Source organism: Candidatus Neomarinimicrobiota bacterium, from assembly GCA_022567655.1.
Taxonomy (GTDB): Bacteria; Fidelibacterota; SORT01; order SORT01; family SORT01; genus JADFGO01.
On record JADFGO010000006.1, the window covers coordinates 1 to 45,331 of the forward strand.

At 44.6% G+C, this 45,331-nt stretch carries 34 protein-coding genes, 1 tRNA gene and 1 pseudogene; 28 read left to right on the plus strand and 8 right to left on the minus strand.

All coding sequences use genetic code 11. The features are described from left to right. The 3 genes and pseudogenes from IID12_01170 to IID12_01180 all read right to left on the minus strand — a co-directional run. Positions 1-258 (minus strand): N-acetyltransferase (locus IID12_01170; GenBank protein ID MCH8287704.1); only part of this gene is annotated, 258 nt, incomplete at its 3' end. Positions 259-318: 60 nt separating this feature from the next. Next, a pseudogene (locus IID12_01175) lies at positions 319-1,269 on the minus strand (Gfo/Idh/MocA family oxidoreductase). Positions 1,270-1,429: 160 nt separating this feature from the next. Beyond that, the gene (locus tag IID12_01180; GenBank protein ID MCH8287705.1) at positions 1,430-1,816 is read right to left on the minus strand and encodes a response regulator; all 387 of its coding nucleotides are present in this window, start codon (positions 1,814-1,816) and stop codon (positions 1,430-1,432) included. Positions 1,817-2,084: 268 nt separating this feature from the next. Between IID12_01180 and IID12_01185 the strand changes: the two genes are divergently transcribed. From IID12_01185 to IID12_01235, 11 genes are all read left to right on the plus strand, one after another. Further along, a tRNA-Thr gene (locus IID12_01185) sits at positions 2,085-2,157 on the plus strand. 106 nt (positions 2,158-2,263) lie between these two features. Beyond that, entirely contained in the window at positions 2,264-3,574 is a 1,311-nt protein-coding gene (locus IID12_01190; GenBank protein ID MCH8287706.1) for a replication-associated recombination protein A, read from the plus strand. A gap of 29 nt (positions 3,575-3,603) precedes the next feature. Next, positions 3,604-7,284 (plus strand): hypothetical protein, encoded by a 3,681-nt coding sequence (locus IID12_01195; GenBank protein MCH8287707.1) that lies wholly within the window; start codon positions 3,604-3,606, stop codon positions 7,282-7,284. An 18-nt stretch (positions 7,285-7,302) separates the two neighbouring features. Continuing rightward, on the plus strand, positions 7,303-8,076 hold the full coding sequence (locus tag IID12_01200) for an RNA methyltransferase (GenBank protein MCH8287708.1): 774 nt from the start codon (positions 7,303-7,305) through the stop codon (positions 8,074-8,076). A 103-nt stretch (positions 8,077-8,179) separates the two neighbouring features. Then, positions 8,180-9,019, plus strand: coding sequence for a CPBP family intramembrane metalloprotease (locus IID12_01205; GenBank protein ID MCH8287709.1), 840 nt, complete (start codon positions 8,180-8,182; stop codon positions 9,017-9,019). A gap of 11 nt (positions 9,020-9,030) precedes the next feature. Next, positions 9,031-10,404: a cystathionine beta-synthase gene (locus IID12_01210; GenBank protein ID MCH8287710.1), complete on the plus strand. Its 1,374-nt coding sequence runs from the start codon at positions 9,031-9,033 to the stop codon at positions 10,402-10,404. A 3-nt stretch (positions 10,405-10,407) separates the two neighbouring features. Beyond that, a complete protein-coding gene (gene mgtE, locus IID12_01215; GenBank protein MCH8287711.1) occupies positions 10,408-11,757 on the plus strand; it encodes a magnesium transporter in 1,350 nt (449 codons plus the stop codon). Then, complete coding sequence (locus IID12_01220) at positions 11,750-12,925, plus strand: glycosyltransferase (protein ID MCH8287712.1); 1,176 nt, start codon at positions 11,750-11,752, stop codon at positions 12,923-12,925. Before mgtE ends, IID12_01220 begins: the two co-directional genes overlap by 8 nt. Continuing rightward, entirely contained in the window at positions 12,922-14,055 is a 1,134-nt protein-coding gene (locus IID12_01225; GenBank protein ID MCH8287713.1) for a glycosyltransferase, read from the plus strand. Before IID12_01220 ends, IID12_01225 begins: the two co-directional genes overlap by 4 nt. Positions 14,056-14,086: 31 nt before the next feature. Next, a complete protein-coding gene (locus IID12_01230) occupies positions 14,087-15,127 on the plus strand; it encodes an SPASM domain-containing protein (GenBank protein ID MCH8287714.1) in 1,041 nt (346 codons plus the stop codon). A 122-nt stretch (positions 15,128-15,249) separates the two neighbouring features. Beyond that, entirely contained in the window at positions 15,250-15,663 is a 414-nt protein-coding gene (locus tag IID12_01235; GenBank protein MCH8287715.1) for a hypothetical protein, read from the plus strand. A 17-nt stretch (positions 15,664-15,680) separates the two neighbouring features. On the opposite strand, the gene dinB is transcribed toward IID12_01235, so the two are convergent. From dinB to dnaA, 3 genes are all read right to left on the minus strand, one after another. Then, positions 15,681-16,745, minus strand: coding sequence for a DNA polymerase IV (gene dinB / locus IID12_01240; GenBank protein ID MCH8287716.1), 1,065 nt, complete (start codon positions 16,743-16,745; stop codon positions 15,681-15,683). A gap of 19 nt (positions 16,746-16,764) precedes the next feature. Beyond that, positions 16,765-17,373 carry a transcriptional repressor LexA gene (gene lexA / locus IID12_01245; protein MCH8287717.1) on the minus strand — a complete coding sequence of 203 codons (609 nt, stop codon included), beginning with the start codon at positions 17,371-17,373 and terminating at the stop codon, positions 16,765-16,767. A 131-nt stretch (positions 17,374-17,504) separates the two neighbouring features. Then, positions 17,505-18,866 carry a chromosomal replication initiator protein DnaA gene (gene dnaA / locus IID12_01250; GenBank protein MCH8287718.1) on the minus strand — a complete coding sequence of 454 codons (1,362 nt, stop codon included), beginning with the start codon at positions 18,864-18,866 and terminating at the stop codon, positions 17,505-17,507. A 454-nt stretch (positions 18,867-19,320) separates the two neighbouring features. Between dnaA and rpmH the strand changes: the two genes are divergently transcribed. The 16 genes from rpmH (at position 19,321) to IID12_01330 (ending at position 40,382) form a co-directional block, all read left to right on the plus strand. Continuing rightward, the gene (rpmH, locus tag IID12_01255) at positions 19,321-19,476 is read left to right on the plus strand and encodes a 50S ribosomal protein L34 (protein MCH8287719.1); all 156 of its coding nucleotides are present in this window, start codon (positions 19,321-19,323) and stop codon (positions 19,474-19,476) included. A 4-nt stretch (positions 19,477-19,480) separates the two neighbouring features. Then, positions 19,481-19,831, plus strand: a complete 351-nt coding sequence (gene rnpA / locus IID12_01260) for a ribonuclease P protein component (protein ID MCH8287720.1) — start codon at positions 19,481-19,483, stop codon at positions 19,829-19,831. Further along, positions 19,818-20,048, plus strand: coding sequence for a membrane protein insertion efficiency factor YidD (yidD, locus tag IID12_01265; protein MCH8287721.1), 231 nt, complete (start codon positions 19,818-19,820; stop codon positions 20,046-20,048). The genes rnpA and yidD overlap by 14 nt, the downstream gene beginning before the upstream one ends. Continuing rightward, complete coding sequence (gene yidC, locus IID12_01270) at positions 20,045-21,802, plus strand: membrane protein insertase YidC (protein MCH8287722.1); 1,758 nt, start codon at positions 20,045-20,047, stop codon at positions 21,800-21,802. The genes yidD and yidC overlap by 4 nt, the downstream gene beginning before the upstream one ends. Before the next feature lie 19 nt (positions 21,803-21,821). Then, a complete protein-coding gene (mnmE, locus tag IID12_01275) occupies positions 21,822-23,201 on the plus strand; it encodes a tRNA uridine-5-carboxymethylaminomethyl(34) synthesis GTPase MnmE (GenBank protein ID MCH8287723.1) in 1,380 nt (459 codons plus the stop codon). A 114-nt stretch (positions 23,202-23,315) separates the two neighbouring features. Next, positions 23,316-25,205: a tRNA uridine-5-carboxymethylaminomethyl(34) synthesis enzyme MnmG gene (gene mnmG, locus IID12_01280; protein ID MCH8287724.1), complete on the plus strand. Its 1,890-nt coding sequence runs from the start codon at positions 23,316-23,318 to the stop codon at positions 25,203-25,205. A 7-nt stretch (positions 25,206-25,212) separates the two neighbouring features. Then, positions 25,213-28,434, plus strand: coding sequence for a transcription-repair coupling factor (mfd, locus tag IID12_01285; protein ID MCH8287725.1), 3,222 nt, complete (start codon positions 25,213-25,215; stop codon positions 28,432-28,434). 58 nt (positions 28,435-28,492) lie between these two features. Next, positions 28,493-30,235, plus strand: coding sequence for a peptidylprolyl isomerase (locus tag IID12_01290; GenBank protein ID MCH8287726.1), 1,743 nt, complete (start codon positions 28,493-28,495; stop codon positions 30,233-30,235). A gap of 16 nt (positions 30,236-30,251) precedes the next feature. Next, positions 30,252-31,055 (plus strand): hypothetical protein, encoded by an 804-nt coding sequence (locus IID12_01295; protein ID MCH8287727.1) that lies wholly within the window; start codon positions 30,252-30,254, stop codon positions 31,053-31,055. Continuing rightward, entirely contained in the window at positions 31,042-32,325 is a 1,284-nt protein-coding gene (locus tag IID12_01300) for a peptidylprolyl isomerase (protein ID MCH8287728.1), read from the plus strand. Before IID12_01295 ends, IID12_01300 begins: the two co-directional genes overlap by 14 nt. Positions 32,326-32,674: 349 nt before the next feature. Further along, positions 32,675-33,796 (plus strand): DNA polymerase III subunit beta, encoded by a 1,122-nt coding sequence (gene dnaN, locus IID12_01305; GenBank protein ID MCH8287729.1) that lies wholly within the window; start codon positions 32,675-32,677, stop codon positions 33,794-33,796. Between the two features lie 13 nt (positions 33,797-33,809). Then, entirely contained in the window at positions 33,810-34,886 is a 1,077-nt protein-coding gene (gene recF / locus IID12_01310; GenBank protein MCH8287730.1) for a DNA replication and repair protein RecF, read from the plus strand. Further along, complete coding sequence (locus IID12_01315; GenBank protein MCH8287731.1) at positions 34,886-35,161, plus strand: DUF721 domain-containing protein; 276 nt, start codon at positions 34,886-34,888, stop codon at positions 35,159-35,161. The genes recF and IID12_01315 overlap by 1 nt, the downstream gene beginning before the upstream one ends. Before the next feature lie 2 nt (positions 35,162-35,163). Further along, positions 35,164-37,089 (plus strand): DNA topoisomerase (ATP-hydrolyzing) subunit B, encoded by a 1,926-nt coding sequence (gene gyrB / locus IID12_01320; GenBank protein ID MCH8287732.1) that lies wholly within the window; start codon positions 35,164-35,166, stop codon positions 37,087-37,089. A 23-nt stretch (positions 37,090-37,112) separates the two neighbouring features. Then, positions 37,113-39,614: a DNA gyrase subunit A gene (gene gyrA / locus IID12_01325; GenBank protein MCH8287733.1), complete on the plus strand. Its 2,502-nt coding sequence runs from the start codon at positions 37,113-37,115 to the stop codon at positions 39,612-39,614. Positions 39,615-39,644: 30 nt separating this feature from the next. Further along, positions 39,645-40,382: a class I SAM-dependent methyltransferase gene (locus IID12_01330; protein ID MCH8287734.1), complete on the plus strand. Its 738-nt coding sequence runs from the start codon at positions 39,645-39,647 to the stop codon at positions 40,380-40,382. Positions 40,383-40,400: 18 nt separating this feature from the next. On the opposite strand, the gene metF is transcribed toward IID12_01330, so the two are convergent. Together metF and IID12_01340 are read right to left on the minus strand one after the other, a co-directional pair. Continuing rightward, the gene (gene metF, locus IID12_01335) at positions 40,401-41,264 is read right to left on the minus strand and encodes a methylenetetrahydrofolate reductase [NAD(P)H] (protein ID MCH8287735.1); all 864 of its coding nucleotides are present in this window, start codon (positions 41,262-41,264) and stop codon (positions 40,401-40,403) included. A gap of 22 nt (positions 41,265-41,286) precedes the next feature. After that, the gene (locus IID12_01340; GenBank protein ID MCH8287736.1) at positions 41,287-43,113 is read right to left on the minus strand and encodes a M2 family metallopeptidase; all 1,827 of its coding nucleotides are present in this window, start codon (positions 43,111-43,113) and stop codon (positions 41,287-41,289) included. A gap of 595 nt (positions 43,114-43,708) precedes the next feature. Between IID12_01340 and IID12_01345 the strand changes: the two genes are divergently transcribed. Next, positions 43,709-45,331, plus strand: a 1,623-nt coding sequence (locus tag IID12_01345; protein MCH8287737.1) for a hypothetical protein, incomplete at its 3' end; no start/stop codon positions are given.

A 45,331-nucleotide genomic window follows, 5' to 3' on the forward strand; every position in this document is an offset into this window, starting at 1 on the left:
ACGCGGATCCGAAATATTCGTGAATACCATCGAGGGACCGCAAAAGACATAGTCCTCAAGCTCTACGCCCTCATATACAGATACATTGTTCTGAATTTTAACATTATTTCCTATCCTGACGTTACTCCCGATGTTCACGTTTTGCCCTATTGAGCAATTTTCCCCTACAACTGAATCGGACTGAATATGAGAAAAGTGCCAGACCTTTGTGCCTTTTCCGATTTTCACTCCCTCATCGACAAAACTTGACGGGTGAATAAATGCATCCTCTTCGCTTTTATCCTTTGATTGTATTTCGGGGTTAACACTTTCGCCCGACAAGCTCCGGGTAGCCAGTTCCAATACTTTAAGTACATCTAAGGCGCTTTTACCGTCAGCTATCTCGACCGGAGTTCCGTCCAGGTGATCGATAAAGTAACTCAACTCGTTTGAGAGTGGCATCCCCTCTTCGTATTTGATAAGAGTAGTAGGTCCTTCCCTCTTGACCGGTTCTCCCCTTATAAAATCAATTCCCTTTTCATAAAATTTTATTTCTTTGGAGCCGTCCGAATCATTGAAAGAGAGCATTCCTTTCGATCCTATCAGTACCAGGCGGTGTTCCTTGAAAGGATGAAGCCAGCTTACAAATATATGCCCGACAACATTATCAGGATATTTTAAGATAGTCATAGTCGTATCATGCAAATGCGGCTGTGTGTATGCCCCGCCGCGCGATACCACCTCAACCGGTAGATTACCGGTTAAATAACCGAAGATAGAAATATCGTGCGGGGCAAAACTCCATAGTATGTTTTCCTCGGTTCTGACCGTCCCGAGATTCAACCTGTTGCTATAAATATATTGTAGTTTGCCGATCTGTCCTGAGTCTATTATTTCTTTTATCTTCCAAATCGCCGGATGAAATAAAAGGAGATGTCCGACCATTAGATTGACGTTCATTTTAATCGAGAGTTCCACCAGCTCCTCAGCCTCAGACAAATTCAATGCAAGCGGTTTCTCTACAAGCGTATGCTTCCCCTTGCCGATAAGTTGTTTTGCAATCTTAAAGTGGGTATCGGCTGGCGTTGCCACCGTATATCCATCATAGTCATGTTCTAATGCATCGTCTATCGATTCGTGTATATGCACCCCCTTATAATGAGCTAAAATCTCCCCCAACTCATCATTATTCAAATCCACAACCCCGCCGAGCGATCCCAGTTCCCTCAAGGTTTTAATATGGTTTTTACCCCAGCGCCCTGCGCCGATTACACAAATCTTCTTTCCCATTTATCCTATCACCACGCGTTGTCCTCCCGGTAAATTGTCATTAAGTTTTCGACCTTGAAGATTCAAGATCCAAAACTATTAAATGAAAATCCTGTTAATCGGCACAATATAAGGATATTAGCCGGTGGTTGAAATAACTTTTACAGAGAAGGAAGAATCTTTACTGAAGCTCTTCTATCAGTTCGCGAATCTCATTAATCCGGACCGGCTTCCTCAGTATTCTCTCAGCCGGGGGAGGTGCGTTCGCAGGAAGAGTTTCATGGCTCGGCAGTCCTGTAATTACCGCCGCAGGAAGCTTGGGATACAATGCGTGCACCTGCTGTAAGAACTCCCATCCTCCCATTTCCGGCATGTTGATGTCGGTGAATACGATGTCGATCTCCTCGCTTGCGAGAATCTTTAAGCCCTCTTTCCCGTCTCCTGCAAGATATACACTGTGGCCATCTCTGATCAAAACCCTTTTCATAATTTTACGAAATGCAGGCTCATCATCAACGACAAGTATTCGGACACTGACACCTTTTTCTCTTCTTATAGTTACAATCATTCTATGTCAATTTTTTACGACTTATATTGCCCGGAGGTTCCCATAAAGGACATTAAATCTATAAATATTATGCTGATTTGCAAGAAAAAAGTGGCTTTCAACAATAAATTTTCGATTTTATTTAAAAGTCAGTATTTTAATAGTTTGCTTCAGTAGATGTATATCGGATTCACTAATATCATCTTATTATGCGCCGTACTTCTGCTTTCCCCTTCTATCTTGACTCTCACGCACAATCAGAGTAATTTCTATCAAGCTCATAAGCAATGCCACCCTAGCTCAGTTGGTAGAGCAGCCGCCTCGTAAGCGGCAGGTCGTCGGTTCGACTCCGATGGGTGGCTCAATCCATCGCTTCTATTTAAATTATCCTCAATTACTTGCTTTACGCAGTTGTAAATTGCCAACAAATCAAGTACTTTATCGTAGTATTAACAGGCTTTTATGATTATGGATCTCTTTACCAAAAAGAACTCGGCTGATAGTGATGCAGCGGCCCCGCTCGCCGATCGGGTGCGACCGAGTACGATTGACACGTTCTTCGGGCATTCAGAATATCTCGATAAGGGCAAATTACTTCACAATCTGCTGAAAAACCGTGGGATTATCAGCGTTCTGCTTTGGGGGCCTCCGGGCACGGGAAAAACAACTCTCGCAAGGATATTAGCAAAAAACGCCGGGGCAGACTTCCGGCAGATATCAGCGGTCGATTCAGGCGTAAAAGAGCTGCGAGAGATAATAAAACTCGGCGAAGCAAATAAATTAAACGGAATAACTACTGTACTTTTCATAGACGAAATTCACCGATTCAATAAGGCTCAACAGGATGGGTTGTTATCAGCGGTAGAAAGCGGAACCTTGATCCTGATAGGCGCAACCACAGAAAACCCATCGTTCGAAGTAATTTCGCCGTTATTATCAAGAACACGTGTTATCAGACTTAACTCACTTTCAGACAAAGACATGAAATCCATATTAGACAATGCCTTAACTAATGATTCTCTGCTGGCTGAACTTGAACCGGTGATTGAGCAAAAAGCTGTCAAGCTCCTGATTGAATCAAGCAACGGCGATGCAAGACGAATGCTTAATACATTGGAATTATCAATTCGACTCGCGGGTCGGAATTCCCGCATTACTACTAAAACAGTGTCCGAAGCGCTTTTGACTCGTACACCCGGATATGATAAAAAGGGTGAGAACCATTACGACTTGATATCAGCATTTATTAAAAGCGTTCGCGGTTCAGACCCGGACGCAGCGGTATATTGGTTGGCACGGATGCTTGACGGCGGTGAAGATCCCAAGTTTATAGCGCGAAGAATGATTATTCTTGCCTCGGAAGACATCGGAAATGCTGATCCGTTAGGCATTGTATTAGCAAATAGCGCTTTCTCGGCAGTCGAAAAGATCGGGATGCCCGAAGCGCGCATAGTCTTATCCCAGGCGGCTACTTACCTTTCGGGCTCTCCCAAAAGCAATGCGGCGTATGTGGCTATAGATAAAGCATTTGATGAAATAAAAACCGGTAAAGAATATCCCGTTCCCCTTCATCTACGGAATGCACCCACAAAATTGATGAAAGAAGAAGGTTATTCCGAAGGATATATCTATCCACACGATTCACCGGATCATTTTGCCGAGCAAGAATATCTTCCGCCGGAACTTTCGAACAAAATATTCTATGAACCCTCCGAAGAGGGGCACGAACGAAAAATCGGTGAACGTCTTGCTCTTCTGTGGAATAAGCGCAAGAGATAGCAATCACGTTAACGAGTAAACGGCGCTGTTTGATTGTTCTTGTTCTGATTCATGCAAGTTTCGATTTGGGCTTTTCTCAAAAATCCGGCACGGGTGTTTTAAACCTCATTCACGCGGATGAGTTGATCACTTTCCGGGTTCAGGGGAAACAGTTCAGAAAGGCTGTCGGCAACGTGATATTTCGACAGGGAAGCACCGAAATGAAAAGCGATCAGGCCGAGTTCTTACCTAACCTGAATTGGGCTAAATTCAGCGGCAACGTAAAAATTACTGATCCCGGGAGAACATTAACCGCATTGCAGGTGATCTACCGTACGAATGAAGACCTGATGATAGCGACCGGTAACGTTTTAATAATTAGGGAGGAAAGCAGGCTTTCCGCTGACAGCATTTACTATTATCGAAGGGACAAGATTTCTATAGGCATGGGAAATGCTAAGCTGATCAGGGATGGAACTGAAATATATTCCGATAAAATCAGATATGACGAAATCCGAAAATCTGCCCGTGCCGAAGGAAACGCCCTGTTGAAAAACATTGAAGATAAAACCGAGCTTCGCGCCGGTATCATCGATTATGATCTGAACCTTGATTCTCTCACGGCAACCGTCGATCCTTTTTTGATCAAAGTTGACAGTACAGACGGTGATACTCTCTTCATTCGGAGCATCAGTATAACCGGAAACAATGCAATTTCAACTTATTATGCGCACGACTCGGTTAGGATAGACAGGCTTCAACTCCACGCCGAATCGCAATCCGCAGAATACAACGCAACGGCGGATATTATTACTCTATCAGAGGATCCGTTTGCTGTTCAGGGCGGAGAGAAACTTATGGGAGATCAAATTTTAATGCTGCTCGAGGAACAGAAAGTTACTCAAATATACGTTCCTCAGAACGCTCGAACCGAATCAAAGCGTGAATTGCTTGTCCGCCGACCTGCCGAAAAATCGCTGTCATCCGATACAACAGACAGTTTAGAACTTAAACTCACGCGTCAACTCGTCGTTGACCGGTTGAACGCAAAAACGCTTCGAATGTATATCAAAGATAACAATGTAAACAGGATAGTGGCGGCTGGAATGGCTTCGAGCGAATATCATATGGATGAAGACGGTGTGCTGCAGGGGATAAATAAGGTTTCCGGCGATACGATAGTCATCGGGTTTATTGATAACGATATCCGATCAATTCTCGTTCTGGGCGGAGCCAGAGGCACATTCTTTCCCGATAAATATGCTCAGGGAGCCGATACAACGATAAAATATAGCGCCGAAACTATCTTGTATAACATTCCGAGAGAGATAACTCGCCTGAAAACAAAATCCACAGTTCAATATCAAGATCTCACTCTCAATGCCGATGAAGTTCTGGTTGATTGGTCCAGCTCTATTCTTACAGCAACCGGCGATGAGATTACCGCGCCGGATTCTGTTATTGAAATCAGCGGTGACTCCACAATGACCATAGGCATTCCCGAGCTAATCCAAAAGGGGAATAAACCTGTTTATGGGAAGGAGATGGAATATAACCTCCTGACCCGGCGCGGCAAAATCCGTTCAGGAGAAACACGATTTCAGGACGGTTATTACACGGGAGAGACGATACTTAGGCTGGGCCCGGATATTATGACTATCAATCATGGTTATTACACCACCTGTGACCTGGATGAACCGCATTTCTACTTCAAAAGCAGGCAGATGAAACTGATAGTCAAAGATAAGGTAATAGCCCGCCCTGTGGTATTATATATAAGTGACGTTCCGGTTTTTGCCCTGCCGTTCGGGGTGTTCCCGAATAGAGGCGGGCGACACACCGGGATACTGATTCCTTCATACGGCGAAACGGGCTCTGACGGGAGGTTCCTCAGGGGCGGCGGTCTATACTGGGCTGGGAGCCAATATCACGATGCGACATTCATCGTAGATTTTTTTGATAAAAAGGGAACTCTATTTCGCGGAAGCTCAAATTACAAAAAAAGGTACACCCTTAACGGCGGAATTTCCGCGTCGTTGACTCCGAAATCGTTCAGTGACCAGAACAGAAGAAGGTGGGACCTGACGTGGAATCACACTCAAAAAATCGATCCGACTACAAACCTGAGGGGAAACGCAAGGTTTGTCTCCGACGAACGGTTTTATGACGACCTGTCGTCGAACAGAAACAGCCGGCTGAATCAACAGCTGCGATCCAATCTTACGCTAAACAAACGATGGGAGGGCAGCGGAAACGCTCTGTCCATGAATCTATCCCGAACTGAAAACTTGCAATCAAAGATTATAACCGGAAACCTTCCGGACTCTAATTTGCGCCTGTCCGAGGTGCTTCCGAGCTTTAATTTTCGTGTGGGAAGGAAACAGCTTTTCAAACCGAGCAGAGGCGATGACCAACGTTGGTTCAATTCGATTTACTATTCCTACTCAAACAACGGTGAGAGAAAACGCTCTGTAACTACTATCATTGACACGATTCACACTAACACTACTGTCATTGACACCATATTCACGGAGAAAGAAGACGTAAAGCAAAAAATCACGCACTCGATCTCAATAAACAGCCCGCAGAAAGTATTCAAATACTTCACTTTTGACCCGAACTTCAACTACAGCGAGGGCTGGATAAACGAATGGTTTGAGCCGGAAAAAGATGATGCGGGAGTTTTCTTATACGATAAAAACGGAAAAATCGAGACGACCAAAAAGGGTACGTTTAAGGCGAGGCGCACTTTTTCCACCGGGTTTCGTATGGCTACTAAAATTTACGGAAACTTTGCTCCTCGAATCGGCGCGCTTTCCTCGATAAGACACGTGATCACTCCTTCAATCGGATTCCGGTATACGCCTGATTTCAGCACCGATTTATACGGTTATTTTACAACAGGCGTTGATTCTCTCGGTAATGAGGTTCGATATGATCTGTTCCAGGGTTCTGCCATCGGATCGACCCCATCTAAAGAAACCAGAGTATTGAATTATAGCATCAGCAACACTTTTCAGGCAAAACTGCATGAAGCCGAGGAGAACGAAAGAAAAATTGAGCTGTTCAGTTTGAATCTAAACGGAGGCTATAATTATACGGCCGAGTTCAGGAAAATGAGCCCGCTTTCAGCTTCCTTCCGCACAAAATTTATCCCCGGAGCAAGCCTTGATATCTCTTCAAGATATAATTTCTATCGATGGATCGACGGAAGCATATCAAACGAATTCAGAGTCATTCCACGCCTGACGAATCTGACGTTCTCCACCAGTTTTTCTCTATCCGGAGACAGGAGAACCAGGACGGACGTGCTCCGGTCGGATGCCGTTGAACAATATGCTTCGGACAATATGGACGACAGGTTTGAACAATTGAAATTTAACGACCTTGCCGGAGAAACATGGAATTCAAGAATATCCTTGAGCTACGCGTTGAATAAATCCAATCCTGACCTGACCTCAAAAACCTTCTGGCTGAGAGGAGACCTGAATTTTAGTCCTACAAGGGGATGGTCTGTAGGTTATAATTACAACCTGGATCTTATCAGAAAAATAATCACAAACCACAGCGTAAACGTGCAACGCGATTTACATTGCTGGCGATTCTCCCTTAACTGGACTCCATCAGGTCCGGGGGCCGGCTATTACTTTATAGTTAATGTGAAATCCTCCCATCTAAGCGATCTCAAGATTGAGGAACGCGGCGGCAGGAGCAGCCTGTTCGGCAGGTAAGGATCCCGTTTAAAATAAATGCCCTCAAAATCATACCTGAAGCTTGTTAGATCGCTGCAAAAGAAAAAACATAGAAACGAACTTTCTCTGTTTCTGGTAGAGGGAGTCCGGAATTGTGAAGAACTAAAACGTTCTAAATTCATTGCCGACAGAATATTGTACACATCTCGGGTTCTATCCAATAAACGAGCTCAAACCCTGATAGACGGCTATAGCTCGGCGGGAGTGGAGTGTGAAGAAATATCACCCGAAGAGATGAATTCAATTTCAGACGCGGTTTCTGCTCAGGGGATGGTTGCCGTTGTCCGGATACCGCAAGAAATCGGTGAATTTGATGAAAACATGAATTCAGCTGTCTGTCTTGTAACAATATCTGATCCGGGTAATCTCGGTACTATCATCCGGACGGCCTCATGGTTTGGAATCGATGCAATTTTTATTTCGGACGATTCGGTAGATTTATATAATCCGAAAGTCGTACGCTCCTCCGCCGGAGCCATATTCCAAATTCCGATTTTTACCGGCGTGGATCCTTACGGTTTGATGGTTGATTCTAAAAGTAAAGGGTTTTCAACTATCGCAGCGGTTCCACATGGCGGCGAGAATATATACCATTTCACTTTTCCCGGTAAATCCGTTTTGTTTTTCGGCTCGGAAGCAGCCGGATTATCTGAAGAGATCACTTCTTCATCTGACAATCAAATTTCCATTCCGTTGCTCGGTAAGGGTGAATCTCTGAACATCGCTGTTGCTTTTGGTATAGTAATCGGAGTTATGAGTAAAACTTCATAGACCTTTTACTACTCGCAGCGCTTTTCAAGGTTTTCATTCATTAACTCGTTATCTAAAGTATTGACTTACTTAAGGGCTGAAAATAACTTATAATATCTACGTTATGGATATTAGAACAACACCTGATAAAAAGTCCGCCATGTGGATTTCCGTGCTCAGTGTCATCTTTGCCTTCGGAGTCGCCGCCTTGATCGCTCTGTTTCTGTTCCCCGTCTTCGGAATGGGAACCGTACGGTGGGTAGCCCTCATATTTGGGGAGGCGCTTATTATAGTGCCGGCGCTCATTTATGTTCGGTCGCGACACTACGATCTGCAAAAAAGCTTCAGATTGGCAACGCCACCGTCAGGCACGCTGCCTCTCGCTGCGCTAATAGGAATATCCATTCAACCCATAGCGGATGAGCTCGACAAACTATTTTCTCAGCTGTTCTCTATGCCCGAGCAGGTTCAAGAATATTTACAGAAAGCCCTTGATGCGTTCAAAATTGATAATTTGGGTTCTTTGGTGTTGATCACGCTCGGTGCTGTTATTATAGCAGCGATAACGGAGGAAATATTGTTTCGCGGATTTTTACAAAGCGCCTTCGAGCGTGACGGCTCTCCCTTCAGAGCGGTACTGATTTCCAGCCTGGTTTTTGCCGTTGTTCATTTCTCGCCGCAATTTTTTCAGATATTTCTGCTGGGCTCACTGCTCGGCTATATGGCGCTTAGAACCGATAGCCTGTACCCCGGCATCCTCCTTCATATGGTAAATAACGGAATAGCCATTACTTTCATAAATATTAACACTGAAAATTATTCGTTTTACAGTATGGGAAATCACGTATCACCATTGATACTTATCCCGTCAATATTGATATTTGTAGCATCGCTGAAATCGTTTCACACAAAAACAGCGGCACGAATAATAATTAAAAGTTCAAACCTTGAAGCAGTCTCTTAGGAATTTGGGTTATGGCGGCAGAAGTTTACAATAACATACTCGAACTTATCGGAAATACACCCATTGTGAAGCTCAATAAAGTTGTCAAAAAGAAAGGTGCTGAGGTATTCGCGAAATTAGAATACTTAAATCCCGGCTCAAGCCTCAAAGACAGGATCGCAACTTATATCCTGGATGATGCTGTCGAAAGCGGCAAATTAAAACCCGGCGGAACAATTGTTGAAGCGACAAGCGGGAATACGGGTGCGGGACTCGCAATCGCCGCCGCCGTATTAGGATACAATACGATTTTTGTAATGCCTGATAAAGTATCAAAAGAAAAAATACAGCTTTTGAAGGCATTGGGGGCGGAGGTGATAATTACTCCGACCGCCGTGGCGCCCGATTCACCCGAAAGTTATTACTCCGTGGCCAAAAAGGTTACTTCCGATACTCCTAATGCTTTTCTTTCCAACCAATATTTCAACCAGGCGAATCCGAAAGCGCATTACGAGACAACCGGACCTGAAATTTGGGAGCAGATGGGAAGTGAACTGGACGTCTTTGTATGCGGATTGGGTACTGGCGGTACAATAAGCGGCGTTGGAAAGTATTTGAAAGAAAAGAATCCTGATATAAAGATTATCGGCGCCGACCCTTACGGATCGATTTTGAAGACATTTAAGGAAAGCGAGGTTTTGACCCAGGGAACTCCCTATCTCGTGGAGGGAATAGGAGAAGACATCATACCGGGCACTCTTCATTTGAAGTATGTGGATGAAATAATAAATGTTACGGACCGTGATTCGTTCAGAATGTCCAGACGGCTCACCCGCGAAGAGGGAATTTTTTGCGGCGGCTCCTCCGGGACGATTGCGCATGTTGCAGTAAACATTGCTTCTAAAATGAAGTCCGGAGAAAAAGTTCTTTGTATTATCCCTGACACCGGCGAGAGGTATTTATCGAAGCACCACTCGGACGAGTGGATGAGGGAAAAGCGGCTCCTTGGATCCGAGCTGACCACTGTTCGGTTGATATACGAAACTAAACCGGATAAAATTCCTCCCCTTCTATCCGTAAGCAAAGACCAATACGTAAAAGATGCGTTAAAACTCATGAACGAATATAATGTTTCACAAATTCCCGTGATTGATGACAACGACTCCATCGGCTGTGTTCGGGAGAACAGGCTCCTCAGTAAGGTTCTTGACGATTCTGAGAACGTTAATCTGTTGATAGGAGAAATTATGGACAAGCCGTTACCGGTAATTGACGAAAGCAGCAATATAAAAAGCGCATCGAAAACCCTGAAAAAATCACCCGCTGCGCTTGTCCGCGACAGGGGAAAGATTGTGGGAATTATAACAAGGTTCGATATTCTTGAATTCACCGCCCATCTGGAATAACTGATGCAGCCTCCTGAATCACACGTATTGTTAGACACTTACCGCAAGCTTATCCGGCGCGGCGCCACGAAGCATATATTGAATATGTTCAATAAAACCCACCCGGCGGATACGGCGGTATTGTTCAGGCATTTTTCTCAAAAAGAAAGAATAATACTTTTCTCAAACATGTCGCCGGAATATGCTGCTGAAGTAACGCGGGAATTGGATGAGACGCTGATTGTGGAGCTGCTGACCCAAAGCCAGGCAAATGATATCGTTATGTTGTTAAAACACATTCCCTCGGATGATGAAGCTGATATACTCGGCATTCTCCCCGAAGACTTGGTTGATGAAATACTCAACCTGTTGAAGGTGGAAGAAACAAGCGAAATGGAAGAACTCCTCAAATACGACCCGCTTTCCGCCGGTGGTATTATGACTCCCCAATATTTCGCACTAAATGAAACGACCAGCGTGCAGGATGCCATAGACTCGCTCCAAAAATCCGAAGAAGCCGAAATGGCATTTTATCTCTATGTTACTGACGACAGGAACCACCTCGTGGGCGTTGTTTCGCTCAGGCAGCTCATCACAAACCTACCCACAATGAAGCTTTCCGAGATAATGAACGAAAAGCCGATATCCGTAACGACGGAGATAGAACAGGGTGAAGTCGCAAAGCTTGTTTCGAGATACAACATCATCGCGATACCGGTAGTGGATTCTGAGAACAAATTACTGGGTATAATTACCGTAGATGACATAATTGACGTCATAAGAGAAGAAGCTACGGAAGATTTTTTCAGAATGGCAGGCGCTGGAAAGGACAGGGAGATATTGCTGAAATCAACTTTTGGGGCGGCAAAATTACGATTCCCCTGGCTTCTTGCGACGTGGCTCGGTGGAATTATGGCATCTCTGATCATAGGTCTTTATAAGGATTTTTTAGCAAATTGGATAATTATTGCCGCCTATATGCCTATCATAGTCGGTATGGGCGGAAACATAGGAACCCAGTCCTCTACCATTATCGTAAGGGGACTTGCAACGGGAAGGGTTACATTCAAATCTTCCTGGAACATTTTGATTAAAGAGATGCGCGTCGGACTCTTACTCGGAGTTACATATGGAGTGTTGCTCACGATTTTCGCCGGCTATTTTTTTGAGGCGAATCTGACTATCGGACTGGCTGCCGGAATCGGAATTCTCTCCTCCATGGCTCTTGCCACGCTAACCGGAACTATGGCGCCTATACTACTTCAAAGATTCAATATTGACCCCGCTGTTGCGGCAGGACCATTCGTGACCACTTCCATCGACATACTCGGTATAGCGCTTTATCTTTACGTTGCTGCATCCATGCTTGAATGACATACCCGTATCGTTAGCTGCCGTTTCAAATATTTTGCCTCCGTTCAATGCGCTAATAATTTTAATAGGTCTGCTTCACGGGCTTGTTATTATTTTCTTTCTGACAGGACTTCTTAGGAATAATAAGAAAAGACAAAATAACTACACACCCTTCGTATCCATAATAATCGCCGCGCATAACGAAGCCCAGGGAATTGGAGATTGCCTGAACACTATCCTCGACCAATCTTATCCGTCAGACTCATATGAGATCATCGTAGTTGATGACAGGTCCACGGACGAGACGGCTGAAATAGCAAAGACCTATTCGGCCAAACACGCGAACCTGAGTGTGGTGCACATCGACTCGGTCCCAAGCGGCATACATCCCAAGAAAAATGCTATAACGGAGGGTGTAAAAATTGCCCGTGGAGAAATAATAATCGAAACCGATGCCGACGTATCAGTCGGTAAGAATTGGATCAAATCTATTACAAGCAGCTTTACACCCGATGTGGGTTTGGTGGTCGGGTCTTCGACAATACGCAAAGGTAAAAACAGATTCTTGGAAAACTTTCAGGCTGTTGATTTTCTAATGCTTGTTGCATCTGCCCAGGGGGCGTTAGGACACGGCATGCCGATGGGGGCAACCGGGCAAAATTTGGCGTATCGAAAAAAAGTGTTCGATGAAGTAGGCGGATTGTCAATTGATACCCGAAGATACGTCAGCAATGATATCCTTTTCCTCACTAAGGTGACGAAGACCGGCTGGAAAATAGCAGGCAATAAAGATCGGGATGCCATCGTTTCGACGCTTGCCGTTGAGGGGTGGAGGCAGTTTTTTTCTCAACGGACACGGTGGGCTTCAAATGCTTACTGGAAAGAGATCAATTCACTCTTGTTGCTCATGTTGGGTGTCAACTACTTTATGAATCTGTTCGTTTTGAACGGTGTTTTCCAGCTGCTCTCAACCCAATCTATTTCTATGCCTTTAGTTTATTTGATCATTTACAAATTTGTAACCGAAGCTATTTTCTTAACCGTTGCGTCCGCTCCTTTCGGTCGCAGGGATCTATTAAGAAGTTTTCCGGCATGGTTCATGGTGGTTACGCCTTATATAATCCTTGTCGGTTTACTGGGGGGAATAGGAATCTTTAAATGGAAAGGCTATAGGGTAAGGTCGGTTTGAGCCTGATAGTAGTTTTAGCTCTAATTTATGCCGCGCTGATATTTTGGCTAACGGCAGGATTGCTCAAAGGTAAAAAAGTCTCCGGTTCCGGATATAGACCTAAAGTATCGGTGATTATTGCCGCACGAAACGAAGAATTGAATTTAGAACAATGCCTATTATCTCTTTCGAATCAAGACTATCCGGAAAACCTTTATGATGTATATATTATTGATGACAGGTCGGAAGACAAAACAAGGAAAATCGTTTCCAAGTTTACCGATCAACAACCCAATTTCAACTTGATCGTTGTGGATGAAGTCCCCTTTAATGTCTCACCTAAAAAGAATGCTATTCAAAAGGGAATCGATGCATCGGACGGAGAAATAATAATGACGACGGATGCTGACTGTTCCCCTCCCGAGGGTTGGATATCGGGTATCGTTTCGCATTACAATGATGAAAAGATAGGAATGGTAGCCGGGTATGCACCGTTATATAAAAAAAATAAAGGACTAAAGGAAAGCCTTCTGAAGCTTGACGCTCTGTCTATCGCCGCAGTCGCATCCGGTTCGATCGGAATTGGATATCCGGTTACATGTACCGGAAGAAATTTTTCTTACCGCCGGAGTGTTTATGAATCTATCAACGGATTCGAGGGATTGTGGCATTTCATGAGCGGTGACGATGACCTGTTGCTGCACAAGGCAAACAAAAAAGGGATAAAAATTTCTTATTCCTTTTTGTCATCTACGTTCGTTGAATCAAAAACTTACAGTGAAATCGGCGAAATATCAAACCAAAGAAGAAGGCACGCATCAAAAACACCGCACTACTATTCATTAACTGGTATGACAGGATTGAAAATCGCCCTTCCCTTAGTCTATCTTCTAAACTTGTTCATAGTTTCTGGGCTGCTCGGAATCGGGGTCAGTCCTGCAGTTTTAGCCGTCTCGTTACTCTTGAAATCAACGGCGGAATTTTCACTTTTATACACATTTTCATCTTTCACCGGAGACAGAAACGTTCTTAAATATTTTCCCCTTGCCCTCTTGATTCATCCATTTTATGTTGTAATTTATGGCGCCTGGGGTGCTTTAGGGAAATTCACATGGAAAGGACAAACAAGCAATCCTCTTAAGAGCAGTTAGTTCAAAATTATCTTCATCTCGGCTCAGAGTTATGCTTAGTACGGCGCTCCGAAACGCACGTGTGGTCAGTGCCTATAAATTATGGAACGCCCTTTTGGTCGCCACCTCATTTTATCTTTCCCGCTACTTCAAAAGAGTCGTTCACTGGGGTAACCCGCTTATTCTCATGGTAGAACCTACTAATTATTGCAATTTAAAGTGCCCGCTCTGCCCATCAGGCAATGGGATGATGCAAAGGAATAAGGGAATGATGGAGCTCGATCTTTTCAAACGACTCATAAACTCTACTAAGGATTCGTTGTTTTTAGCAATGTTCTGGAATCAAGGCGAACCGTTCCTGAATAAAACGCTCCTTGACCAGGTGAAGTATGCGTACGAAAATAATGTTGCAACGGTCATAAGCACAAATGCGCACTACATTAGAACCCGGGCGGAGGCTGCAGCAGTGATAAATTCGGGCTTGAGCGAACTTATTATTTCACTTGACGGCGCCACAAAAGAAACTTATCTCGAATATCGGATAGGTGGAGACTTTGAAAAAGTACTCGCTGCTATTCGGCTGCTCTCAGCCGAAAAGAAACGAACCGGTGCCCTGAGTCCTATAATTCACATCCAATTTTTACTTTTCAAGCACAATCAGCATGAGGTTGAACGTATAAGCCAAATGGCTAATGAACTGGGAGCTGATAAATATTCTTTTAAAACTGCGCAGGTCTACACCGACGCCGATGCAGAGAAATTTCTACCGACCATTTCAAGCATGAACCGGTATGATGTCACCAACGGGTCCCGGACGCTTAAAGCTAATTGGCATGCCGGCTGCAAACGCATTTGGTTTACGGCTATGGTAAACTGGGATGGCTCGATCGCTCCGTGCTGTTATGACAAAGACGTCGATTTCAAGTTAGGCGACGCAACCGGAGAGGAAATAAATAGTGTCTGGGATGGTGATAACTTTAACCAATTTCGTGAAACAGTTTTAAAAGACAGACAGTCAATTGAAATGTGCCTCAATTGCACCGAGGGATTGAAGGTTAAACAGTTCCACAAGGTCAGATGGATATCACAATAAACCGGAAAACTACTGTTTGCATTATATACTTTACCCAATTATTTTTCCTGCATGTTCAGCCGAATCACTTCAACGGTTATGTCACCTGATCTCTTAACGCGTCTTCCCCCTATAAGTTTTTTATGAAAAATACACTGTCTGATTTTTTCGGGGCATTCCGTAAAACCATTATTGTATGGACGCTGCTGATTATCTTCGTTATTGCCGGAGTTTATTTCGGTGTACCAAAGAAAATTATCGGCGGGGGCATCATAGCTGTCGGATGGGTGACAGGCGCTTTCGCCGGGCTGATGATAATGATAGGCCTTGTTCCCTTGGTCGGCCCTATCATCGTAAGCGTCCTTTCGCTGCCTGTTATCTGGCTTTTAAACGGACTTGGATACTTTGTTTCGATAATTGCTATAAAAAAGGGTTATAGCAAGGAAGTGGTAAATTCCCGAATATTAACAGCAGTCCTTATAGTTGGAATTGTTATTGGATACGTCATATCGAAACTGATAGATTATTTTGGGGATACAGGCTTTAATATAATGTGATCTGTTTTCGGTTCAGATCATCTTTCGGGAAATAAGTCGATCTGTAAATTTTCCGGCTCAAAATTAAACAGTTTCACGCCTATCAGGCGTATACTTCTTCCTTTTTTGAAGTTCGAATAAATCATCTGCTCGGTGAGATTCTGAATTATTAGCGTATCGTTACTCGAACGGGCGAGAGTTTTTGTCCGTGTGATAGTATCGAAATTTTCGAATCTCATCTTGATCCCGATACTTCTTGCCGTCAAACCTTTCTCTTTCATGAGGCGACATATATCAGCACACATCCTTGACGCCGTTTCTGCCAATCGTTCTGGTTTTTGAACATCAACTCTAAATGTTCGTTCCTTGCTTATGGATTTTCTCCTGTGTTCCAACAAGAGTTTATCGCTCGCAATCCCTCTGGCTCTTTTATATAGACCTTCCCCGTGTATCCCGAATCTACTGCGAAGTTCTTTTTCGCTTAAACCTCTTAATTCGGCTATTGATCTTATGCCCAAATTCTTTAACCGCTCGCGCGTCTTAGGACCAACGCCCGGTATAACGCCAACGTCCATAGGGCGGAGAAATCCGGCTTCTTTTCCCGGAAGTATTTCTAAAATACCTTCCGGCTTTGCATGATCTGACGCTATCTTCGCCATCATTCTGTTGGTTCCTATTCCGATCGATACCGACAACTTCAAGTCTCTTGAAATTCTTAGTTTGATTTCTTCTGCAACGTTTAACGCTTTGTTTCCATTCGCTTCTATAGAGTCTGTCAGATCCACATATCCCTCGTCGATGCTCGTCCGCTCCACGTGCGGAGAATATTCTTTCAATATGCTGAAGACACTGTTTGAATATCGCGAATATTCACCGAACCTCCCGCTTATTCTGATCAAGTGTGGACATAATTTGAATGCTCTGAACATAGGCATCGCTGAGTGAATTCCATATTTCCTTGCTTCATATGATGCGGAGGCAACAACACCTCTTCCAGTCGGGCTTCCACCAACAACCACCGGTTTACCCTTAAGACTTGTATCTTTCGCCTGTTCGACTGAAACGTAAAACTGATCGATGTCCATATGTGCTATTATCGCCATGGCTGCCTTAACCGCCTTTCTATAGGTATTTTCGAAGGATGCCTATTACTACCCCCCTTATTTGTACGCTGTCGGCGGGCAGTATAAGCGGCAACATTTTTTCATTCGCCGGCTGCAGTCTTATTTTACCGTTCTCCGGATAGAATTTCTTTATAGTCGCCTCGTCTCCCCCTACAAGCGCGACTACCGTTTCGCCGCTTTCGGCATTGGATCGCTCTTCCACAATTACATAGTCACCGTCCCTTATCTGTTCATCTATCATCGAATTACCCCTGACTTTCAAGACGTAGTGGCTTCCGAATCCTATCATATCTCCCGGTACGCTTATCTCCTCAGTGGGGTCTTCTATGGCGACAATAGGCTCGCCAGCAGCGACAAGTCCAAGCAGCGGAAGATTTACAGCCTTGATTTCAGACGGTTCTGAAACGATCTCAATTGACCTGCTTCGATTCCACTGTTTGGTAATCATCCCCTTTTCCACAAGATGCTTTAAATGTTTGTGCACCGTCCCCTTAGATCGATATCCGAGTCCGTCCGCTATCTCTTCGTAGCTCGGCGAGTATCCATTCAATTCCTGAAAGCTGCCGATGTAGTCCATGACACGCCGCTGTTTTTTTGTGAGTACCAACATAGCCTCCTATCAATTAGTGAACAAAATGCGTACGTATTATAAGCGTACAAAAAGCGTATGTCAAGCTTTTTCGCTGAGCTTTCAGTAAATTACAATCTGCGCTATATTTTATTCTGACTACGGAATTGTTAAGAGGAGGCGTATTCCAGCTTTTTCTTTAACCGTTCTACGCTGTCCTTGAACTCGCTGTCCTCGCGTACACGTCCTGCTATCAGCTTACAGGCATAGATCACTGTGCTGTGATCTCTACCTCCGAAATGCAGCCCTATAGTCTTTAGAGAATGCCCTGTGAGTATCCTGGTTAGGTACATAGCTATTTGCCGTGTCGTGGCTACTTCCATTTGCCTGCCTTTTCCGATAATAGCATTTGACTCTATTCCGAATTCCTGTGCGGTGTGAGAGATAATATCCTCGATAGTGGTCTGAGCTTTTGAGCTTCCGAGGACTTCCTTCAGCACTCTTCTCGCAAGATGCAGGTCAATCTCGACCGCCGAAAGGGATGCGTAAGCCAACAGTCTTATCAGCGAACCCTTAAGCTCCCTGATATTTCCTTTAATGTTTGTAGCAAAGAGCTCTATGATATCGGCGGAAACAGGTATTTGATTTTCCTCCGCCATACGGTTAAGAATAGCAATTCTCGTTTCGAGCTCGGGCTCTTGAACGTCAGCTGACAACCCAGCCTGAAATCTTGAAATCAGCCTTCCCTCCATCCCCAGCAAATCGCGGGGCGGTCTGTCGGAGGTTAATACTATTTGTTTATTATCCTGATACAGGGCATTGAACGTATGAAAAAATTGCTCCTGAGTTTGTTCCTTTTTAATAAAAAACTGTATGTCGTCGACTATGAGCAAATCTATGCTGCGATAATAGCGTGTAAACGCGTCTGTCCTTCTCTTTTCCAACGCATTAATAAATTCGAGTGTGAAAATCTCGCTTGGGACGTACAGGACACGTTCAGCCGTTCCTGTTGCCCGGGCATGATTTCCTATCGCCTGAGCCAGATGTGTTTTGCCCAATCCTACCCCCCCGTATATGAAGAGCGGGTTGAACGAAGTTTTACCGGGTGAATCTCCCACCGCCTGAGCCGCAGCTCTTGCAAATTGATTAGAGGATCCCTCTACGAACGTTTCAAATGTGTATTGGTCGTTCAGTCCGCTTTTGTCGTCTTTTTCGACCCTCCTTTTTTCCATAGATGAGTTAAAGGTCTCCGCCAAAGGACTATCAGCGGGCACGACATAATCTAAAACTATATCAGTATACCCCGCGTTTCTTAAAGCTGCGCGTAAGACTTCGCTGTAATGGCTTTCTATCCATTCAACGTGATAACGATTCGGCATACGCAAAGTCATTAAACCGTCTTCTAATTTGACAGATTTGATCGGTCGGAACCATGTCTCAAAAGACTGTTCTCCTAAGTTCGATTTTAAGTATTCCAGGCAGCCATCCCATAGCTCCTGGTGTAATGCATCTTGATTATAGTTTAGTGACAATTCTCCTCTTCCTTTTTGGTTATATTGTTATTTTAATCCGAAAAACATAAATAAAATTGCCCGTATCCTGATATCTACCCTAAGATGGCAACAAAAATCCGTGTTTTTGTTCGTAAATAACAGGATTTGTTTACTTCTAACGGCATAGACCAATAGGTTTCAGTTAAAGTTATATGTTAGGTGTTTCTAAAACTTGTTCTAATTACCAGCAGAAAGAGATGGTGTTTGGGTTATCCACAATTTATTAACATGCTCCTTGTGCCGCTGGAAATATTTAACCCTGTTGAATAGTAAATGTCAAGATAAATTTACGTTCTTCAAAAATAACCTCTATTCGTGCCATAGCAATGATTTATGAAAGAGAAAATTCTTGCATTTAAGAGAATTTAATGTATATTTCTCACCGCTTTGAAAAATGGGAAAAAAGCTATCAACACCGAAACATGGACAATAAATGAAGAGAACGTATCAGCCAAGTAACCGTAAACGCCGCAATAAACATGGATTTCGCAAAAGAATGTCTTCTGCCGACGGAAGGGAAATTTTGAAAAGAAGAAGAGCCAAGGGGCGGAAGAGACTTACTGTATCCTCAGAAATAGCCAAGAAATGACAAATTGGACAGACGGCTTCCAAAAAAGGAGGTCCTTCGCGGAAGAAAAAAAATCAGTGATCTTTTCCGTTATGGTGATAAAATATCTTCCGGCACTCTGTGTGCCTACTGGAACCGATGTCATTCAAGAAAAGTCGCATTTCACGTTTCCACAAAGGTGGGCAATTCAGTAACCAGAAATAAACTCAAACGCCGTTTAAGAGAAATCTATCGAAACAATAAAGCCTTATTCCCGGGTGATATCTGCATAATATTTTCAGCCCCGGAGCCCGTTGTCGAAAGTTCATACCATAGCCTCGAATTAACCATTAAAGATATAGCCGCACGGATTTCGTCGAAATATGCTCAATCTTAAATCGATCCCTAAACACACCGTTCTCGGCCTGCTGAAGCTATATCGGTTGACAATTTCTCCGTTTTTAGGAGCAAATTGCAGATTTTATCCCTCCTGTTCACAATATTCGATCGAGGCGGTCGAGAAGTACGGCGCATTTAAAGGGGGGCTTCTTTCTCTCAAGAGGGTATCTAAATGCCATCCGCTGCATTCCGGCGGAGTAGATATGGTACCATGAAAAAGACAGATAAAAATACAGTTTTAGCCATTCTTCTGATCGGGCTAATTCTTGTAATGACCCCTTCATATTTAAGATGGCTTAACCCGCCGCCGCCCGTATCTCCCGAAGCTGATAATCTCATTTTTGGCGTTGATTCCGTGCTCACGCCGAAATTTCGGTCGTTCGATTCCGATGCAGCGATTTACGACCCGGTCATTACAACCCTTCCGGAAGAAGCCGAACTGTTCGACACCGCCGAAGAAATGATTGTGTCCATAGAAACACCTCTTTATTCTGCCGGCTTGTCTTCAAGGGGGGGCGGAAGCATAATTAGCTGGGTGCTTAAAAATTATCAGGGACCCGATAAGAATCCGGCAAAACTGTTATCTTCCTACAAAGGCGGCAACCTTGGTATTCGATTCGTCAACGTAAACCGGGATACCGTAGATCTGTCAAAGCTCAACTGGACCCCTTCTCCGGAAAATCAATCTTATATTTCCCTTGATTACGGCCAGTCGGCGGAAATTTCTTTTACTTTTCGTCTGCCGAACGGCTTCAGTATAAGGAAATCGTTCAGGTTCAACGGTGACGGTTATGATTTTTCACTTGACGTGGACGCTTCTGCCTTAAGCGGCTCAACAATAAACAACAGATATACGCTTTCATGGGATACGCCCCTGCTGTCTACAGAGAAGTATCTGGTCGATGAGATGCAGTATGCCCGTGCACTGGCATTGCTCGGTGATGACGTCGAAGAATTAGACGCCGTAGTCAACAAGGTCGAAAGGGAATACTACGATGGAAACGTTTCATGGGCTGCTACGCGAACCAAGTATTTTACCGCAGCTATTATTCCGGAAACGATGCCTGCAAACAGGGTTATGCTCAAGTCAACAGGAAAGAATACGCGGGATGAAGAGCTCTATAAATCCTTTGCGGTTTCGCTTGACATGCCTATAAGCGGACAATACGCAATTGGCAGCGATAGATTTACCGTTTACATAGGACCTCTAAGTTACGATTTACTCAAAAGTTACGGATTTGAGCTTGAGAAGATGATGAACTTCGGATGGGGCTTTATCAGACCGATAAGCAAGGCTGTCCTCTGGTCATTTACGAAGCTGCACGCTTTCATACCTAATTACGGCTTGGTAATTATCCTCTTTTCCGTTCTTGTTAAGATTCTGGTTTATCCGCTTACCCATAAAAGCTTTGTCTCCATGAAGAAGATGCAGGATTTGCAGCCTGTTATTGCCGAGCTTAAGGAGAAATATAAGGACGATCAGCCTACAATGCAAAAGAAGCAGATGCAGCTTTTCAAAGAGAAGGGAGTAAACCCTCTCGGCGGATGTTTACCCATGTTGTTACAAATGCCGCTGCTTTTCGCGCTTTTCACCGTGTTCCGCTCCACTATAGAGCTGCGCGGCGCCGCATTCGTTTGGTGGATAACAGACCTCTCTTCCCAGGACACGCTATTCACTCTCCCGTTTGCTCTGCCGTTTTATGGAGCTAATGTTAATTTCTTGCCGATCTTTATGGGTTTTACGATGTACCTCCAGCAAAAATATTCCGGTCAGTCAACAATGAACCAACAGCAAAAATTTATGGGATATTTTATGCCGATCTTCTTGGTTCTCTTTTTTAATACATTTCCCTCCGGACTGAACTTATATTATTCTCTATTTAATATTTTCAGCGTAATTCAGACCAAATATCTCTCCGACGGAATATTTGGCAAGAAAAAACAGGCAGAGGACAAAACGGACAATTAAATAATCCTCCATCCGGACTATGCTAAACCGGCAGCTAAACGAAGACACAATCACAGCGCTCTCAACACCGCCGGGAATCGGTGGTATTGCTGTTGTCAGAATATCGGGTGAAAAATCATTACAAATAATCAATAAATTGCTGCCAAAGAGTAAGCATCTGTCCAGCAAATCTCACGGAATTGCCACGCCGGCTACTATAATTGACGGAAAATCGCAAGAACCTATAGACGAGGTCATTGTTACCTATTTTAGGGGGCCGAATTCTTATACCACGGAAGATCTTGTGGAAATTAGCTGCCATGGAGGACTTTACGTACAGGGAATACTACTTGAGCTAATCACCGATCTTGGCGCCCGGGTAGCCCAGCCGGGAGAATTCACGAAGAGAGCTTTCCTCGGTGGAAGAATTGACCTATCGCAGGCGGAGGGTGTAGCCGACATTATCGCCGCCAAAGTAGAATCCGCCCATAAATCCTCTTTGCTACAAATCCAGGGAAACATAAAGAGAAGCGTCAAGTCGCTGAGATCAAGGATTATTGAAATCGCTGCGCTGATAGAAGCGGAGCTGGATTTTTCCGAAGACGAAATAGAGCATACTCCGAATAAAAAATTAGCCGAAATGATCAAGGCGCTGCACACGGACGCGCTCGGACTGCTTCAAAATTACGGATACGGTAAGATTCTGAGAGAAGGCGCTCTTGTGCCTATTATCGGTAAGCCGAATGCGGGTAAATCCAGCCTTCTCAACGCCATCCTCAACAGTGATCGGGCTATAGTAACCCCTACGCCCGGTACCACACGAGATACCATCGAGGAAGAAGTTGAATTAGGGGGATATTTGATTCGCCTTGTAGATACCGCCGGACTGAGAGAGTCCGGAGACAACATCGAACAGATCGGAATCGATAAGTCCATTTCCCGGCTTGAATCGGCAGACCTGACAGTGTGGCTGCTTGACAGATCTACGCCGATTGAAAATGAAGACCTTGCCATATTCGAGAGACTCGAAGGGAAGAATTACATCACAATCGAGAGCAAGGTAGACCTTGAAAGGGATGCCTCCTTTTCACCACAAAAAAACGGGTTCAATATAGAGTGCTCGATTTCATCTTTAACCGGCGAGGGGATGGAAGCGCTCGGGGAAAAAATCGCAGAGCGTGTTGGTGAAATCAGCTCCGGGGAAGCCGCGATTATTACAAATGCCCGACACGCGAATGCGATCAAATTAGGGGCTGCATCACTTCAAATGGCGGTTGAGGCGGCAAAGGAAGGTCGGGGGGGAGAATATTTAGCCGTCGACCTGAGAGAGGCAATGGACCACCTGGGAGAGCTCACCGGTGAAGTCACGACCGACGATATACTAAACGAAATATTCGGGAAATTCTGCATTGGAAAGTGAAACTGTTTCACGTGAAACGGGTTTGGTTCAATTGATTTTTGTAAACATGGTTGTTTCACGTGAAACAGTTTACGATATTTGGATTAACCGAACGATCATCGTATAATTATCTCCTTGAAAGATACATTTGACATAATAGTCGTAGGCGCCGGACATGCCGGTGTTGAAGCCGCTCTTGCCGCCGCCCGCATGGGAAACAATGTGGCGATTGTCACCATGGACACATCCGCCATCGGGCGCATGTCGTGTAATCCGGCCATCGGCGGTTTGGCAAAGGGGCATCTTGTGCGCGAGATCGATGCGCTCGGCGGCGAGATGGGGCTTGCCGCTGATTCCACAGGCATACAATTTAAAATGCTGAACCGCTCAAAGGGGAGGGCGGTCTGGTCTCCGCGCTGCCAGAGTGATAAATATGCGTACTCCGCTTATATGGAAAATGTAGTGAAATCCGAGAAAAACATCACACTTATAGGCGACGCCGTATCAGAAATTATTACATCAGGCGATAGGGTAACCGGGGTAAGCACAAAAACGCATGGCGCAATCTCGGCCAGTGCGGTAGTGCTCACATGCGGTACTTTCCTGAACGGATTAATGCACACGGGTCTCAGCTCCAGAGATGGAGGAAGGGTGGGAGAAAAAACAGCTAAGGGTCTCACGGAAAATCTCAAGTCTTATGGGTTTCAATCAGGAAGATTAAAAACGGGTACGCCGCCGAGATTAAAAAAAGCTACGATCGATTTTGATAGCACCCAAATTCAATACGGCGATGATCATCCGACCCCCTTTTCGTTTCGTACGCTGAATTTTAATCCCAAGAATGAACCCGCCTATATAACTCATACAAATGAAAAAACGCATCGAGTCATAGAATCGGGGCTCGATCAATCCCCGATGTACACCGGAGCGATCGAGGGGATCGGACCGAGATATTGTCCGTCGATTGAAGACAAGGTGGTGCGCTTCTCGGACAGGCCGTCTCACCAGCTCTTCCTCGAACCGGAGGGGCTTGATAGTGATGAGATATACGTCAACGGCTTCTCGACGAGCTTACCGGAAGAAATTCAGCTAAGGGCTATCAGAACCGTGCCGGGTTTGCACCGGGTTGAATTTACCAGAGCGGGGTATGCGGTCGAATATGATTTTTTCCCTCCCCACCAGCTCTACCACAGCCTCGAGACAAAGCTGATTGAAAATCTTTTCTTTGCCGGTCAAATAAACGGAACAAGCGGTTACGAAGAAGCCGCCGCCCAGGGTTTTGTTGCTGGAGTGAATGCCGCATTAAAAATAAATGGCGAAAAGCCGTTCGTGACAGACAGGGCGGAGAGCTACATCGGTGTACTGATAGACGACCTTGTGTCCAAGGGTACGCTCGAACCTTATCGGATGTTTACTTCACGCGCAGAATACCGTATTCTTCTCCGGCAAGATAACGCTGATATTCGGTTATCCGAGAAAGGATACGAGCTCGGATTGATTCCTGAAAAAATTCATAATCGCGCAATGGAAAAAAAGGCTTTAATTCGTGAGGCTATATCCTTGCTAAGCAAGAGCTCCGTCTCCGCTGCGGAGATAAATGATTACCTGTCCGCTTTTATACTAAAGCCGGCGGTGAATTCGTCCACGCTCATACGCATTATCCGGCGGCCCGAACTTCGACTGCTTGACATGATGCCGATCATCGAAAATAAGCTTCCCGGGCTCGCAGAAAAAATTAGGCTGGACGAAGAATCCGGCGAACAAATCGAACTTGAAATTAAGTACGAAGGATATTTGAAAAGACAAGAGGAACAGGTTGAACGCTTCCGCAAGATGGAACATAAAAGTATTCCGCCCGGCTTTGACTACGGAATTATTCGTTCGCTCTCATCGGAGGGAAGAGAAAAGCTAGCTTCTATGAAACCTGAATCGCTCGGGCAGGCATCCCGCATTTCCGGTGTTAGGCCATCTGACATCTCTCTCGTTGCCGTGGCGCTAAAAGCCTTTAGCGCTAACAGCGGATAATCAAATCTTGGCTCCGGTATTTGAAGGGATAAATTTCATTGAAGAGCTGATCGGGAAGGACGAAGCATCGAAGTCCTTTGCCGAAAAAGCTGCGCTTGGGGGGCGATATAAAGTCTCCGGACTCTCCGGCTCCCTCACGGCGTTCCTCGCAAAATCTACATTCAAGTCCACGGGGCGAAGCCTATTAATTGCGGCCGAATCACTAAAAAGGGCGGAGGCGTATCGAGACGACTTAGAAACATTATTGGGCAAAGAGTTCGTTTATTTTTTCCCCGAGTCCGGCAAATCAATAGGACAAGAATCGATCACTATACAAGCCTTTCAATCCCATGCGCTGCAGGGACTGCTCGGAGGCGATCACGCACTTATTATTTCTACGTTCCGCGGGTTGTTAGAGATGGTCCCGCCATTAGGAGATCTTATTAAAAACCGGATTCAGCTGAACGCAGGAGATGAAATCGAGATTGAAACCCTTATCTCCCGGTTGACTAATATCGGATATGAACGGGAAAAAATGGTATCACGCCCATTTGAGTTCAGCGTTCGCGGCGGCATTCTGGATATTTTTCCCATATCTTCCGAATATCCCGTGAGGATAGATTTTTTTGACGACACAATAGATTCGATTAGAGAATTTGATATTATCACGCAGAGGTCGCATAAACACATTATAAACAGTATGATAAGCCCTGATTTTCTTGTCGAAAATCTATGGCAGGGAGCGAGCCAGAGCCTTGTTTCGGTAATTCCGCCAGACACCATGATTTGGATAGACGGCTATGACAGGCTTGCACAAATTGCCGACGATGATCCGAACATCGACCTCGAAGAAATTAAAAACAAGATTGATGGGAGCGATGGAGCAGACATCCTCTCCGTCTCGTCGCCGGGATCGATACGGTTTAACTCTTCACCCCAAACAAGATATCGCAGCTCGATGAGCGCTTTATCCAAGGACTTACATAAGTGGGAAACCGATAAGGATTTCGTTTTCATTTTATGCGAGAACGATTTTCATCAGGAGCGCCTCAGCAAGACACTCGATAACGACGGGACAGCTATCGAAACCGCACCGCTCTCTGCCGGGTTCAACCTTCCGTCTGTGAATTTACGCGTTCTAACCGACCACGAGATTTTTGATCGCACCAGGAAGAGGCGCTCTTTCAACCGATTTATATCCCATGGAACTCCGGTCCGGGATTCTGCCGGAATCCAAATAGGTGATTTTCTCGTTCACATTGATCACGGAATCGGAGAGTACCGGGGTATGGAAAAAATAAAAATCTCCGGCGCAATGAGAGAATGCCTGAAGATTTTATATGCGGGCGGAGATAAGATATATCTTCCGGTAGAAAACTTTCGCCGTATCCAAAAATACAAAGCCGCTGAGGGTATCGTTCCCAAGTTAAACAAGCTCGGAAGCAATGAATGGGAAAAGATAAAAAAACGAACCCGCTCTTCCACCGATAAGATAGCCCGGGACCTTGTAGAGCTTTATGCCAAAAGGCTTAGCTCAAAAGGGTTTTCATTCGCCCCGGACATCGATATGCAGTGGGCTTTGGAGGCTAGCTTCCCGTTCGAGGAAACGCCCGATCAGCTCCGTGCTGTCGAAGAGGTCAAGGCTGACATGGAAAAGGAGCATCCTATGGACCGGCTGCTTTGCGGTGATGTGGGGTTCGGCAAAACAGAAGTGGCATTACGCGCAGCATTTAAATGCGTCCTGAGCGGAAAGCAAACCTCCCTGCTTGTGCCTACTACTATTTTAGCCGAGCAGCATTACCGGACATTCAGGGAGAGATTAGAGCCTTTTCCGGTTATTGTCGAATCCCTGAGCAGGTTCAAAAGCAAGAAAGAGCAGAGTGAAATATTAAAGCAACTTGAATCCGGAAAAGTAGATATTCTAATCGGCACTCACCGAATTTTATCCGCCGACGTTAAATTCAAGGACTTAGGATTGCTTATTATAGACGAAGAGCACCGTTTCGGCGTCCGCCAGAAGGAATCATTAAAAAATCTGAGAATCTCTGTCGATACCCTGTCTATGACGGCAACCCCAATCCCGAGAACTCTCAACTTTTCCTTGCTCGGAGCCCGTGACCTGTCAAATATAAATACGGCACCCAAAAACCGGCTTCCGATTTACACGGAAATCACCACCTTAGACGAAGGTGTTGTCCGCGATGCCGTGATGAGAGAGGTTGAAAGAAACGGACAGATCTATTTCGTTCATAACGAAATCAAGTCTATCAATCGGATTTATGAGAAGCTCAGGCGCTGGGTGCCGCATGTCAGAATCTGCATAGCTCACGGTCAGATGAAGCCCAAAGAGCTCGAAAGCATAATGTCTGATTTCATGGGGCGGAAATATGAACTTTTGTTGAGCACGATGATAATTGAAAGCGGACTCGACATACCCAATGTCAACACCATTTTAATCAACCGGGCTGACAGGTTTGGACTTTCGCAGCTATATCAGCTTCGTGGAAGAGTCGGCAGGTCGGATAAACGGGCGTTCGCATACTTGCTCATCCCACCGATCCATAAGTTGGGCAGCAATGCAATAAGTCGATTAAACACGCTTGAAAATTTTTCCCATCTCGGGGCAGGATTCAGCATAGCGATGCAAGACCTCGAAATTCGGGGCGCCGGAAACTTATTGGGCACACAGCAAAGCGGCTTCATGGAAGCCGTCGGATTCGATATGTATAACCGGCTTGTCGCCGAAGCCGTGGATAAAATTAAGGAAGAGTTCGGAATAAAGCAATCATCCGTGCAAAGCGTGGAAACGGAAATATCTTGTGATCTCGATGCTTATTTACCGGACTCGTACATCTTGGACGGTGAGGTTCGTGTGGATTTTTATAAACGATTAGCCTCGCTTACTGAAATGTCTGAACTCGAGGATATCAGGGAAGAATTATCCGATAGATACGGATCGATTCCGCAGGAGGCTAAAAACCTGCTCGACATAACCGAGATAAAAATCATATCGTCTAAATTAAGGATAAGGTCTCTCAAAATTAAGCGCTCGGAGATCAGCGGCTTACTCGGAGATTATGAAGAAGTCTCGCCTGAGGACATTTTTTTCAAATCTCTGTCAACAAGCGATGGTTTGGATAAATATGATTTAACTATTGATTCTGCAAACGGGGTGAGTTTCAGGGCAAAGCTTTCCGATAAAAACAAACTCAAATCAGCGAAAACCCTGTTGAATTCATTATCGCCATAAATTAACTTTCCAGCATGCTTAAGTATCGAAACATAGAAAACAACGAGGAAAATGTTAAATGAAATTAGATCGTATACTGGCAATATTGTTAATCCCGATTTTTATATTATCCGCCTGCTCAAAGAAACACCCGAAAGAGAAAGGTCCGGTCATCGCGAAGATAGGGAATGAGTATTTATATCTTTATGATATGATTACACCGAGCGACAGCCTCAGGTTTTCTGACAAGGGGGCCTCCTTTAAGAAAAACCGTGTTGAAGTGTTTGTAATGAGATATCTGTACGCAAAGCTGGGCTATTCGGATGGAATCCATAAAAAGGAGTCTATACAGGAACAATTAAGTAACCATATTAACAAAAGCATGATAAACGTTGTATATAAAAAGGCGGTACTCGATAAATTCGTCAATGAAAAAACCATGAGAGACCTGTATGAGCGTCTCCAGGGGCAGATTTCCGGCAGACATATTTTAATTTCTTATGCTGATGCGGAGAGCAATCCTAAAGACGTTAGCCGATCCAAATCCGACGCTCTTCAGCTTATCGGCGACATAAGGGAAAGGATCGCCTCAGGGGACGATTTTATATCGTTAGCCGACGAACTGTCTGAAGACACGACTTCAACAGATGGCGGAAACATAGGCTTCTTTAAGTGGGGTGATATGGAAGATTCATTCCAGGAGGTGGCGTTTTCCCTTCCTGTCGGATCGGTCTCCGAGCCAGTAGAAACATCTTACGGATATCACATCATATGGATAGATTCAATCCGTACCGTTGACTACAGTTCTTTTGCAAGAATGGAGAGGGGGCTGAATAGAAGATTGTCCAACACTCATAAGGATGAAATTATACAAGCAGGCAAAGATTTTATAAATTCCTTAAACTCCGCAGCCGGAACGGAGCTGTATGACGATAGGATTGAAAGCCTGTCTGTTCTTATGTTGGAATATGTTCAGTCTGACAGCTCTTATAAGGCCGGAATAAAGCCTGTAGTGTTTTTGGAAGAAGCAAAATCCATTGGACCACTCGCGACTTACGATGGTAAAGATGTAACAACGCAGATTCTGATAGGTCTTATTAAAGACCCGAAAACCGGCTGGACGATAGCTTCTCTTACGGATACTTCCACGATCAAGAATTTAGTCGTTAACGAGATCAACAAAAAATTAATTACAGAATACGGATATACAAATAAATTTGACGAAGACAGCTCTATGGCTGAAGATTTAAAGAAGCAAGAAAGAGGTTACGTCTGGCAGGAAATCAAAAAGTTGAATATTGAAGATCGTATCGATGACAGAGAGGAAAATCTCCTAAAATATTATAATGAAAACAAAGACAATTATGTTTCAAAACGAATCTCTGACATCTTAGAGATACTGGTTTCTGAAAAAACCTTAGCCGACTCACTTTACTCTCTCGTCATGAGTGGAGGTGACATGGAGTCTCTGGCATTAGAATTTTCGGAGCGCAGCACGGCGAAAAAGAATAACGGCATAATCAAGGGAGTCACGTCAAAGCGCCTCGGACCTATAGGAAAACAAGCCGCCAAGATGAACGTCGGTGATATCTCCAAGCCGCTAAGGGCCGGTAAAAAGTGGTCTATATTCAAAATCGTGTCCGCTGTGCCGCCCGGCTATATTCCATTTAGCGAAGCAAAAAGCAGGCTGGTTGCTAATTTCAAGAACGACGAAATAAAGAGACTTACAGAAGAATTCGGCAGGTATTTAATAAATAAATACAATCCGCATTACTATTTCGAAAACATAAACGCCCAAGTGGCAACATCAGAAATTGAGTAATAAATCCAGAATTTATTTGTTTTTGTTATTCCTTGCTTCCGCGGCGCTTATTTTCGGAATATATACTAATCGAGGATTTTCAAACAGTGATGGCGCTATTATCGTTGCGAGGGTGGGCTCATCAAAACTTACCGAAAAAGACCTGTCGGAATTGGTATCAAGCTCCGGAGTGGATAAATATAGACTTAAGCTCCTTGCAGAAGGGTGGGTGAATCGTGAACTCCTTGCTCGCAGCGCTGAAGAGGCGGATCTTTCTAATGACGAGTTGTTGTCTTACAGCCTTGAAAATTATAGAAGGGAGCTTCTTGCCAATTTATACCTTCAGGATAGGTTCAGACATATGCCGTTTGTGAAGGATCGGGAGATTGCAGAATTCTATAAAAATAATATTGAAACTTATCTGCGTGATGAAAAGCAAATCAGGGCATATCATTTCCTGCTTGATGATGAAACGACAGCAAACGACCTGAAAGACGCTCTAAGCACAAGCGACGATCAGAAAATGTCTTTGCTGTTAAATAATTATCACGGCACACTAAGAACCTTCGGTAGAAACGATGTTATTGAGGAGATATCATCTAATGCTTTCGGCTCAAGAAGAGATATTGTCGGACCTATCGCTACCGAGTATGGGTACCACGTTCTACAAATTCTTGACCGGTTTGAAGCTGAATCTCTAATACCGATACATGAAGTGAAAGACGAAATCATTCAAAAACTTAAAATACATAAACAAAATATATTGTATTATCAAATCTTAGACAGCCTTAGGCTGTCCGTCGATTACTACATAAATGAATCATACCTTGATCAGCAATAAACTCAACACTCTCATATTCGTCTGTTTTATGGCTAACGCGCCTAACCTTGCCTCCCAGGTAATAGACGGTATCGCTGCTGTGGTCGGAGACGAGATCATATTGAAAAGTGAGGTGGATCAGTTTGCTAAAACACAGGCGCTGCGTATGAGGATAGATCCAATAAGAAATCCGAGCAGGTATGAAAGTATTTGGCGCAGGACGCTTAAAACTCTTGTGGACCAAAAAATATTACTCGACCGTGCCGAGTTAGACAGCATAGAGATTAGTGACAGGGAAATTGAAGAGGCGCTGGACAATCAAATAGAAGGAATAATACAAAGAGCGGGCTCACGCGAAATGGTAGAAGAACTCATAGGATACTCTTTAAACAGACTCAAAAGAAATTATCGTGAAGAAATCAGAAAACAAAAATTAGTTGACAAAGTTCAACAATTGAAGTTCAGCGACATGTCTGTAAACAGGCGAGAAGTTGAAGAATTTTTCTCTGAATATTCTGATAGTCTTCCTGAACTGAAACCTGCTGTAAAGATAAGTCATATATTGAAAGAAGTTGTCGCAGGCCCGGGCGCCGACAGCATCGCATATCAGAAAGCCGACAGCCTCCTGGGATTATTGAAAACCGGATCTGATTTTGACGAAATAGCCATGAAATACTCAGACGACACTAATTCAGCCGTTAACGGGGGCGAGCTTGGTTTTATGAAGAGAGGAACTCTTGTACCTGAATTTGAGGAAGCATCATATTCTCTACTGCCCGGCTCTATAAGCAAGATAGTTAAAACCGAATTCGGATATCATGTCATTAAAATGATAGAGAGGCGAGGCGACAAAATTAACGTCAAACATGTTTTGATAATGGCTAAAACAAGTACGTCAGATGAAGATCGTGTCATAAGTTTATTGAACGATATCATCGAAAAAATTAATTCGGGCGATCAGTTTGAAAAGATGGCGTTGGAACACAGTGACGATCCTGAGGTGAAGCTTAATAATGGAGATCTCGGGTGGCTTGATCTTGCTTCTCTAAATATACCTCAATTCGCCTTTGTATTGGATACGCTGCAAGTTGGAAATATTAGTGCTCCATTCAAAACGGATTTTGGTTATCATATTATTAAAAAAATCGATTACCGTGAGGGAGGACCGCTTTCATTAGAAAATAATTGGCATGAAATTGAATCCATGGTTGTAAGGAACAAAAGATTAAAAGTATATAATGAATGGCTGAATTCAATCCGTAATGAAGTATATATTGATATCAAAATGTAAATAAATTATTGATAAGATGTTAACGAGCACGTTAATAAGATGTTTAAATTCTTGTTAGTCAATTTTTAATATACAATTGAGCGATGATATAAAAATTAATCTGGATATCTATCCGGTTTACTAACATTATGTTAAGGATATTTACAGTAGGTAAGTATATATTCTTAATGTATTTATAGTATCTAATGTTATACTATTAACACTATTATTAGTATAAGTATTATTCTGCAGTTTTTATAATTATAAGTCAATAAATGTATTGTCAATTTCAGTGGTGAGTAGTAACTTATATCCTTAGTTATATTCGTTGATTTGAAATAGATTTTTCTTTTAGATAAGGATTTGGTCAATGAAGTTTTCAATAGAAAGAGAATCGATTTATAAGGAACTTCAAAGAGCTAATAGGGTAGTTCCAGTCCGTTCTACTTTGCCTATTTTGACTTGTGTTTTACTTAGTGTAAAAGACTCGAGATTAAAAATATCTGCTACGGATATAGAGATTACATTTGTTAGCGAGGTGGATGTAAAAGATTCGGATGATGGATCGGTTGCTGTTCCTTCAAAAGTTTTGAATGATATTATCGGAGTCTTGCCTCAAGGTGAGATTAAAGTTAGTTCTGATGATAAACAAAATGTGCAAATAGATTGTTCAAGCGGGAGATATTCTATTGCCGGTAGATCTGCTGAAGATTTTCCAGCTACGCCTGATTTAAAAGATGAACAGCAGATTGATATTGATAACGACACTCTTCATAGAATCATTGAAAAAACAGTTTTTGCGGTTAGCGCTGATATGTTGAGACCTGCTCTGACCGGAGTATTGTTTGAATTTAATGGAAGCGGTTTGACTACCGTAGCTACTGACGGACATAGGTTGGCTAAGCTCTCTAATGATAAATTATCTACTTCCAAGATGAATTCAGGAGTTATTATACCAAAAAAATTCCTGAATCTTATACTGAATTCTTTAGTTAACGGTGATGAGAATCAGTTTTATATCAGCGAAAATCATGCTATGGTAACGATCGGTGATTCAAATTTTTATACAAGGATTATTGATGAAAAATATCCTGACTACAATAGTGTGATTCCTTCTGAAAATGATAAGGAACTGTCAGTTAGTGTTGAAAGTATTCTGTCATCTGTAATTAGGGTTTCTATTTTTGCGAATAAGACAACACAGCAAATAAAACTTAGTATATCCAACAATAAACTTAGAATATCATCTGCTGATCCGGAGTCAGGTGGTTCAGGATCGGAAGAAATAGAATGTGTTTACAGCGGCGAAGATATAGAGATAGGATTTAATTCAGAGTATCTTAAGGATATACTAAGGCAAATAGATACGAAAGATCTCATCATGAGCTTGAAAGCCCCGATAAGTGCCGGGTTAATCTATCCTTCTGATCAATTGGAAAATGAGAAATATACTATACTTCTTATGCCAATCAGGTTGACCGAAGAAGCATGACGCATATCGAGTGATGCATCTCGATAGAATGCGATTGTCAAATTTCAGAGTATACGAAAACTTCGAGACAGATTTCTCGAAATCATTAAATGTAATTACAGGCGATAACGGCGTAGGAAAATCCACAATTCTTGAGGCGGTTTATTATCTTTCGCTTACAAAGAGCTTCCGCTCGAATAAAGATGATGATGTGGTTAGGTTTAATTCCGATTTCTTTATGTCTACAGGTACGTTTATTTCTGATAATGGGGTAGATGATACTATCTTGGTATCTTTCTCAAGAGATACCGGAAAATCAGTTAAGAGTCAGGGGAAAAAGGTTAGCAGGTATAGCGATATAGTTGGAAGACACTCTATTGTGATGTTATCCCCTGAAGATATGCTTGCCACTCTCAGCTCGCCTTCCGGCCATAGACGGTTTATGAATCTGACAATCTCGCAGGTGAATTCAAGCCACTTGAATAAACTGGTATCGTACAGGACACTCCTGCGTCAACGTAATTCCGCAATTGGGTTAGCCGCATCCGGAAACAGGTCCGACGAAGAAACATTGGATGTAATAGAAGAGCAGCTTGGCGAGCTTTGCAATTCAATTATCAGCGACAGAAACGACTTTATAGAAAAAATATCTCCGGAATTTGAAACGATATTTAGCGCGCTTAATGAGGGCAAAAAAGAAGGAACGATTGCGTATAATCCATCTATGAGAGGAAATAAAGAAGAGCTGTTAAGATTATTCAGAGAACGAAGATCGTCAGATTATGAGAGCGGATATACCGTTAGGGGTCCGCATAGAGACAGTCTTTCATTTAACATCGACGGCAGGCAACTAAAAAAATTCGGCTCAAAGGGCGAAAATAAAATTTTCTTGGTCGCCTTGAAATTGGCACAGGGAAACTATACAGCTGAAATATCCGGGGTTAAACCGATCTACCTTCTCGATGATATTTTCATGGAGCTCGACAGGAGCCGTGCCCTGAAGACAATGGAATACATAAATAATGTCGGTCAGGTAATAATTACTACTACTGATTTTGAGGAATGGTCTGAATTGGTAGACACCGATGTAAATATTATCGGGCTGTCCTGATGCCCTGGCTATCGGAAGCTTTAGACGAGGTGATCAAGGAAATCGGGATTCGAAAATCCGTCGTATCCAACAGGGCGCGGGATGTTTGGGGTGAGGCGGTCGGTGATCTAATTAATGCAAATACAACTCTTCAAACCGTAGACAAAGACAAGCTGATAGTAATCGTCTCGAATGACGCATGGAGGCAGGAACTATCATACAGGAAAGAAGAGATATTAAAAAAAATAAACGAGTTGATCGGCGAAGAAGCCATTAAGGATATAATTTTCAGGTAAATATGAAAGAGAATAACAAGGGATCCGCAGAATACGGCGCAGAAGAAATCCAGGTCTTAAAGGGACTCGATGCAGTTCGCAAGAGACCAGCTATGTTCATAGGCGATATCGGCAGGCGCGGCATGCACCACCTGGTGAACGAAGTGGTAGACAACAGTATTGACGAAGCGCTTGCAGGATTTTGCACCAAGATGCATGTAACCATAAATAAAGATGAAAGCGTTACGGTAGAGGATGACGGAAGAGGGATACCGGTTGAGATGCATGCGGAGGAGAAAAAACCGGCGCTTGAGGTGGTTATGACTATCCTGCATGCCGGTGGAAAGTTCGAAAAAAGTTCCTACAAGATATCCGGGGGCCTTCATGGGGTCGGAGTCTCGGTTGTGAATGCCCTCTCTGAATGGTGCAAAGTTGAAGTCTCGCGGGATGGGTTTATATACATGCAGGAGTATGTTCGCGGCGTCACCAAGGGACCGCTGAAAAAGATCGGGAAGACGAAGAAAACCGGAACTAAAACGACCTTCAAGCCCGACCATAAAATATTTACGGTTAAACATTTTGATTTCAACATCGTTTCCGAAAGACTTCACGAGCTGGCATTTTTAAACAAGGGGCTGGAGATAATTCTTACGGATGAAAGAGACGGCAGAACAGAGACGTATCTGGCAAAGAAAGGGCTTGTGGAGTTTGTAAAATATCTCGATGAGAGCAGACACCCGATTCACGATAAGATCATCTGGTTTGAGGCCGAACGCGATGATGTTCCAGTAGAAGTTGCGATGGAATATACGGATAACTACACGGAGAATGTCTTTTCATTTGTCAATAACATAGACACGATCGAGGGGGGCACACATCTATCGGGATTCAAAACGGCCCTGACAAGAGTACTTAATAATTTCGGAATAAAGGACAACAAGTTTAAAGACCCGTCCAAGGGCCTGTCGGGTGATGACTGCCGCGAGGGGCTTACTGCCGTAATATCCATAAAAGTTGCGGAGCCGCAGTTTGAGGGGCAAACGAAAACAAAGCTCGGTAACGGCGAAATTAAAGGTATTGTTGACAGTATTGTATATGAACAGCTGACTGAATTTTTCGAACAGAACCCGCCGATTAGAAAAAAGATCATCGACAAGGCATTACTGTCGGCAAGAAGCAGGGAAGCCGCGCGAAAAGCGAGAGAGCTTATCAGAAGAAAATCGGCGCTGGATTCAGGAAACCTCCCGGGAAAATTGGCTGATTGTTCGACAAGAGACCCTGAATTTACAGAACTATATATCGTTGAGGGAGATTCAGCCGGCGGTTCTGCGAAGCAGGGACGAGACAGGATGTATCAAGCGGTGCTCCCATTGAGGGGGAAGATACTAAACGTCGAAAAGGCGAGGCTGGACAAAATATTGGGTAACAATGAAATCAGGACGCTTATCACAGCCCTTGGAACCGGCATAAGCGGCGAGGATTTTGATCTGGAAAAATTGCGGTACGGTAAGATAATAATAATGACCGACGCTGACGTGGACGGCGCCCACATAAGAACGCTTCTCCTGACATTTTTCTTCAGGCATATGCGCGAGCTGATTCAGGAGGGACACATATATATCGCACAGCCGCCGCTCTTTAAGATAAAGAGGGGAAAGTCAGAGGAATACGCATATAATGAAAAAGAGCGGGTAGAGATAGTCAAAAAATTATCGAAAAACGGGAAAAATAAAGTCGATATTCAGCGATACAAAGGGCTGGGAGAAATGAATCCTGATCAACTCTGGAAAACAACCATGGACCCGGAGACCAGAACGGTTTTGCGGGTTGCGCTTGAGGAAACAACAGTCGCGGATAAAGTCTTCTCTGACTTGATGGGAGAAGTTGTCGAGCCGAGAAGAAAATTTATAGAAGAGAATGCGCGATTCGTAAAAAACCTGGATATTTAAGGGAACGCCAATAAGAAATGGCAATTAAAAGAGAAAAAATATTTCCTATAGATATCGTCGATGAGATGCGGAGTTCGTACCTTGATTACTCGATGTCCGTAATTGTGTCACGAGCGCTCCCGGATGCACGCGACGGGCTGAAGCCGGTACACAGGCGCATACTGTACGGCATGGAAGATCTTGGCTTGAGAGCCAACAAACCGTTCAAGAAATGCGCCAGAATAGTGGGTGAAGTTTTGGGCAAATATCATCCGCATGGAGATACCGCGGTTTACGATTCACTCGTTCGCATGGCGCAGGATTTTTCGTTGAGGTATCCTTTGATAAACGGCCAGGGGAATTTTGGATCCGTTGACGGCGACGGCGCAGCGGCAATGAGATATACCGAAGCCAAGATGTTCAAGATCGCCGAGGAAATGCTTCGGGATATCGATAGAGATACAGTAAAATTCGTGCCTAATTTTGACGACAGTCTTCAAGAGCCGTCTGTCCTTCCTACAAGACTCCCGCAGCTGCACATGAACGGATCGAGCGGGATAGCCGTAGGAATGGCAACAAATATCCCCCCTCATAACCTTAACGAAATCTCGAATGCGCTGATCGCAATTATAGACAACCCGGACATTGAGTTAGAAGAAGTCATATCCCTCGTGAGCGGTCCGGATTTCCCGACAGGTGGAATAATATACGGCAAAAAGGGGATAGCGGAGGCTTATAAAACAGGCAAGGGTTCGCTGAAGATTCGCGCAAGATTAAGTGTCGAAACCTCCAAGGGGGGGAAGGAATCGATCATAGTTTCAGAAATACCCTTTCAGGTAAATAAATCCAACATGATAATGAAAATGGCAAATTTGGTTCGTGATAAGATTATAGAGGGTATTCGGGACATCCGGGATGAATCTGATAGGGACGGCATCAGAGTAGTAATCGATCTAAAAAAAGATGTCATACCTGACGTTATCATCAATCAGCTCTTCAAATACACACAGCTTCAAAACACTTTCGCGGTAAATTTCCTGGCGCTGGTAGATGGTCAGCCAAAAGTATTAAACCTCAAGGAGTCCCTCCTTCCGTTCATTGAATTCAGACACGAAGTGGTGTTGAGGAGAACCGAGTTTGACAAAAAGAAAGCTGAAAAGAGGGCGCATATACTCGAGGGATTGAAAACCGCGCTGGATAATATCGATGCGGTCATAGCGGTCATCAAAAAATCCGATTCTCCGGAGACGGCAAGAAATAAACTTATGAGCTCGTTTAAGCTTTCCGAGGTACAGGCGAAATCAATTTTGGAAATGCGGCTTCAATCTCTGACCGGCTTAGAACAGAAAAAACTGCTGGACGAATACAAGGAACTGCTAAAACTAATAGAAAAATTAAGCGGCATCCTCGATAACAAAACGCTGCGCATGGAGATAATAAAAGAGGAAATTCGGGAGATCAGTGAAAAGTACGGTGACAAGAGAAGAACGGAAATTGTGGAAGACGAAGGCGAATTTTCCATTGAAGATATGATAGCGGAAGAGGACGTTGTAATAACTATCTCTCACAAAGGTTTTATCAAAAGGTTTCCGGTAAGCGGTTTCAAGCGCCAGATGAGGGGTGGAAGAGGTCTAAAGGGGGCGTCGACCAAAGAAGACGATTTCGTGGAATACCTGTTTGTAGCGTCCACGCACCATCACCTGCTGATCTTTACAGACAGAGGGAAATGTCACTGGTTGAGAGTTCACGAAGTGCCGCAAGCCGGGCGGGCATCCCGGGGCAGGGCTATAGTGAACATCCTTCAGCTTGAAAAGGAAGAAAACCCGCAAGCATTTCTTGCGGTAAAAGAGTTCGATGAAGACCACTACATACTCATGGCAACAGAGCGGGGTCTTGTGAAAAAAACGGTGCTATCGGCATATAAAAGACCGATGAAAGGGGGTATTTACGCCATAGATATTCTTGAGGGTGACAAGCTTATCGAAGCCAGGCTGACAGACGGCTCGAACGACGTAATACTCGGTTCGTCAAAAGGAAAGGCGATAAGATTCTCGGAAACGGACGCCCGTCCGATGGGCAGAAAAACAAGAGGCGTCCGGGGAATGAAATTGGAAAAAGATGAAGATATAGTTATCGGCATGATCGTTATTAAACGTTCCGGCACCGTTCTGGCGGTGAGCGAAAACGGCTATGGGAAGCGTACCGGGATCGATGCTTATCCGATCAGGAAGCGCGGCGGTAAGGGGGTCTTGACCATCAGGACGACCGAAAAGATAGGTAAAATGCTTTCGATAAAGGAAGTGGTGGATTCAGACGATCTGATGATTATTACCGAGAACGGAATAATGATCCGGCAGCCGGTGGCAACTATACGAACAATAGGCAGGGCGACTCAGGGAGTCAGGCTTATAAGGCTTGACAAGGGAGATTCTATCGCGTCGGTGACACGTGTGATGGAAAAGGTGAATGATAACGAAAATGAAGAAAATGAAGAAAAAGAGGAAGAATCGAACACAGAGCCGTCTGACGAAACTTCCAAGTCTTGATACAACTCAAATCCTAACGATAACTTACGCTTGATTCCTTCGGATGAACAAACGTCCAAACTATATGACAGGTGGGTTGAGTTCATGGTCGGTACCCACGGCGCTTTCGAGGATGATCCGCGAAACCGGTTTATCTTTGAAGAAATATTAGCGTTTTCCAATTCAATTCAAGACGGCTCTACCATAATAGATATAGGCGCCGGTCAGTGTGAGCTGGCAATGTTCTTTGAAAATTCTAATTATGTTGGACTTGACCTTGGTATAGGCGATGAGAATTGGGATTTTTCTAATATATCCGTTCGTGGGGACGTTCAAAATTTACCGCTAAAAGACTCTGTTGCCGATGCGGCATTGAACGTGTGGGTGATGGAGCATATACCCGACCCGCCGCTTGTGATGCACGAGATGTTCAGGGTATTGAAGCCCGGAGGCAAGGTTTTTCTCGTTGCTCCGTTTTCACTACACGAACATCAGCAGCCTTTTGATTTTTACAGATATACCCGGTTTGGGATAAAGCATTTATTTGAGTCTTCCGGTTTTTCAAGCATAAGAGTCTATTCTGATTCTTCTCAGGAATTTGCCATGGGTCATGAATCCTACAAGTGGCTGTTAGCGCTCTCAGAAAGGCTCACAATGCAGGAAGAACAAAGAGAACACCTGAATCGGGCGCTTGAGACAACCCGCGCTCTAATGCTTGCGACGGCTAAACAATTCCCCGCTAAGACGGGAGATTTCGCACTCAACTGGATTTGTGTTGCCGAAAAATGATCTACAGGAAAAAAGAGGCTACAGGTCTAATTCTCTTATCACCGCTATAGTCGGCTTGGAATTATTAAGCGTGTAAAAGTGAATACCGGGAACCCCGGATTCAAGCAATTCAGCGCATTGAGCCGTTGCCTGCTCAATGCCAAGTGCTGTCGATTTATCTTTATCGCTGCCGGCTTCTAACATTTTAGATTGAAGTTCCCCGGGTATTTTTGTGTGGTTCATCTTGGCGAAGCGCATCACGAGTTCTGAGTTTACAAACGGAATCACACCGGGAATTATCGGCTTGTCGATGCCTATAGCTTTGGCGGATTCAACAAACTCGAAGTAATAGTCGTTATTAAAAAAGAACTGTGTAATGACGAAATCAGCGCCGGCATCAAGTTTTTTCTTGAGATTTAGGAGGTCATCCTCAACAGATGTTGAATCAGGATGACCTTCGGGATGACCGGCTACTCCGACCGAAAAATGTTCGAATTTTCCTACCAGCTCGACCACCTCCGATGCGTAATTAAATCCATCGGGATGAGGAACGAACTTTCCTCCTCCCGGCATGTCTCCCCTGAGCGCGAGAATGTTTTCGATTCCTCTTTTTTTGATAGTGTCGATATATTCTTCGAGATAATCTTTCGAGTGGTTGACGCAAGTCAGGTGAGGCATCGCCGTAACGCCGTACTCGTCCTGAATTTTGCTCACAAGGTCAAGAGTTGGTCTGGCCGTGCTGCCCCCAGCTCCGTATGTGACAGAATAAAAGCCGGGTGAGATCTCTTTTAGCCGGTTGAATACCTTGTATAATTTTTGAAAGCCGGTCTCTGTTTTTGGCGCATAAAACTCACAGGAGAGTACGGGCTTTTTACTCTCCTCATATATCCGGGAAATTTTCAATCAGAGCGGATTTCTGATATGCCTAAATATCTTCAAGAGTATGCTCTCTGCCCTTGTTTTGTTCTTGCAGCCAGACCATGAGCGGCTCAAAGTATTCGAGCATCGATTGTGCCGAGAGGTAGCTGCCCGTTTTTTCTCTCAACAGTTCGCGCCAATCAGCGCTCCCCCCTGTTTCGAGGATCGACCAGAGGAATTTCCCAACCTCTTTATTCCCAAAATAGTTTGTTGCATGCGGGTCCTCATTCAGGATATTTGCCGCTATATGATCGTGGAGCTGAAAGAGAAGAATGTTCGACACCGCATAGTCGTAATATTGGGCGGGATCGTTGTTTATATGAGTCTTTGAGGCCGGGTCGTTGTATTCCTCTCCCCTTGCGGAGGGCGGCACTATCCCTTGATATTTCTTCTTTAGACTCCACCATGTCTTGTTGTAAACCGCCGGATCGAGCGGGGACTCATATAGTTCTTTTTCAAACATGGTCATTACGCCGCTTGACCAGGGTATAAAGACCACGTAATTAAGCGCCTCTGCCATCAAAGCCTGAATTTCGTTTATCTTTCCTCCCTCAGGCAGCAGCCCGATAGCTTCTACGAACGGTTTTTGCATAGCTGCCAACCCTATCAGGCTGCCGATCGCCTCATGGTATGCCCTGTTTGCTCCTCCGCGCAGTAACGGCGGAACGTCATCATTTGTGTAAGCCATGTAGTAATATATGTGACCAAGCTCGTGATGGGTCGTTTCATACCAGGACGGATTTGCCTCGACGCTCATCAGTGACCTGACGTCATTCTGAAGGTCTAAGTGCCAGGCTGAGGCGTGGTTGTTTTTCTTGTAATTCGCATCCTTCGGGAGTGGATATAGAGACGAGCGTTCATAAAAGCTTTCAGGCAGCTCGTCGTATCCGAGACTCACAAAAAATCTCTCGGCTTGTCTAACTACCCATTCGGCATCCTTTTCCGCAAGAGCGGAAGACAGGTCCAGCCCCTCGACGGTTACCAGGGCGGTCCAGTCTTGACCCCACCTGTTTGGCAGCCAGTGAGCCGGGAGCAAATCAGGTACCGGCTCGCCGTATTTCCCGGCAAGCTCATACCGCCAGTAGGTGTGGAGCTCCCGGTAAAGAGGTCTCAGCTCACGATTGAACCTGTTCATAAGATCGACCATTTCTTCGACCGTCATATCGTAATCGCTTACCTGATATTGGAAAAAATCATCATATCCGAGAGCCTGAACGGTGGAGTTTCTCAGGCTAACAAGGTTCGTCAGCCCTTCTTTCAGCTCGATTCCGACCTCTTTGGATGCAGACCAGGCGGCGAGCCTTTCGTCAAGGTCTGCGGAGGTTCTTAATATTTCGTCTATTTCGTTGGTGGTCACAGATTCTCCATCGATCTTAAAATCGAATCCATAGAGCTTTTCTACCTGCTCGGTTTGTGCTGCGATTTTCTTTTTCACGACGTCCGGTATTGTCTGTGGTGAGCTGGCGGCACCGTAAAGGATCGCCTCGAGCTGTTTCACCTGAAGCGGCTCCAATGAATCTCTCTTACTCAGAAAGCCGCGGGATTTTTCTATGTTTTCTATACTTCCTGTAAATATTGCCAATTCCTCATTCGCCCTGTTGGTGCGGTAGGCGTTCATTGTATCACCCTCTATAATCATCGTGTTCGAACTCCATTCCGCTTCGGCAGAGGCGTATCGAAGCTCAAGGAATTTTTTCGTGTAGGAATCAAGGTAATTCTGCGCCTCGGCTGCGATACTCACGGCATCAGATGAACTCTCATCTTTGATGCTTTTAGTGCCGGTGCAGGAAAAGCCAAGGAATATTACCGATAAAATGATAGTTTGTTTTTTCATTACCCTTCCTTTTGGAATTAGTATAAATATCTATTCTGGTTTTTTAGGATTATGAAATATACCTTGACGATACTGAAATTTCAACGCTTTATTGTTACGCTCTAAAGACGTGGAAGGGAGAGAGAAAAAGAAGAAATAAGAATGCCGGGGGGAGTACTTTTAATGAAGAATAAAGTCTTGAAAGATGTTTTTCGAAACATCCTATCTTCTGTCGGAGTAAACGTAAATGGAAAGGAGCCAAGGGCTGCCTGAGCCTGCGATAAATTAGATTTTGATTGATGGAGAGGACAATTAAGCTAATATAATGATTAAGTTAATTTCTATGTTAACCGATAAGATGTTAGAAGGGTAAAGTTAGAGGGAGCATAAACCGATAAGGAATTTTTGAATAAAGTCCTTTTACACAGGCAGGGGAGACACCCTTGAAATATAGTAAGATGATTTACTCAAAGAATCAAGATTTTGATTTCAGTCGGTCGACTGACAGATACCTGAGCTTGCCGGGCGACAGGGAATTTTTACTTGTTATAAGGTCCGATAGCGCGTATATTAGCAACGTTAATACATCAAGATTATCAGACAGGAGAATTTAAAGATGCGTTCAGAACGATTTCATTTCTCGCGACCATTCATCCTTCTCAGCCTTATGCTGTTGGCTGGCCTGCTTTTGGTTGGCTGCGATCAAGCGACGGAGGTCACCTCTGTTCCTCAAGAAGAGGCCTTACTGGAATTAGCCTCAGCGAGCCAAATCCAAGCTGTAATGGCTATTCAAGACCGTCATACAGATCGCCTCTTGGCTATTTCCGGCGCTGTGGGCACAGCCACCGGACTGACTGAAGACGGCAAACCGGCCATCGTGGTATTTATCACGACAAATACTCTGGCAAAAAGTGCGCGGATACCTGCCAGTATAGAAGAAGTGCCGGTTATTGTAGAAGTGACCGGCATGTTCGTTGCACTGACTGACACTGACCCCAAGGCCAGGCAGCCCCGACCTGTACCAATTGGCGTTTCAACCGGTCATCCGGATATTACCGCCGGCACCATCGGGGCGCGGGTCAAAGATTCTGACGGAAACGTGTTCGCCCTGAGCAACAACCACGTCTACGCCAACCTCAATGAGGCTAATTTCGGCGACAGTGCGCTACAGCCGGGTTCTTTCGATGGCGGCGAGGACCCGGCCGACAAGATCGGCGAGCTATCCGACTTTGAGCCGATCCTGTTCGACGGCAGTGATAACATTATTGACGCCGCAATCGCAATCTCCTCGACGGATCTGCTCGGCAACTCTACCCCGCATGAAGGGTATGGGACGCCAAATTCGGCTACTGTCTCGGCAGCGTTAGAGCAAGCGGTGCAGAAATACGGGCGGACGACTGGACTTACGACAGGGGAGGTTGTCGGAGTTAACGCCACTGTGAATGTCTGCTACAAGTCTCGTGGACCATTTATGTGCAACTCAAACTTCATTGCGAAGTTTGTGAAGCAGATTGTCATAAGCTCCAGCTCCGGGGATTTCAGCTCGGGAGGCGACTCCGGGTCCCTGATCGTGACTAACGACGGGAGCAATAACCCGGTTGGGCTGCTGTTCGCGGGTAGCTCTACACGCACGATTGCCAACCCGATCGACTCAGTGCTCTTTCGATTCGGTGTGACCATAGACGACAGCGAACCGGTAGCGCCAGGAGCGGCGGATGCGACGACCTCCACGATCACGGCCTCGCCGACGTCGATAACGGCAGACGGGACCAGCGAGTCTACCGTCACTGTGCAGTTGAAAGATGCGGACGGGAACAGCCTCACCAGCGGCGGGGATGTCGTCGCGCTGAGCACGGACCTGGGTACCATTGGCGCCGTCACGGATAACGGGGACGGCACATACTCGGCGACGCTGACAGCAGGCACGACGGCAGGGACGGCAACAGTAACGGGTACGTTGAACGGGGTACCGATTACAGATACGGCCACGGTCACCTTCACCGAGCCCGCTGCAGGTGTTAACGTGACGAGTATTGCCCCGAACACAATGCAATCGGGCACCATGATAGTTGTAATAACTATCAGCGGCTCGGGCTTTGCGGCTGGGGCCGAAGTGACATTCGAAAACGGATCCGGTCCAGCTCCTAGCACATCTAACGTTGTCGTTGTTGATGCCAACACTATCACGGGTACAGTTACTGCCAAGAGCGGCGGCCCGGGACGCAACCGCGTCTGGGAT

Coding starts and splice junctions, on each gene's coding strand:
- IID12_01180 (MCH8287705.1), bottom strand. CDS start 1,816: ATGATTGTAACTATAAGAAGAGAAAAAGGTGTCAGTGTCCGAATACTT.
- IID12_01190 (MCH8287706.1), top strand. CDS start 2,264: ATGGATCTCTTTACCAAAAAGAACTCGGCTGATAGTGATGCAGCGGCC.
- IID12_01200 (MCH8287708.1), top strand. CDS start 7,303: ATGCCCTCAAAATCATACCTGAAGCTTGTTAGATCGCTGCAAAAGAAA.
- IID12_01205 (MCH8287709.1), top strand. CDS start 8,180: ATGGATATTAGAACAACACCTGATAAAAAGTCCGCCATGTGGATTTCC.
- IID12_01210 (MCH8287710.1), top strand. CDS start 9,031: ATGGCGGCAGAAGTTTACAATAACATACTCGAACTTATCGGAAATACA.
- mgtE (MCH8287711.1), top strand. CDS start 10,408: ATGCAGCCTCCTGAATCACACGTATTGTTAGACACTTACCGCAAGCTT.
- IID12_01230 (MCH8287714.1), top strand. CDS start 14,087: ATGCTTAGTACGGCGCTCCGAAACGCACGTGTGGTCAGTGCCTATAAA.
- IID12_01235 (MCH8287715.1), top strand. CDS start 15,250: ATGAAAAATACACTGTCTGATTTTTTCGGGGCATTCCGTAAAACCATT.
- dinB (MCH8287716.1), bottom strand. CDS start 16,745: ATGGCGATAATAGCACATATGGACATCGATCAGTTTTACGTTTCAGTC.
- rpmH (MCH8287719.1), top strand. CDS start 19,321: ATGAAGAGAACGTATCAGCCAAGTAACCGTAAACGCCGCAATAAACAT.
- yidD (MCH8287721.1), top strand. CDS start 19,818: ATGCTCAATCTTAAATCGATCCCTAAACACACCGTTCTCGGCCTGCTG.
- yidC (MCH8287722.1), top strand. CDS start 20,045: ATGAAAAAGACAGATAAAAATACAGTTTTAGCCATTCTTCTGATCGGG.
- mnmE (MCH8287723.1), top strand. CDS start 21,822: ATGCTAAACCGGCAGCTAAACGAAGACACAATCACAGCGCTCTCAACA.
- IID12_01290 (MCH8287726.1), top strand. CDS start 28,493: ATGAAATTAGATCGTATACTGGCAATATTGTTAATCCCGATTTTTATA.
- dnaN (MCH8287729.1), top strand. CDS start 32,675: ATGAAGTTTTCAATAGAAAGAGAATCGATTTATAAGGAACTTCAAAGA.
- recF (MCH8287730.1), top strand. CDS start 33,810: ATGCATCTCGATAGAATGCGATTGTCAAATTTCAGAGTATACGAAAAC.
- IID12_01315 (MCH8287731.1), top strand. CDS start 34,886: ATGCCCTGGCTATCGGAAGCTTTAGACGAGGTGATCAAGGAAATCGGG.
- gyrB (MCH8287732.1), top strand. CDS start 35,164: ATGAAAGAGAATAACAAGGGATCCGCAGAATACGGCGCAGAAGAAATC.
- IID12_01340 (MCH8287736.1), bottom strand. CDS start 43,113: ATGAAAAAACAAACTATCATTTTATCGGTAATATTCCTTGGCTTTTCC.